Origin of the sequence: Peribacillus sedimenti (assembly GCF_046237635.1) — a bacterium.
In the GTDB taxonomy this organism is placed as follows: Bacteria; Bacillota; Bacilli; order Bacillales; family DSM-1321; genus Peribacillus; species Peribacillus sedimenti.
On record NZ_CP143547.1, the window covers coordinates 620,172 to 677,842 of the forward strand.

Here is a 57,671-nt window from a genome sequence, read left to right on the forward strand (position 1 = left end):
TCCACTAGACGAACTGAGTCGTCTAAGAGGATTTCATCATTCCCCACATGAATAATCATAGGAGGCAAACCTTGCAAATCTGCATAGATCGGCGAGACATGCGGATGCCGCGGATCGAGGCTGCCTAAATACAAAACAGGTGTCTGGCGGCTCTGCTGTGGATCGAGCCAGGGATCATAGTCAGCACGTGCTTCCATGGAGGCACCTGTACCCTCCATGTCTGTCCAAGGAGAAAGAAGCACTGCAGCGGCAGGCAATTTGTCCCCTGCCTCCCTAAGTGATAATAAAGTGGCCAGTGTTAAGCCTCCGCCGGCTGAGTCACCGCCAATTACGATCTGTTCTGGCGCGACTCCTGAGGAAGTCAGCCACCGATAAGCTTTTACCGCATCCTCCATGGCAGCAGGATATGGATTTTCCGGAGCAAGGCGGTATTCGATCACCAGCACCCGCGCACCAGTTGCCCGTGAAAGCTTGGATGCTATATCTCTATGAGTATTTAAGCTTCCAACTATGTAAGCTCCACCGTGGAGATATAGGAAAACCCGTTCCTCTGTGACAGCAGGTGCGCTTATCCATTCGGCAGCCATTCCCTCCACAGAAAATTTTTCTACCTTGATGTCCGAATCCAATGGTATGGAACCTAATAATTTTTCCAACCCGTCCCGGGCTTCTTGAAGGGTGGACCTTCCTGTTTGTGATGAAACATGTTCAATTAAACGCTGCCTTACTGCAATCGCCTCTTTACTAGCCAATTCGACAACCCCCTCCAAATGTAAACGGATACATTATATATTCACCTGATGAGTAAATAATCCTTCTTTCCTATGAAAGTAACTAAAATTGAATCCGATAAAAATGGTGTATGAAAATTTGTGAAGAATCAGTGATCAAGCTCATAAAATGAAATGGCCTAAAGAAAGGGAAACTCTGGGTCAAGCAGAAGTGTGTTTGTGAATCGTTAATTGTCGAATTACAAATCATTTACAATTTTATAGGCCTAATAGTTCATTTTATTGGATTTTTTTATAAAATTATGGTAAATTAGTAGATTTTGTGTGAATATATAACTACTATGATAAGTGGGTATATTATCCTTGTAAGACAGGTTGATAGACTTATTTATCGCAACGAAATGATAGAATATTTTATTTGTTCTGTTGTGTTAAACAAGGCTTTTGGTTAGTTAGTATGGAATGCTAAAAAACTAAACGCTTCTAATCCTGCGTGCATTCATCAGGATTTGGAGCGTTTTTTATTTTTTTTTGGCACTGTTAAAATGTAATTTTAACGGGAAAAAGTGCAGAATGCATTAAGCGGAAAGCATTTTCAACTATGCAGTTTAACAGAGCTAATTTATACATGTAATCATCATATTGATTCACGCAACATGAAAACAGTAAGGGAGATTATGAAGAAATGAAGTTATCTATTAAACAAAAATTGATTGGAAGCTTTCTGATTGTATGTCTGATATTTGGAATTTCCTCGTTCTTTGCGTACAAAAATGCGAAGGGTACCGATGAGTCTTACAAATATTTAATTTCGACCGTCTCAGAATTGCGATCCATCACACAATCCATTCAAACAGACATCGCTTTGCAGGTAGGGTATTATAGGGCGTATATGCTATATGAAAATGAAGACATGCGCACCAAACTTCATGAGACAAACGATCGGATAAGCGAATCTATTCAAAAGGGACGAGAATTAGCGACCCTGCCCGAAACAAAGGAAAAGCTGGGTGAAATAGAAAAGGCTAACCAAGAATTTGTATTAAAAAGTGACCAAATTATGGATGCTGTTAAAATTGATAGAGAAAAGGCGATCACAGATGGTCTGGAACAGATTGTGCCAATCAGTACCGATATGACGGATAAGTCGCAATCCTTATACACTTGGCTGAAGGAAGACGTCCTGGATAAGCGGGTCAAAGAAACCCAGGATCATTCAAAAGCGGGAATTTCACAGGTGATGCTGTTTAGCGTCATTGCCACTGTATTGGCAATTGGCAGCGGCATTATCATTTCCCTGCTTATTTCCCGTCCGATTACAGCACTTGCCAAGATTACGGAACAAGTGGCGTCAGGCAACTTAAATGTGAGGAAGCTGAAGCTTAAGAGCAAGGATGAAATTTATAATCTAAACGAATCCTTCGAGAAAATGACGGTAAACCTGCGCGATATGATCAGCGGCATAGCGAGCAATTCCGATCAGGTCGCCGCCTCTGCAGAACAATTGACGGCAAGTGCCGAACAATCAAGCAAGGCTTCTGAAACGGTGGCTTCTGCCATCCAGGAAATTGCTGGCGGTACGGATATAACTACCGTAAAGCTCCAGAGCAATTCAAGCTCTCTTAATGAGGTCCTAGAGGGAGTACTGCGAATCTCAGAAAGTTCAACAAATGTTACAGAACTATCAAGAAACACAACCGTACAGGCCGAAGAAGGCGGTAAATATGTGGAGGACAATCTGGCACAAATGCGATTCATCCACGAATCTGTCAGTCGTTCGAATGACGTGATCGGATCCCTGGCAAAGCGTTCAAAGGAAATTGGAGAAATTCTGGATGTGATAAATGGCATTGCCGAACAGACTAATTTGCTTGCATTGAACGCTGCCATTGAAGCAGCAAGAGCGGGTGAACATGGAAAAGGGTTTGCAGTGGTGGCGGATGAGGTAAGAAAGCTCGCCGAGCAATCTCAGTCATCGACAAAAAATATCGCACATTTGATTAATATGATCCAAAAGGATACAGAAGAATCAGTAATAATCATGAATGAAGTTGTGAAAAACGCAGAAGCCGGAGTTAAGGTATCAGAACAAACCTCCGAGAAATTCTCACTTATTTTGGACAGCACAAGAGGCATTACACCACAAATTGAAGAGGTAACTGCGACAGTTCAGCAAATCTCTGCTAGCATTGAGGAAGTATCCTCTGCAGCTTACGAAATTTCTTCATTGGCAAAAGCGAATGCCGCCAGCACCGAGGAAGTGGCCGCATCTACTGAAGAGCAGCTTGCTTCCATGGAAGAAATCGACTCTTCTGCACAGGCGCTTGCCATGATGGCTGAAGAATTAAAGGTGCTTGTGAACAGGTTTAAGCTTTAACCCTGGTAAATAATCGTTCATTGTTTGTAAACCATATATCTGCTTTTTGTAGATAAATATTTGCTTCACCATTTAAAACAAAACATTATTAAACAGCTGAGGAAAATTCCGCAGCTGTTTTTTTTACTATCCGAAAAAGTCTACTGGTTCATCGCAACAACCTCTGCCTCAATATCACTCCACTGCAGTTCCAGGTGGTGCGGCATGGCGACAAAAAGAGCAAATAAGTCATGATACCATTCTTTATTTTGATTTCTTGTGGCAATGGTTTTGTTGATAAGCTGAAACTGGGTAACAAGGTTTTGCTTCAGGTCCGGCCGGGCTGGCAGGTACAGCATCATCGGGGTGTAATCCTGTTTGATTCCTATTTTTAGTACGATATTCAGCGCCTCACAATAAGCATGAAGGTTACCGGCAGTATATACCTGCGGCAGTTTCTGGCGCAGCTGCCCTATTAACGTGTCGATGTCAGGCAGGGCGGAGGGATCAATTGATTTAACCATTTTTTCATACATTACTTTATCATCCTCTTGGCGTATATTATAGAAGCATGTCATATGCTATATTCGTATTATAATAAAAAAAGACTATGTTATATATTATCCAAATCGACGCTTACATAACCTATATGTTTGTCGGTAACGCTCACTTCCAAAACATTTTTCTGCTATAGCGAGAATGGCAACAGGAAGCGAAAATAGAATAGAGTACTAGTCTTGTACTTCATGAAAGGTGTTGGCGATGGACAGTATTACAGTTGTATCACTATTAGATGTAATTGGTGAATTGTTTTCAGATGAAATTTCGATAGCTGTTTCGAATACTACCGAGTATATCTATTATCGGCCGAGTAAACGGATTGACCTGAAGATCCGGCCGGGTGACAGGGTGCGGGAAGGAACGATAGCCTATAAAGCGTTAGCTACGAATCAAAAAGTTTCGGAATTTATTAACCGGGATGTATTCGGGGTGCCCTACCACGGAATGGCTGTGCCCTTTCTTCATGAAGGCAAGCTGCAAGGAACAGTGACGGCAATATATCCCGCCCTTTCGGATGGAAAATCAGTAGTCACGATTAAAACACAGGATGCCTGGATTCCAATCCCGTTCTCAGACGTTGTATATCTGGAAGCAAAGGATAAAAAGACATATGTTTTTAGCGCAGAGCAATCTGGTACCCATAAGAACTCGCTCCAGGAATTTGAATACCTTCTTCCAAAAGATTACTTTATCAGATGCCACCGGTCCTTCATTGTCAATGTGAATCATATTAAAGAAATTTATCCAGATACCCACTCAACCTTTTTGCTTTATATGGATAACGGCGACAGGGTGCCGGTCAGTCAATCGTATTCAAGCTATTTCCGGAAACTGTTAGGGTTTTAATGGATTTTTTTGCTTTTTAGGCTTTGGTCATTCCAGCGCCTATCTTTAATTATGACGGCTGCACTGCCGGCATAACAGCTGCATAGCAAGATATGTCACTTGAAAATTAATGGAACCGCAACTATGAATAGTGCATATCCGTCAGTAAAATCCGTGGGAAAAAATGGCTTTGCCAACGAACAGGAAACCGCAGAAAGAATTTAATGGTTCACCTAAGGACGAAACAATTAGAGGCAAAATTCATCCATTTTTATTCTGCTTTAGTTTTCGATTTAACTGTTTTATCCGAATTTTCCGTAACTTATCCCGATGTCTCTATCTTTATCCGAATTAATGGGTAATATTATTTTATCATTACTAGCGGAGAGGGATGGGTGTATGGAAAAAAACTATCAGCGAATTAGAGACCCTCATTTATTGGATCGAGTAGTTTCACCTGAGGAAGCTGCATCATGGATCCAGGACGGAATGACTCTTGGATTAAGCGGGTTTACACGAGCAGGAGATGTGAAAGCAGTTCCTTTTGCTTTGGTCAAAAGAGCTGAGCAGGAGACATTTAAAGTGAATGTCTATACCGGTGCATCTTTGGGCTCGGATGTAGATAAATTATTTGCGGAAGCAGGTATCCTGGGCAAAAGGCTTCCTTTCCAGGCAGACCCAACGATGAGACGGGGCATTAATCAGGGAGATTTTCTGTTCGTCGACCAGCATTTATCACATACAGCTGAGCTGGTGCGTGCAAATGTGATGGCCCCAATTGATTATGCAATTTTGGAAGCGGTTTCTATTACGGAGGACGGGATGGTGATCCCGACTACATCAATCGGAAATTCTTTATTATTTGCCCAAAATGCAGAATCTATCATTATTGAAATCAATATGGCCCAGTCCGAGAAATTAGAGGGACTGCATGATCTGTATGAGCCAGGCAAGCAGGGTGATAGGTCTCCGATTCCATTGACAAAATCAGATGATCGCATCGGATCGTTAGGAATCCCGATTGATGTGGAAAAGGTAAAAGGAATCGTGTTTACAAATCAATTGGATTCTCCTTCTACCATTGTCCAGCCGGATGAAGAAACAAAAATCATGGCCCAGCATTTAATTGGGTTCCTCCGGAAGGAAGTGGAAGCTGGCCGCCTCACAGAACGTCTTGCTCCTTTACAGTCAGGAATCGGTTCTGTGGCAAATGCAGTTCTGCATGGCATGCTGGATTCGGAGTTTGAAGACCTGGAGGTATATTCCGAAGTATTGCAGGATGCAGTTTTTGATTTGATGGATGCTGGAAAGGTGAAATTTGCATCATGCTGTTCCATCACACTTTCGGATACAAAAATGAAAGAGGTATTTTCCAATATTGAAAAGTATCGCGAACGCTTGATCATGAGGCCGCAGGAAATCTCCAATCATCCTGAAATCATCCGTCGCCTCGGTTTGATTTCCATCAATACAGCATTGGAACTGGATATCTACGGTAATGTCAATTCCACCCATGTCTCGGGAACAAAAATGATGAACGGAATCGGGGGATCAGGGGATTTTGCCAGAAACGCACGGCTTGCCATCTTTGTAACAAAATCCATTGCGAAAAATGGGGATATCTCAAGTATCGTTCCGTTTGTCTCACATGTGGACCACACAGAGCATGATGTGGATGTCATTGTGACAGAGCAGGGATACGCAGACTTGCGCGGCCTTGCACCAAGGGAAAGAGTAGAGCTCATCATTGAAAACTGTGCCCACCCGACCTATCGCAGGCAGCTTTGGGAGTACTACCAGGAAGCACTTAGTCGTGGCGGACAAACCCCGCATGTTCTGGAAAAAGCATTTTCCTGGCACACAAACTTTGCCAACAATGGCACCATGCTCGAAGCAGCGACAGTCGATAGCCTGTAATTTTTTCAAAAATAAACACGTTCTTGCTTGAAAGCGTACTGCAACCGCCAGTACGCTTATTTTGTTAAAGGGTGTCAAACACCTAGACAATTCTGACACAATTTATTTGGACAGCCACGAATTCCTCAACCATGCATATTTCAATATAAGTTAAGTAAGTAGTCGAAAAATTTAAAAATTTGTGTTAAAGTATACAAAATGAAGTATAAGCTTCACCTAAAGTAATGAATGAAGAATTTACTGCACTCATGAAAGGATAAGTGAATGGAACAGCTTTTTAAACTTTTAGTAAAGGAAAAGTTTCCCCATTTATCGGCAGGACAGAAGAAAGTGGCAACTTATCTGGTTGACAACCTGGAGGAAGCTGCTTTTAAAACAGCATTTCAAATCGGACGTAAAGCGCAGGTCAGCGAAACAACGGTCATTCGCCTCTCCTATGCTTTAGGGTTTCAAGGGTTTAGCCAAATGCAGGAGAAAATTCAAGAGCAGCTTATTCATCACAACAAAACGGGAGCTGCCAGCAGAGGACATAGCGGCAATGGAAGTGTGACTGAGGATACATTTACCAGGTTGATAGAAAGCCAGGTTCATATTTTAGAGCATTTACTGGATTATACGAATGTGCAGGATATCTGGAAAGCAGTGGATGCTCTCATAGCAGCTGACCAAATCCTGATTGCCGGGCACAGGATTTCCAATGCGGCGGCCAATTGGCTCTCCCATTCTTTAAGCTCATTAAGGGAAAATGTAAGCCTATGTTCCCCGGCCGGTGACTTTTTTGAGAAGCTTTGCAATCTTACTGAACGTTCGGTGGTAGTAGTTATTTCCTTCCCCAGGTACGCGAAAGAAACCTTCAAGATCGCGGAGTGTGCGAAGCAACAGGGTATTACCTTGCTTTCGGTCACCGATCGTCTCCTGTCACCGGTTGGCAGGATTTCTGATATTACGCTCACAACTGAAGAAAATGCAGAAAGCGGTACCAACTCAACAGCTTCCGTAATCAGCTTGCTTGAACTGGTCATCGCAGGAATTCATGAGCGGGACGAAAAGCGAATTCAGCTCCATCAGCAAAAGCTTGAAAAACTTTATTCGGAAAACAATGTGTTCATTGAATAACAAAAAAAGTAGCATAAGAGGTGTACACAGCCATGAATCCCATGGATTATATCGATCAGCATCAAAGTGAAATTGAAACAACGTATCATGCTCTCCATTCATTGGCGGAGCCAAGCTGGAAGGAGGAGCAGACTTCCCGTTATATAAGGGAACGACTGACGGAAGCGGGACTATCGGTCAAAACCTTTTCCGGGCATTATGGATTGATTGCAGAAATTCCTGGTCAATCATCTGAAATAGTCGCCTTGAGGGCGGATATGGATGCGCTTGTCCAGGAAGTGGATGGAGTGGTGAAGCCTAATCATTCCTGCGGTCATGATGCCCACAGTACTATGGTGCTGTATGCAGCATTATCCATTGCTGCAAGCGGGGTCACGCCTAAACATACTCTACGGTTTATCTTCCAGCCAGCTGAAGAAAAAGGGGAAGGCGCCCTGCAGATGATGAACGAGGGGGCACTAGAGAATGTTACCAAGCTGTTTGGCGTCCATTTACGTCCGAAAGTCGAAGTGCCCTTCAATAAAGCCTCCGCTGCTATAATGCATGCGTCTGCGGGTAGCATAATCGGCACTATAAAGGGCAGACAGGCACATGCAGCGCGGCCTAAGGAAGGAATCAACGCCATTGAGGCAGCCGCTTTAATCGTTCAAAAATTAAAGCAGATGGATTTGCAAACGGAGATTCCCCACTCCATTAAAATGACCAGGCTTATCGTAGAAAATGAGGCGTCCAATGTCATTCCGGAAACAGCCGTTTTCACGCTGGATGCAAGGGCCCAATCAAATGAAGTGATGCAGGAATTGATGCGGCAGGCGAAGGAAGCGATTAAAGAGTCTGCACATGAAACCGGTGCAGTCATTTCGCTGTCCAGAGAAGAGTGTCTGCCTGCTGCCACATTGAACCCGGAGGCTATGAAGCTAGCAGAAAGGGCAATCGCTGAAATTCTTGGAAAAGACAATGTCACAGAGAGGTGTGTGTCACAGGGAGGTGAGGATTTTCATTTCTACACCGTTAAAAATCCAGGACTGAAGGCAACTATGGTAGGATTGGGCTGTGATTTAGCTCCCGGTCTGCATCATCCGCAAATGTCATTCCAGTTGAAGGCGCTTCATTATGGAGCGAAAATTCTAACCAAGACTGTATTATTGGCATCTGAGAATAAATAGAAAGAAAAAACTAGTCTTTATAGAGAGGTGCTATATGCAGCCAACTACAGCAAAAACTAAAACAAATGCGTCAGCGTACCCAAGCGGAGACCACTTGGAAAGAAAGCTTAAAACCAGGCATCTATCCATGATTGCAATCGGGGGAACCATAGGTACAGGGCTATTTTTAGCAAGCGGTTCCACGATAGCGACGGCTGGTCCCGGCGGTGCGCTTGCCGCCTATCTGATTGCAGGAATCATGGTGTATTTCATTATGATGAGCCTTGGTGAAATGGCCGCTTTTATCCCGATTACGGGTTCCTTCAGTACATACTCTTCCCGGTTCGTTGACCCGGCCCTTGGATTTGCAATTGGCTGGAACTATTGGTATAACAATGCCATTATCGTGGCGCTTGAGTTATCCGCTTCAGCGATCCTTATGAAGTACTGGCTGCCGGATGTCCCGGGAATCATTTGGAGCGCGTTGTTTCTTGGACTGATATTGGGATTGAATATTTTGTCTGTCAAGGGTTACGGGGAATCGGAATATTGGTTCTCCATCATTAAAGTAGCGACTATTATCATCTTTATTATTACGGGGCTTTTAATGATTTTGGGCATTATGAATGGAGACGCAAAAGGATTTGAAAATTTTACAACAGGTGATGCACCGTTTAACGGCGGCTTCCTGTCCATCATAAGTGTGTTTATGATCGTAGGTTTTGCCTTCCAGGGAACAGAGCTTGTCGGGATCGCCGCAGGTGAAAGTGAAAATCCCGAGAAAAACATGCCAAAGGCCGTTAAACAGATTTTTTGGCGGCTGCTGTTGTTCTATGTGCTTGCTATTTTTGTCATTGGATGTCTAATCAGCTATCAGGATCCACAGCTATTGGGTGCAGATATAGATAATGTTGCGGTAAGTCCGTTTACGCTCGTATTCGAACGTGCAGGTCTTGCGTTCGCAGCGGCCTTGATGAACGCTGTAATCCTTACTGCCATTTTATCAGCTGGAAACTCGGCCTTGTATGCAGCTTCCCGTGTCCTTTGGGTGCTGGCGAAGGAAGGCAAGGCTCCGGCATTCTTAAAAAATGTCAACAGAACAGGGATTCCTTTGAATGCCCTATGTGTATCTGCCTTAATCGGGACAGCGGCGTTCCTGACTTCCATTTTCGGTGATGGGACCGTGTATTCCTGGCTGCTAAATGCCTCGGGGCTCGCAGGTTTTCTTTCTTGGCTCGGAATTTCGATCACCCATTACCGTTTCAGAAAGGCCTATGTTGCCCAGGGCAGAAATTTAAAGGATTTGCCGTATGTAGCAAAATGGTACCCGTTTGGCCCTATTTTTGCCACAGCATTGTGTTTAGTCGCGATTTTTGGACAAAACTACGGTGCATTTTTCGGTGATGAAATCGACTGGTATGGTGCCATGGTTTCGTATATCGGACTTCCGTTATTTTTACTTGCCTATTTTGGTTATAAAAGCGTGAAAAAGACAAAACTGGTTCCATTGAAGGAAGCTGATTTCAGCAGGGAATAAGTCGAGGAAAGGGGGAATTGAACATGTCACATGCAGGTGAAATAGAGATACGTTCCCTTTATTCAATTGAGGACCTCGAGCAGGTGCGAAAGCTTGAAAGTAACATTTGGGGACCAGAAGACTCAGTCCCGACACACCAAACGATCACTGCAGTGAAAAATGGAGGCCTGGTTCTCGGGGCCTTCCTTGGTGACAAGCTTGTCGGATTTCAATACAGTTTTCCGGGGTTTAACGGAAAAGAGGCCTATTTATGCTCCCACATCCTCGCGACGGATCAGCAGTTCCGCAACCGTAAAATTGGAGAGAAGCTAAAAATTGCACAGCGTGAGGAAGCACTGAAGCTTGGTTATTCTCTGATTACCTGGACGTATGACCCGCTGGAGAGCATTAATGGATATTTAAATATATCAAAGCTCGGTGCAGTTTGCTCGGTTTATATCGAAAACTGTTACGGAGAGATGGAAGATCTGTTGAATGAGGGGCTTGCGTCTGACCGGTTTCAGGTTGAATGGTACATAAACGAGCAGAAAAAAAACACTCAGGAGCCAAGTCACACGGCTGCCATCGAAAATTCCTTGATTCAATGGGAGATGGATGATGCAGGGCTGCCATATCCTGCTGGCTTGCTGCCGCTTACCGATGATGGCGAAGAGGTGTATGTGGCGATACCGAAGGATTTCCGGGGCATCCGTGAGACAGATATGGAACTGGCTTCAAAGTGGCGGATGGCGTCCAGAGAAATTTTTACTGCATTATTCGAACAGGGTTGGCAGGTAACAGGATTTTTGAAAAATGCCCTGCCAGATATTCCGGTACAATTTTATGTTTTGAGTAAAAAATAATCCATGCTGAAAATGTAATACGCAGGTTCCATAAAAGGAGTTATCCCGCATGAAAATAAAAAGAGTAAATCTTAGACACCTTAAGCTTGATTTGCTTCATCCTTTTACTACAAGCTTCATGACCGAATATGACCGCGAATTTATCCTTGTGGAAGTGGTCGGTGAGGATGGGCAGTCAGGCTGGGCAGAGTCTGTGGCAATGATTGACCCGCTGTACAATGAAGAGACGATCAAAACTAATTGGCATATGCTCGAGGATTATTTGATCCCGATTCTGCTGAGAACCGAAATCCATCATCCGGATGAACTGTCTGAGAAGCATTTCAGCCATATTCGTGCCAATTACATGGCAAAGTCGGCTCTAGAGGGAGCTGTTTGGGACCTATACGCCAGGCAGCAAAATGCTTCCCTGGCGAGTGTTCTTGGCGGGACCAAAAAGAGTATAGAAGTCGGAGTAAGCATCGGAATCAAGGATTCCATCGATGAGACCCTTGATGTAATCGGACAAAGGCTGAGTGAAGGCTATAAACGGTTTAAGCTGAAAATTAAACCAGGCTGGGATATTGATTTGATTGACAGGGTTCGAAAGGACTATCCGGAAATTCCGTTGATGGCGGATGCCAACTCAGCTTATTCCCTGGAAGATATGGAACGTCTGGCGGCATTGGATGATTATAATTTAATGATGATTGAGCAGCCGCTTGCACACAATGATATCATCGACCATGCCGATCTTCAGGCAAGAATGAAGACACCTGTCTGCCTCGACGAAAGCATCCATTCGCTGGAGGATACTAGGAAAGCTTTGAAGCTCGGAAGCTGTAAAATTATTAATATTAAAATTGGCCGTGTTGGCGGACTGACCGAATCAAAGAAAATCCATGACCTATGCCAGCAGCATGAAATCCCGGTTTGGTGCGGGGGAATGCTGGAGTCCGGAATTGGCCGGGCGCACAATATTGCAATCACCTCGCTGCCAAACTTTACACTGCCTGGTGATACGGCCGCCTCATCCCTGTACTGGGCCGAGGATATCATCGACCCTGAGGTAACCGTGGAAGACGGATCTATCACCATCCCGGATTCTCCCGGTATCGGCTATGCACCAAGTGTGGCAAAAATTGATAAGTATACCATGTACAGCAAGAGCTATAGATGATTTTGGACGAACCAGCTATTAAAGATTCAGCTGGTTTTTTTAGTTTTTGGAGAAACAAGATTTTATGACAGCTAATGATCAGAATGGATTATCATGAGGTGGATGAAGAACCGAACTATAAAGAATGCTAAGAGCTTTTCCTTATATAAGTAAAAAGGGAGCAAATCTGACGTAAGAGAGGAAGCCCAAGCTTCATTACCATGGCATAACAATATCGGATGGTTATTGATCAAGCGCAATGAGGAAAACACCCTGCGCATTTTAAGCTGCTTTCCTACAAGCTTAAAATGCAAGTTTGCTGGATTTTATATTTCCTCTCAATCTTGAATTTTTTCCTGATAACATCAGCAATATACTCTATAACTCGTTTGCTCTTTAATGCGATAGGGTACGAAGACAATGTATCATCAAGATTTTACATAAAATCCAGGAACAGAAGGGAGCATCCAAATGGGCGAAGAGAGAAGAGTCAATGGGAACAGTAAAAATGAGCAGCTAGAACAATTTAGAGTGGATGATTCAGGGAAAACGATGACGACAAATCAGGGGCTCAGGATTTCTGAGGACGAGTTTTCATTAAAAGCGGGTGAGCGCGGTCCTACTTTGCTGGAGGACTTCCATTTCCGTGAAAAAATGACACATTTTGACCATGAGAGGATTCCTGAGCGGATTGTTCATGCCAGGGGCTTTGCAGCGCATGGCGAATTCCAGGTATATGAATCTTTGAGTGAGTACACCAAAGCGAAATTTCTACAGGACCCGTCAGTGAAGACACCTGTTTTCGTCCGGTTTTCTACTGTTGCAGGATCACGCGGTTCTGCGGAAACGGTGCGCGATGTCCGTGGGTTTTCTACTAAGTTTTATACAGAGGAAGGAAACTACGATCTTGTAGGGAATAATATTCCCGTCTTTTTCATTCAGGATGCGATCAAGTTTCCGGATTTAGTTCATGCCGTGAAGCCGGAACCGCATAATGAGATGCCTCAGGCTGCGTCAGCCCATGATACTTTTTGGGATTTTGTCGCCAATAACCAGGAATCAGCCCACATGATCATGTGGCATTTGTCAGATCATGCAATTCCCCGCAGCTTCCGGATGATGGAAGGATTCGGGGTCCATACCTTCCGCCTGGTGAACGACCAGGGAAAGGCGCATTTTGTTAAATTTCATTGGAAACCGGTACTGGGCATTCATTCCCTTGTGTGGGATGAAGCACAGAAGATTGCAGGAAAAGACCCGGATTTCCATCGGCGCGACCTTTGGGAAGCCATTGAAAAAGGGGATTATCCGGAATACGAATTGGGTGTCCAGCTTCTCAGCGAAGAAGATGAATTTAAATTTGATTTTGATATTCTTGATCCAACTAAAATCTGGCCGGAAGAGGATGTACCGGTAAAAATCATCGGCAAAATGACGCTGAACCGCAATGTGGATAATGTATTTGCCGAAACAGAACAGGTGGCATTCCATCCGGGCCATGTAGTCCCAGGGATTGATTTTTCCAATGATCCACTCTTGCAGGGCCGATTATTCTCTTATACAGATACACAATTAATCCGGCTCGGCGGACCGAATTTTCATGAGCTGCCAATCAATAGGCCTGTATGTCCATTCCATAATAATCAACGGGATGGTTATGGACGCCATACGATTAACGTAGGAAGAGTCAGCTATCACAAAAATTCACTTGCTGGAAATACCCCTGCGCCGGCAAGCGAAGCGGACGGCGGGTATGTTCATTATCAAGAAAAAATAGAGGGGCATAAAGTTCGCAGCCGCAGTGAAAGCTTTAAAGACTTTTTCTCCCAGGCTAAGCTGTTCTGGAACAGCATGAGTGAGCCTGAAAAAATGCACATCATCCAGGCGTTCAGCTTTGAACTGGGTAAAGTGAAGAGCAAATCTGTACAGCAGCAGGTAGTGAATATGTTTGGCAATGTCAGTATGGATATGGCTGCTGCTGTCGCGGAGGAGATTGGTGCCAATCCGCCTGAAGGCGCAAGCGAATCGACAGTAACGAAGACTTCTCCGGCCCTTAGCCAGCTAAATACGAAGATGCTTCCCAATACACGGAAAGTTGGGGTCATCATTGGCAACGGGTTTAATGAAGCTGAGGTATTGGGCGTTCTGGAGCAGTTAAAGGCAAGAGGCATCCAGCCGGAATTCATTAGTGATAAATTAGGAAAGGTTGCTGGCGCTGATGGTGCAGAGCTTGAGGTGGATCATACCTTCCTTACGAGCGATTCTGTGTTATTTGACGCCATATATGCTGTCAGCGGCCCAAATCAAGGCAAAAAGTTTGAAAAAGATGCCGCTTACTTTATTCAAGAAGCTTTTAGCCATTATAAGCCAATCGGAGCTACCCATGAAGCGAGCAGTCTGCTGGCGGGAATGGAGAACAGTCCTGGTGTAGTCATTGCAGAGGATCACAATGAATTTACATTACAATTTGCCGAAGCCATCTCTGCCCATCGCCACTGGAGCAGGCAGGTAGTTTAGGCCCATAAGACGCAGAGAGGATAGTGTAAGCCTCTCTGTGTTACTTTATATGCCAAAATTTATCTTTACATAATGGTTTAATCAGGAGTAGTATTTTTATTGTCAGAAATGAAATAACAATGTCGGGATAACATGGATTTAAATAGTTTTTTCATTCCTGGTTGTAAACACCTGTCGTAACACATCTATTTCCAGAAACTGTTGTTTTCCACATCTTGGAGAAGCAGTTTTAGTATAGCCCTTAGCCAAAAGAGGGAATACATATATAACAACTAATAGGAGACTTGCTTAATGGACCAAACTCTATTGCTCAACTTGCTCGAAATCATTCTCATCAACATCGTCCTAAGCGGCGATAATGCAGTAGTCATAGCGTTAGCCTGCAGAAATCTGCCAGATCAGTATAAAAGGAAGGCAGTATTCTATGGAACCTTTGGAGCAATTCTGCTGCGGGTAGTACTGACCTTTGTAGCTGTATATGTTTTGCAGATTCCGTTCTTGAATTTCATTGGAGGCCTGCTTCTGTTGTGGATTGCAATAAATCTCCTGAAAGGGGAAGCTGAGGAAGAGGTAAAAGCCAATTCTACTCTATCAGGGGCGGTAAGGACCATTATTGTTGCAGACCTTGTCATGAGTCTTGATAATGTTGTGGCCGTTGCGGGTGCAGCTCACGGGAACATCATACTCATCGTGATTGGTCTTCTGATCAGCATCCCATTAATCATTTGGGGTAGCCAGATCCTAATGACAATCATGGAGAAATTCCCGATCATTGTTATTATCGGAGCCGGTTTACTGGGATATACTGCCGGAGAAATGATGCTGGGAGATAAAGCTGTTGGCCACTTCCTTGAGGAAATAAGCCCTGCTTTACACCTAATCTTCCCTATCGCATTAGCAGTTCTTGTTATCGTGGTTGGAAGGCTGAGTGCTTCAAAAAATAAAAGCCGTGCAAGAGGCTGAGTATGATTGGAAATAAGAGAGTCCCCAAGCGGGACTTTTTTTATGCATTTTTACAGTTAAAATCAGATAATTTTATTACCAAGACAAAGATTACGGGCAATCTTTGTCTTTTTTTACTACACGTTTTTAGATGGGATCAAAGCCTGATCCTGACCTCGTTTCCATCCTTTGCTATTACATTTACTATTTCGGTGCCTTTGTGCTTTTTTAGTTCCTTTAGCACCGATTTAAGTGCACTTTTGTCGATAACAGGAATGGCAAAATGGATTTTGTTTGCCTCCAGATGCGGCTTTGTCCATTTGTTAATAAGTCTATTGAAGGTTTGGGAAGAGATGACTGCTGCCCCTAAATGCAAAGCAGCGTACGGCACGGGAATAGTGAACCGTACAGATTTGGTCTTGACCCTGACATCCATCATGGCGGCCTCTATTCAATCGTTACGGAGACCATGTCTCCATTTGCTGATTTCACATCAACCAGCTGTCCGGCAAGTTCATTGTCTATCGCGTCCATAATCAGGTCTATATTGATATCCTTTACATATTTCTCTGACTGGGGGATGCTTGTAGCAATGTTGTGCCCGGCTAACAGCAGCACCTTCACAAGCTTGATGGGTATGTTCACATTGACATTATCATTTTCCTCGGACACGATACGGACTTTCAATGTTTTATCCGAATAATTCACTGCTTTGGCCGGGGAAGTGCTCCCAGCATCTTTTTGCGTCAGGACACTGATTAGCTCTGATGCTTTTTCAGCATCTATTTTTCCCTCTTGCACCATCATAATGATTTTTTCAATCTCGTTTTTCACATAATTTCCCCCTACTCTTCTTTTAATAGCTTTAATGCTTCGTCCGCAGTTATTTCGCCGCTTTCAAGCATAGCGACGATTTTTTTCTCATCTACTTCATTTTTCTTTTTAGGTTCATAGCCGAGGGATGAAATGATATCTGTCAGCCTGCCACGAACGGTGGGGTAGGAGATTCCCAATTCCTTCTCCACCTCTTTGATGTTGCCTCTGCATGTTAAAAATACTTCAACAAAGTCCAGCTGTTCCTTAGTTAATGAAGCCAGCCGGGATAGCTCAAATTCATTTTCGATCGTTGTATGGCAATGGCTGCAATGAAGCTTTGTGATCTTCAATGTATTCCTGCACACCGGACAATCCGTCAGTACTTGATAGGCCATATCGAGTTCCTTTCTTTTCCATTTGAGTCAATCTTAATGTATACAGTTTAAAAAGTAAATATTAAAAACTAAAAAAATTAAAAAAGTTAATTCGTTTATTAAAAATATTAATAAGACATCTTATTTGGGCTCCAAACTTGATAAGATGCGAGGGTTTGGACCAGGTTCGGTTTCGGGAGTATGACAAGTAGTACAGCAAGTCTCTAAATTTATTTTTACCGGTTATCGTCGTTTAGCCGTTAAAAGATAATGTGAATGTTGCTGCATATTGCTGTGTTTCACTATTTGATCCTTCTTGGGATTCAGTCCATTTTCGGTTTGTTGTAAAGCGGGCATAGCTAAATCATTACCTTCCCAAACGTAAGTAATCGTGAATAATTTTAAAAAAAGACGAAAAGCTAGATTAAATTAGTCAATTCGTAGGGTGCAAGAAAGACATTTTGTTTCATAAAATGGGGTACCTTTGTTATTGTAAAAAAATTATGAGGGAGTGCTATATGATCGCGAACAAACTTATTTACTCTATCTTATCCGCCGGTGTATGCATATCGCTGGCTGGCTGTGCTCAAAGTGAAACCGAAACTCGAAAAGAAAAGGATAGCGGGACAAAATCGGAACAGACACATGCTTCTGAATGGTCTTACTCAGGGAGCACCGGTCCTGAACACTGGGGAGACTTAGATGCTGCCAATGCTGCGTGTGCGAACGGGAAAGAACAATCCCCAATTAACCTTGAAAACTCTAAAGTAAAAGCAGATGCAAGAACTGAAAATGTGGAGATCCACTACAAATCCACGGCATTTTCCCTTGCTAATAACGGACATACGATTCAGGGGAACCCGGCTGCAGCAGGCAATTCCATCATTCTTGGCGGCAAAGAATACAAATTGGCACAATTTCACTTCCATCTGCCTAGCGAACATCAGATGAATGGGAAAAATTTAGATATGGAATTGCATCTTGTACATAAAGATTCAGATAACCAGTTGGCGGTATTGGGACTGATGATCAAGAATGGAGACTCGAATCAGGCATTGAACAAAGCCTGGGAGGTGCTTCCGAAAGAAAAAACCACTGAGGATGTAAAATTGTCTGAGCCTATCGATTTGGTTAGCTTGCTGCCCAAGGAGCAAACAACAATACAATATAGAGGTTCTTTAACTACCCCGCCATGTACAGAGGGTGTGAAATGGCTCGTCATGGAACAGCCAATACAGATGTCAAAAGACCAAATTGCCACATTTAGAGAGCTTTTCCCGGACAACCACCGTCCTGTGGAGCCGTTGAACGACAGGGAAATCGTTGAGGCGGGAGCACGCTAACATGAGTCATCACTGAAGGCATTGTTGATTTTTCTAAGCAATAGAAAGCCCTGTAATAACAAATAAAAGCTATCTTCCTTTAGATAGCTTTTTTCTATTGCTTAAGTCTTCGCACAAATTTCCCTTGGTCATTAAGATTGCGGACACTAAGCAGAATGGACCGATTCACTATGAAGTATAAATCTATGTTTGAAGCTCTCATGACCTCCTTGATTAGCAGAGACATATGTCAGCATGATATGATCCATCTGGAAGGGAAACGATACAGTTTAATAGAAAAAAGAATATATTGCTTATTTGAGGTGATTAGAGTGGAGTAGGTCGGTTTACATCCCCTTCTGATTTATGTGGAACAGGAGAACCTGCGGCATTCTTTTACAAAGGCGGTTGAAGAAAGGCCTAAAGAGTGGTCCAGCGGGTTTATGGAATATTACAATAACCAGGGATATGGAAAAAATCACGGTGCTGAAGGACTCGAGGGTACTTTGGCTGTTCTTGGAGCAAGGAGCAAATTGGAGTCTAAAATATTTGATACATTAAAGATGGATAAGGTCAACATTAATAATACCCAATTTGACTTGGCTAGTCTGAGAACAAAAGTAAAAGATATAGTAGAGTCAATGTAGTGAATGGAGAAGCTGATCCGGAAGGACAGCTTCTTTTTGTACATTTTAACTGGTATAAACTGGTCTTCGCAAAAAAGGATTGCGCCTATTTTTGCAGTTGACGAATCCAAACCGCGAGCTGAAGGGTAATGGCATCATTCAAAGTAAGAGGGTCATAGCCTGTTTCTTCCTTGATTCTTTTCAATCTATAGAGCAGGGAGTTCCGATGGATGAACAAGCTTTTCGCGCATGCCCCGATATGTTGATTATTTTTGAAAAGTTGGTCCAATGTATCTATGAATTTATCTGATAGGTTTCCTAGAACGCGTCTTTGAAATTGTTGTTTCGTTCGTTCATCAAGACCGGTAATGAGCGCCTTTGTTTCAACCTCTGGAAACGTAATTAGCTGCTGTTCGGGATCGCCTGCGAGTAAAGCTAAATTTGCCGCTTCATACGATTGGAAAATATGATTTTCCTCCGGCACGCTTAACCCGAGACCTATACGAGCGAATATATCTTTTTCTTTCAGCTTGGCAAGGCAGAGTCTTACATGATGTGAAAAGGTGTCTTCTTTCAGCCGGGAGGCCAGGATGAAAATGCGGTTTACATGTAAAAAACCGATTATCACCGAGTCTTGGTGAATAAAGATATCATCAAATATTTTTAAAAGTTCTGCTTCTGTTTTATTGCCAGTCTCCAAATCTACAAGTGCCACCTGGTAAGGAGGGATTAGCGTGATTTCTAACAGATTTAATTTTTGCCTCACGGATTCCCTATCATAGCCTGTCTTAACAAGCTCATCGAATACTTGTGCCTTAAGTCTTTGCTTCCACTCAATCTGTTCTGTCAGGAAGGACTGCTCGATCATCATTTCCGTTATCATTTTCACCAGCTCGCCAAACTCCATAATTTCGTCAGGATGTCCGGTAATGCCAATGACGGCGATGTTACGGTCCATAAATCGAATGGGGAGATTGATGCCGGGAAGTGTACCCTGCCAATTCTGTATTTCAGTATCATAAATAATCAGCGGTTTTCCAGTATGAACAACCTCCAGTGCCCCCTCATGGATCTGATTAATCCTATCCGAATCACCCGATGCAATAATGATACCTTTTTCATTCATGATATTAATGTTTCGATTGAGCCGGATCATTGTCTGTTCGACAATTTTTCTTGCCAGCTGCGGACTCAGCATCTTTGACCATTCCTTTTTGCAAACGCTTTATTTGTATATTATAAACAAAATATTCTTAAAAATAACCTTGTTTTTTGTATTGGGAAACCGATGAAGAAGAAATTTCTGAAGATTATAATTAAATTGTCAAATAGTGAAAAAGGTGGGAAATAAGATGAAGGTTGTTATTGCACCCGATTCCTTTAAAGGCTCCCTTTCTGCACAAGAAGGTGCGCAGGCAATTGAAAGAGGGGTATTAAAGGCAATGCCCGGAGCGAACACAGTGCTTGTTCCTGTAGCTGACGGCGGAGAGGGGACCCTGGATAGTTTAGTAGCTGCTACAAATGGAAGGAAGGTTGCCGTGACCGTCAGCGGTCCGATTATGGTTCCTGTTGAGGCAGCCTACGGAATTCTTGGGGATGGCAAGACCTGTATCATTGAAATGGCGAGTGCTTCCGGCCTGTATCTTATAGGTCCTGAACATCGGAATCCGATTGCCACAACCACATATGGTACAGGTGAACTTATTAAAAAGGCATTGGATAACGGATGCCGCCGTTTTATTTTAGGGATAGGCGGAAGCGCCACCAATGATGGCGGGGCTGGAATGCTTCAGGCCTTGGGAATGAGGCTTCTCGATGCTAATGGCGAATCTATTGGGCCAGGCGGAGCTGAACTTTCGAAAATTGAAGTGATTGAGGATGGTGAATTTGACTACAGAATAGCCGAATCCGAATTTCTAATTGCTTCGGATGTTCAAAATCCATTGGTTGGACCTAATGGGGCATCTTTTGTTTTCGGTCCGCAAAAAGGAGCGACACCAGAAATGGTTGAGCTGCTTGATGCTAACTTAACACATTGGGCTGATTTGGTAGAAAAGAAGACAGGCACACGTCTGCATGACAAGCCGGGTGCAGGAGCTGCCGGAGGTATTGGCGGGGCATTCCAGGCTTTTTTTCCCTCAGAAACCAAACGAGGCATTGACATCGTGATTGAGTATACAGGGCTGTCAGCAAAAATGGAAGGTGCGGCTTGCGTCTTTACAGGAGAAGGGCAGATTGATTACCAAACTGCCTCCGGTAAAACTCCTATGGGCGTGGCAGAGGCAGCAAAGACAAATCATATTCCGGTTTTTGCTCTTGCCGGGTCGGTTGGTAACGGCATAGATCAGTTGTATCAGTATGGAATCCACAGTATCACGAGCATCATTAACGGACCGATGTCCCTTGCAGAGGCAATGGAGAATGGTGCCGAGCTGCTTGAAGAAACGTCAGAACAGGTGATGCGCACCTTTTTGGCAGCGCTTTCCGAAAAGTCTTAGTAAACAACAGGAGGTTCATTATGTTATTTCTGGTTTTATTGATCGGTGTTTTACTTGTTGTAATTGCTACAACAAAATTTAAGCTGCATCCGTTTTTATCATTGTTATTAGGAACATTTTTTGTTGGCTTTGCCTCCGGAATGCCGCTGGCTAAGATCGTTGAAAACGTGAATACCGGGTTTGGAGGTTTAATGGGAGGGATTGGACTTGTCATTGTCTTTGGGACAATCATCGGAACAATCCTGGAAAAGTCGGGAGCGGCCCTGCGCATGGCGGAAGTGGTCCTTCGCATAGTAGGTCCGAAAAGGCCGCAGCTCGCTATGAGTTTAATTGGTTACATCGTATCCATTCCCGTTTTCTGTGACTCTGGGTTTGTCATCCTGTCCAGCTTGAGAAAGGCGCTGGCGAAACGTGCCAAAGTAGCGGTCGCATCCATGTCAGTGGCACTGGCTACGGGTTTATACGCAACACACACCTTGGTACCGCCGACTCCAGGGCCTATTGCAGCGGCTGGGAATATTGGTGCAGACAACTTTCTTGGAACGATTATTTTAATTGGACTTATAACAGCAATTCCTGCTACCATCGTGGGCTATTTTTGGGCTACCAAAGTAGCAAGCAAGATTGAGGTAGAGGACGATGGAGAAGAACTGAATTATGATGAAATCGTCAAGTCCTTCGGGAAAATGCCATCTACTTTTCTATCATTTTTACCGATCGTACTTCCTATCGTTTTGATTGGAATCGGCTCAGTAGTCACGTTCCTGGGCATGAAAGGCGCTTTTTCGAACTTTTTGGTTTTCCTTGGTTCTCCATTGGTAGCGCTGCTTGCCGGTGTCATCGCTGCATTTGCATTGCTGCCTAAATATGATGAGGAGACGATGACGAATTGGGTTGGCGATGGCTTGCTGGATTCTGCTCCTATTCTATTAATCACTGGTGCAGGGGGAGCATTCGGCGGAGTCATCAAAAATACCGGGATAGCTGAAGCGATACAAAGCTGGTCTTTGGGTGACGTTCTAAGCGGTTCCCTTTTCCTTCTGCTTCCATTCCTGATCGCTGCTGCCTTGAAAACGGCCCAGGGTTCGTCCACTGCAGCCCTTGTAATCACGTCTTCACTTATTGCCCCGATGCTTCCGACAATGGGAATAGAAGGCGCTGTGCCGCTCGCTCTGGTCGTCATGGCAATTGGTGCAGGCGCCATGACAGTCAGCCACGTCAATGACAGCTTCTTTTGGGTCGTCACACAATTCAGCGGCATGAAGGTCACAGATGCATACAAAGCACAGACTATGGCTACACTGCTTCAGGGTGCAGTCACCATCATCGTAACTATGGTCCTATGGGTTATTCTAGTTTAATAATAAATTCCAAGGCAGAAAGCTGTACGCAGCTCTCTGCCTTTCTCGTATTACCAAAAATGTCGCGGAGTCAGATCCCTTTCGGTGCAAATCAGCCGCAGAGAGGCAGACCCCCTATCGTGCGTTTTTATAAAGTAAATGAGAAAGTGAAAAAATGGATATTTCTTGATTGACATATAGGGTCGGGGGGTATAGTATAAGTGTAAGAACTAAACGATAGGCGAGCCCTAACAATCATTTAGGCTATGTAAGAGCGAGCATTGCAGTTCCCAAGAAGCGGGGAGGGAAAAATTATGAGCCAAAACTCCAACGAAACTACTCTGACTATTACCGGGATGACTTGTGCAGCATGTGCAACCCGGATTGAAAAGGGATTGAATAAGCTTGAAGGTGTCGATGCCGCAAATGTGAATCTTGCATTAGAAAAGGCAAGTATCCAGTATGATCCACAGGTGACAAACCCGGAAGCCTTTGAAAAGAAAATCCAGGACCTGGGATATGGAGTTGTACATGAAAAAGCTGAATTCAATCTGATAGGGATGACATGTGCAGCATGTGCGACCCGAATTGAGAAAGGCCTTAACAAACTTGATGGAGTTACAAAGGCGAACGTCAATTTGGCACTTGAATCTGCGACTGTCGAATATAACCCTTCAGTCGTTGGCATCCATGACATGATAGGGAAAGTGGAAAAATTGGGTTATGAAGCCCATCTGAAAGAAGAAGCAAACAAGGACACAGCTGATCACCGCCAAAAGGCCATTGAAACCCAGCAAGGAAAATTCCTATTTTCACTGATTCTTTCCATTCCATTATTATGGGCGATGGTAACTCACTTTGAATTCACTTCCTTCATTTATTTGCCGGAAATGTTCATGAATCCATGGGTGCAGCTTCTTTTGGCAACACCGATACAATTTATTATCGGTAAACAATTCTATGCAGGTGCCTATAAAGCCCTGCGAAACAAAAGCGCCAACATGGATGTACTTGTTGCGCTGGGTACGTCAGCAGCATACTTTTACAGCCTGTACCTTTCCATCGATGCTTATCTAAAAAATGAGCACATGCCCGATCTATACTTTGAAACCAGTGCGGTGCTCATTACTCTTATCATTCTCGGTAAAGTATTTGAGGCGCGTGCAAAAGGCCGGTCTTCTGAGGCGATAAAAAAATTAATGGGATTGCAGGCGAAAACAGCGGTTGTTATCAGGGGTGGAATGGAAGCAGAAATCCCGCTGGAACAGGTTGTTACAGGCGATATCATCCTTGTTAAGCCGGGAGAGAAGATTCCGGTGGATGGAGAGATATTGGAAGGCCGTTCTGCTCTTGATGAATCCATGATTACCGGCGAGAGCGTTCCTGTAGATAAAACTGTTGGGGACGCAGTCATCGGGGCAACGATTAATAAGAATGGATTTTTACAGATTAAGGCAACTAAAGTAGGCAGGGATACGGCATTGTCACAAATCATCAAGGTAGTCGAGGAAGCGCAGGGATCAAAGGCTCCGATCCAGCGCCTGGCGGACCAAATTTCAGGTGTCTTTGTCCCCATTGTTGTTGGGCTTGCCATTCTCACGTTTTTAATCTGGTTCTTCTTTGTCAGCCCCGGCGACTTTGCAGAGGCGCTGGAAAAATTGATAGCTGTTCTTGTTATTGCCTGCCCATGTGCATTGGGGCTTGCCACACCAACCTCCATCATGGCGGGTTCGGGCCGCGCAGCGGAATATGGAATCCTGTTTAAAGGCGGGGAACATCTTGAAAGGACGCAGCGCATTACAGCAGTCATGCTCGATAAGACTGGCACCGTCACAAACGGCCAGCCGGTATTGACAGACATCAGCACGGATTGGAACGAGGAAGAATTCTTGAAGCTGGTAGGCTCTGCCGAAAAGCAGTCTGAACATCCTCTGGCGCAGGCGATTGTGAACGGTATCCAGGAAAGGGGCATTGCCCTTGATGCTGCTGAACGTTTTGAAGCAATTCCTGGCTTTGGAATCATAGCGGAGGTCAAAGAAAGGACGATTTTGATTGGTACCCGGAAATTAATGGGTAAACACGCAATAAACATCAGCCACGTAATTGGCCAGCTGGAGGAGCTTGAGAACCAGGGGAAAACAACGATGCTCGCAGCGATTGATGGCCAGTATGCAGGGATGATATCAGTTGCTGACACAATTAAAGAAACCTCCAGGGCCGCTGTTGCACGCCTGAAAAAAATGGGTTTGAAGGTTGTCATGATAACTGGCGACAACGAGCGTACGGCCGCTGCCATTGCCCGCCAGGCGGGTATCGATCATGTGATTGCAGAAGTGCTTCCAGAAGGAAAAGCTGATGAGGTCAGAAAGCTTCAGGAGGAAGGTCAAATTGTAGCAATGGTTGGAGATGGAATAAATGATGCCCCGGCCCTTGCCCTTGCGGATATAGGCATGGCAATCGGAACAGGAACGGATGTAGCGATGGAGGCTGCGGACATTACGCTGATCCGCGGAGACTTGAACAGCATTGCGGATGCCATCTTCCTCAGCAAAAAAACGATGCAGAACATCCGGGAAAACTTATTTTGGGCGTTTGGATACAATGCGCTTGGGATACCGGTTGCGGCAGTCGGATTCCTGGCACCATGGCTAGCCGGTGCTGCGATGGCTTTCAGTTCCGTATCTGTCGTACTGAATGCACTAAGGCTGCAAAGACTGGATCTCAAAAAAATAAGGGTTGATAAAGGAGAGAAGTAAAATGATGAAATGGGCTGTTTCTGCAATCGTATATCTCCTTGTTATTGTCGGCGGATATACGGTGTATGCAAACTATTTTGATAAAGACACTTCTTCTGAACAAGAAACCCACAGCGCGGGAAACGCACATAATAGTGAACATAAAGAATCCGAAAACGCAGGCGGTCACAATGACAGCCATGGTGACCATGGCGCATTAGCAGCAGAAAGTGAAGTTGCTGTTGATGTTAACTATGATGGTGAAAATGTAGTCATCAATATGAAGGATAAAGAAGGAAACCCTGTTAAGGACCTGGAAGTAAATCATGAAAAGTTTATGCATTTGATTATTGTCGATGATCATCTCGATAAGTACTATCACCTCCATCCTACAAAAATGAAGGAAGGGGCATTCCAGGTAGATTACCCATTGGAAAAAGGATCCTATAAAGCATTTGTGGACATTAAACCTGTAAACCTGACATATCATGTGTCTCCGTTGGCGTTTGCTGTAGGGGAGCCTGCAGAAGGTCACAGCCACCCTGGCCTTGAAGTGGATTCCGAGCTGACAAAGACAGTGAACGGGAAAAAGGTGGAAATGAAGCCTAGCACTGATTTTAAGGCAGGGGAACCAATCACATTGGATTTTGTTGTCGACAAAGAGGGCCTGGAGCCCTACTTAGGGGCTATGGGCCATGTGGTGATTCTGGATGAAGCGGCTGAAAATTACGTACATGTACATCCAAGCAATGAAAAGGAACCAAAATTCGAAACTGAGTTTAATAAACAAGGAAAATACAAAATCTGGGCTGAATTTAAGCACCATGGAATTGTCCGCACATATCCGTTTGTGATAGAAGTAAAATAAGATGAAATTGTGTGAAACATGTGCGAGGGTCGTGACACAGGTGGATGGAGCTAACCACAGCGCCGTGAGGTCCCACATGAAGCGGGTAAGTCAGTGTTGCCAGGTCCCACATGCTATGTGAGGTTTGTCAGCATTGCCAGGTCCGACACGCGATGTGAGGTAGTCAGCGTTTCCAGGGCCACAGGAAGTGGGTCGTCAGCATTGCCAGGTCCACAGGAAGTGGGTCGTCAGCGTTGCCACAGGACGTGGCGTTCTTAGCTGACCTTCCATGTGTGGCGTTCTTAGCTGACCTTCCACAGCTGTTGAACGCCTTTGCTTTACTAAGGATACCTAGCAGGGGTATAATATTAAAAGATATGGGGAGGGGATTGGATGTCTTTACATGACGAATTGGAGGTCACAGAGGATTCTTGCTGTACAACTGATGATGGCAGGAGAAGCCATCATTCGGATAAGGTAAAGAAGAATTTGACCACCCGGCTTAACCGGATCGAAGGCCAAATTCGCGGCATCAAGGGGCTGATTGAAAGGGATGCCTACTGTGATGATGTGATTACCCAAATTTCAGCTGCTCAATCCGCATTGAATGGCGTGGCTAATCTTCTGTTGGAAGGACATTTAAAAACCTGTGTATTGGAAAAAATCCAGGAGGGCGACAAGGAAATCCTGGATGAGGTTCTTGTAACCATACAAAAATTAATCAAAAAATAGGAGGGGTTTTATAATGGAAAAAGTAACTCTAAGTGTAAGCGGCATGTCTTGCGGACATTGCGTGAAGGCAATTGAGGGAAGCGTTGGAAAACTTGCAGGCGTTAACAACGTTGCGGTAGATCTTGAAAATGGCAAGGTGGATGTCAATTTTGACAGCGAGAAAGTTTCACTTGCTGAAATCAAAGACACAATTGATGACCAGGGGTATGATGTAGAATAATCAAGCAGGAACGGGCCGTTCAAGGTTCGTTCTTTTTTATTGCTATAACCCGGTGCGTGATCTTTTAGCTGATATATCATCATGTTTTCATAATTCTTTGGTTATGATGTTAATATGACAAATTAATTGGCTGGTGAGGCACGGTGAAGGAAGAATTAATCAAACATATTTTGGATGCTGATTTCGAAGAGGCTGTAAAGATAGCTTGGAGCATGCCGCATGAAGATTTATCAGAGCATATAATTGAAGCGGCTTTTGACCGCGGATCCTTGATTTTTTATACGTTCGTATGCCATATGATCACTAAGTATGAAGACTTTAAGCTTCATGATCTTGCTTTTGTATTGCTGGCTAGCCCATTATGTCATCTGGAAGGAGCTTATTTTTCAGCACTGTTCCATGCACGGAAAAGTGTGGAACTGACGGAACAAAAGGATATCGGCAGCCTCGAGCAGCTTGTATTCTTACAGGGGATCCCCGATCCAGTTCTATCTGACGAAGAGGCAATTTCTGCTTGCCGGAAAATCCTCCAATTGGACCCTGAACACGAAACCGCCACTGAAATATTGAAGGAGCTGTGTCAGTAAAAGCCTTGTCATCCTCTTGCGTGACAAGGCTTTTCACATTGACGTTTACATGGCCGCTACCAGAGATAAGGCTTGACTACCATGAACCAAAGCATGGCCAGCAGCAGAATGATATAAATCCAGACGGAGCGTTTGAGCTTATCGGCCAGCATTTCCTGGTTCCGGTCTGTTTCATGGAATTTCCGAAGCGTTGGTGAAAATGCGCGTGCTAAAAAGAATAACGACCCGACTAAGATCAGCAAGGTCATCACCAGCCAGGGAGTAGCCCACGTCCACGGGCCGAGAATCACAAGAAGTACTCCTGTCAAAACAAGGACATGTCCAGCATGCTTTGTAAGCCGGACCACGAAGCGGAATGTTTCCAGGTAGACATTTGTTTCCGCCTGTGCCGAAGACCGAAGCTTCTGAGCAATTGGCAATAAAATGAAGAAGGGACCGATGGATACAATCACGCTGAACACGTGAATATAAAGGATAATCCGATACCATACATCCATAGGTTAATGCTACTTGCGCACCGGGCTAAATTCATGCACCCAGACCTTCATTGTTGGGAGCCACGGCATTCCAGGATGGTAAGACAGGATTGTTTCCTTATACTCTTCCACTGATTGGAAGCCCTCCTGACGGGCATGCTCATCATTTAGCTCACCCAAGGTTTGGGAATACACACGGTCTACCTTGAATATTTTATCCTCTAATAAGAGGATTTCTCCTGCATCTGCGTATCTGCCATTTCTGCGTGTTGCTGTTTTTCTCCCTTCCAATACCTTTTCGACATCTTCAGGCTTCGTAATAAGACGGTCGATTGTACATGTTTTGGGCGGAAGTGTGTTTTGTATATCTTTCATCGTGAGGAACACTCCTTTTTACTATGTTTATGTTATAGAAAAGCTAGAAACTGAAACTGAACTATTCCTTTTTCCTAAATCCTTGCTTCAATACATGGTATACAACAGATGGTGCGAAAAGCACAGCTGCCGGCTTCACTAGGTTCATTACTGTAATAAATCTTCTGTAAACATTTTGATTCTGTGACGAAAGAAGGAATATCTGTTTTGTGTACCACTGCTGGATTCCTAGTCCCGGTGGCTTTTTTCCTTTAACGAAAGGATAACGGAAATCTTCCGAAATCACCATATTCCAAACCGGCTTGATAATTTTAGCAGCTTTTTTCTGGAAAATCCTTTCTGTATCATCTGAAAAAAAACCAGGTTGCTTTTCCAGCTGCCTTTTCAGCGCAAGTGCCTGAAGTGTGGCAATAGTCATACCCTGACCGAATACCGGGTCAATTCTGCAGACTGTATCACCGGCCAATAAAAGGCCTTTCGGCAAGTTCTTCGTTTTATCAAAGCGTCTCCAAATAATATGCGGGACACGATAAATAGTAGCAGGAGATAATGCCTTGCCTATTTTTAACTCTTTAAAAATATCAGGCCTCGGCAGTTTTGCCGACAATTCCTGAAAAGCATGCTCGCTTGCCAGGACCTCTTTATCCTTGATTTCATTGCCATACCCCATCAAGGTTACTTTGTATCGGTCATTTTCGACCTTCGAAATCGTTCCGCCGATCTTGTCGTGAGGCGGACTTGGATATATGAGTTTAATTGTCCAATCTCGTTTTTCCTTGGGGAGCTCGTAATCCTTGCTTATGTAACTGAGTCCTATTCGTACCTTTTCCTCGGGAATAGTATATCCATACTGTCCCAGCCATCTGTTCGAAAAGCTGCTTACTCCACTGGCATCAACGACTATATCTCCTGTTATGTCTGTTATCGAAGAATCCGGTCCTTTAATGGTTACCCCGTAAATCCGATTTTCTTCCTGGCTGTAAAGAAAATCCTTAACTGTGTGATTGTAAAGATAGGATATGTTTTTAATTTGTTTCGTTAGCTGCTCAATCTGCCATTCCAAATGCGGGCGTGTCTGAAGAGTCGAGGTGAATTCTCCTCCAAAGCGGAGCTTCCACACTCCATGATGAAACCATGCCAAATCTTTCGTGGAATCAATTTTTACTGCCCCGCCAAACACAAATCTATCATTAATACCGGGAAAAAGAGATTCCAGTCCGTATTCACCTGCATGAAGCAGGGCGTGTAAATGCTCTCCCTGCGGAGCACCTTTTCTAGCAACAGGTCCCCCAGGTTCCTGATCTTTCTCTAAAATAATTACTTCTTTAAAAAAATCCGACAGCACGCGGGCAAATAACTTTCCGGCGATGCCGCCGCCTACGATAATTGCTTTTTCTCTCTGTTCCATAAAAAGTGAACCTCAGTTTCTAAACTATTTCTACACCCCATTATAGTTCATACAGACGGCTTTGTGGTTTTTTTCAGAATTACGCCAATTTAAACACGAAAGAATATTGCGGGTAAAAATACTCTGGGACGGAAGGGTTATTATTTGAAATATTTGGGATTGATAGTATAATAGACATACACAAATGCTAGCGCTTACATAATATTTATCTATTAAACTATGGGAGTGTGATTTTTGGATGGCTGGAAACCGTGCAGTAGTTTATGTTGAACCAGGAAAAGTAGACGTTAGGGACATTAGTTATCCAGACCTGATTCTTCGAGATGGACCGGGTGTAAACCCGCTAAACGTAGGAAGAAAATGTAATCATGGAGTCATCTTAAAGGTTGTTACTACTAATATCTGCGGAAGTGACCAGCACATGGTACGGGGGCGTACAACCGCTCCGAGCGGATTGGTTTTAGGCCATGAGATCACGGGAGAAGTTATTGAAGTGGGAAGTGATGTCGAATTCATCAAAAAGGGTGATTTGGTATCCGTTCCATTCAATATTGCTTGCGGACGCTGCCGCAGCTGTAAGGAGCAGAACACCCATGTATGTGAGAATGTAAATCCGGATCGTGCCGGCTCTGCTTATGGATATGTTGACATGGGCGGCTGGGTCGGAGGACAATCCGAATATGTAATGGTACCATATGCTGATTTCCAGCTTCTGAAATTCCCGGATAAAGACAAAGCCATGGAAAAAATCCTGGATTTGACCATGCTGTCTGATATATTCCCGACAGGCTTCCATGGAGCTGTGAGTGCCGGCGTAAAACCTGGCTCTACGGTTTATATTGCCGGTGCTGGACCTGTAGGATTGGCTGCTGCCCACTCTGCCCAGCTTTTGGGAGCCGCTACAGTTATTGTCGGTGACCTGATTGAAGAGCGTTTGCAGCAGGCAAGAAGTTTTGGATGCGAGACGGTAAACTTAAAGGATCATCCAAATCTAGGGGAACAAATTGACCAGATTTTAGGTGCTCCTGAAGTGGATTGTGCAGTCGACTGTGTTGGTTTTGAAGCACACGGCCATGGAAAGAATGCTGGCGAATCTCCTGCTACTGTATTGAATTCCATCATGGATGTTACAAGAGCGGGCGGCCGCCTTGGAATTCCTGGATTGTATGTAACTGGCGATCCTGGTGCTGTGGATGACGATGCAAAGCATGGTACATTGAAAATCCGCCTTGGACTAGGCTGGGCAAAGGCTCATACATTTGTTACCGGCCAGACACCAGTCATGAGATATCACCGCTATTTAATGTCTGCGATTCTAAGTGGCAGGGCGCAAATCGCCAAAGCGGTTAATGCTACATTAATCTCTCTTGATGACGCTCCGAGCGGCTATGCTGAGTTTGACAACGGTGCATCCAAGAAATTTGTAATCGACCCGCACAACCTGGTAAGAAGCTAATAGTTTAAATAGAAGAATAGTGATGAGGAGCTGCCTGGGGGCAGCTTCTTTTTGTTGAGGAGACATCGCATTAAAGAATTTGAAACCCGCCAACCTTTAGCAACCGTCATAACACGCAGAGTGCACCCTCAAACTAGAATAAATGGACCTTCCATCCATAAAAAAACAGTAAATACATTCATTTGTACTTACTGTTCCTGCCTATATTATACGGTTTTTACATATTCCTGAATCATTTCGGCTGTCACGAACTTTCGTTTTTCAGTGATGCGCAATTCAGGCAAACGGTTCATTTTATCCGTAACGGCGTTAATTTTGTCCGTAGTGAAGGGAAGCCCCTTCTGGCAAAGGGAAACAGCTTCTTCTATATAGCGTTCACGTTCCTGGTCGAGGGCTTGAAATTGATTATAAATTTTGTTCTGGTTAGCAGCATGCTGTGCCAGGTCTTTATGTACACTCATGTATTGTCACTCCTAATATTTCAAAAAATGGATATGTACCATCATACCAATATATTGTAGCCGCGTTAAGTACATAAAATATTTCTACAAAACTTGAGCTGTCTTCAGCCCCTTATCAACCTGCATTCATGGGGAGAAATTTGAATGAAACCCTCAATGCTTGGCTGGCGCATAGCTCCCCCCTCTGTCCACTCTGCAAATTTGACTTTGACCGTCATTTCAGGACGCACCCAATAATAATCGCCATGCCTTTCTGGCTTTTTGGCAAAAGGGTGCTCCCTAATAACCATTGGTTTTAAAAGCTCAGCCAGTTCCCTCCATTCCTGGTCCGTCATCTTTCCAGTCCCTGTGTGCCCTACATATTGCAGCTTTCCTTTTTCATCATAAAGCCCCAGTAAAATGGCGCTCACTATATTATGGCGTAATGTAAAACCGCCAATCACAGCAATGATGTCCCGGTAATTTTTAACCTTAACCCAATAGTCCTTCTTTTTCCCGATAACATAAGGTGAATCGTTCCGTTTCATAACGATGCCCTCCATGCCCTGTTCTTTAATCGCATGAAACAGTGCGCCTGCCTCACAGACAGAAGGTACAAGCTGAATATGGTCATTCGGAGTAATGATTTCTGAAAGAATATTATTACGTTCCCTAAAAGGCCGAGTGTTCAGCCAATTGCCATTAAGATAAAGGACATCGAATATCATGTAGACAATCGGCACACTTTCTGCCACAAGCTTCACCCGATCAAGCCTCCTGATTCCATCCCTTTTCATTACTTCATGAAAGGCAGGTTTTCCATTCTCGCCTAATGAGATGACTTCTCCATCCAATATCACTGACGATTGTTTGCAATAGCTCTGAACATTCGTTATCTCGGGATAATGCATGGTTCGCTCGTTTTTCTTTCGGTTGAAAAGACGGACACGCTCATCGTCAGAGTAAGTTAGCACTCTTACCCCGTCCCACTTTATTTGTGCAACCCAGCCCTCACCTCCGGGTATGGTGACACTGCTTTCCGGCTCCATTGGGAAAATTGGTTCCAAATCGAAGACCTCCAATGCTTTCGTATTGGCAAATACGCCAAATTTTACATAGTTTTGGCATAATCTATCGAAAATATTGATAAGAGGAGGGTAAAAAACAGTATGGAAAAAATTAATGTTGAAGGAAGACCGATTGAAATATTCAAACCTGGCGAAGTTATATGGCCTGAAGCTGGACTGAGTAAGCTAGATTACATAAATTATTTGTTGGACATCTCTCCCTATCTAATTCCTCATACAAAAGACAGATTACTTATGATCTGGCTTTACCCGCATGGAATAAACGGGAAGAAAATTGAAAAACGTTCCCTGCCCGCGAGTGCTCCGGAGTGGGTAAACTGTGCGATGTATAAAGAAAAACAAAGAATTCTGCTTAATGACCCAGCAACCTTAGTTTGGGCCGCCAACTATGGAGCTTTAGAGTTCCACGTCCCATTTGACCGATATACGAAAGAAAATTTCCCGCTCGAGCTGGTTTTTGACCTTGATCCATCGGAGAATAATAGCTTTGACCTCGTTCTTGAGGTAGCTCTTGCACTGAAAGCACTATTAGATTCACTCAACCTGATATCCATACCCCGGACTTCCGGATCGACAGGCATGCAAATTTTCGTACCGATTTCTGCTGATTACACATTTGAGGAAACGCGACAGATTAACACATTCATTGCCGAATATTTTCAGGAAAAAATGCCGGGAAAATTGACGTTGGAACGTGTGGTAGAAAAAAGGGGAAATAAGCTGTATTTCGATTATTTACAGCTTTGGAAAGGCCGGACGATGCCGGCTGTTTACTCCGTAAGAGCAAAGCCTAAAGCAACAATTGCTGCACCGGTGACATGGGGAGAGGTGGAAGAGGGCTTCAGGCCAACGGATTTTACCATTCTCAATATAAAACGCAGAATCCAAGAGAAGGGAAATTTGTTTGCCCCTGTCACAACTGAGAAGCGTGAACAGAGCTTGGAGGATATTTTGTCATTCATCAATAAAAATCAAGCATGAGTGGCTTGTTTCAGACACACTGTATGAAGCAGCTTTCTTTGTTGTGGAAATGATTTAAAAATGTAGAAAGTAAAGAGTTTATCCATTGACTTAATAATAATTATTAATATAGAATGATTTTACATTTAATAGGTATAATTAACCAACAAACTATCCGATAAAGGCAAACTCATCGAAAGATGGGGACGCAAAGCCATGGGTCTGTCGTTCAAATGTGTATTTTGGACTATGATTGCCAGGCTGCCGAATAGCCCAAAATCCGGCTATTCCACTTACTGGAAATAGCTTTTTTTTTGCGTTCAGTCGGACCAAAAGGGGAAGGAGAAGAATTTATTATTTATAAAGCATCACGATTATAATTTTACATAAGGGATGAGAAAAATGAAGATGACAATTGGGAAAAAATTGATGGGCGGATTTTTAATTATCGCCATTATTCTTGGGTTAATCAGCTTTGTTGCATACTATAATCTACAAAAAGTGGATGATACCTATTCAGACCTTGTAAATCGCCGGGCGGTCATCTTAACAGATACAAAGGATTTGCAGATTGCAGCTTCCAGGGAGATAGCAGCTTTAAACGGCGTGATGCTGCGTCAACAGGCAGCCTCCGGTATCTTATCTGATGCTGTTAGAGAGGTCAATCAAAAAGTAAATGTCATCGATGAGATGGTTCAGCCGCAGGCGGTCAAGGATCAGCTTAAAGAGCTTGAAGAATTAAATAAACAATTTAAAACTGCTTCTGATCAAGTGATTATCTTGATGGGTTCAGATCAACACAAAGCTACCATTGTTGCAACGGAGAAGGCAATTCCATTGGCCCAAAACATCAGGAATATAGCAGATGGCATCGAACATGACTTAAGGAAGAACATGGAAGAAGGAAGCGGTGCAGCTTCCAATAGGTCAGACGCCGCTCGGAACACTGTTCTGATTTTAAGCATTGCTGCGTTCTTCCTGGCTGTCCTGATTGGTTATGTGATAACAAGAATGATAAACAGGCCAATTCTGTCGCTGGAACAGGCGGCAAAAAAGATTTCTGAAGGCGACCTGACCCAGCAGAATATCAAGGTTAAAAGCAAAGATGAAATTGCGAACCTGGCTCATTCCTTTAATCAAATGAATGAAAATCTTCGTGCTTTAATTGGCCAGGTAGGGGCGAATGCGGATCAGGTTTCAGTGACATCTGAGGAATTGTCGGCAAGTTCCGAACAGACGAGCAAAGCAACGGAGCTAATATCAGCTGCCATTCAGGAGGTTGCGGTTGGCTCGAACAAACAGGTCGAAAATGCCAGAGAACTGCATCACACTGTAAGTGGAATATCCAGTGGAATGAACAAGGCTTCTTCCTCTATGCAGGCAGTTGCCGCTTTGACCGCGGCTGCCAATGACAAGGCAATTATGGGACATGGAGTGGTCTCGCAAACAGTGGAACAGATTAATCTTATCCATCAATCGGTGAGCTCGACTTCAGAGGTTGTAAATGCGGTAGGAAAAAAATCTGAAGAAATCGGCCAGATTGTCGACTTCATCACACAGATTGCCGAACAGACAAACTTATTAGCATTAAATGCAGCGATCGAAGCAGCACGTGCTGGTGATCATGGCAAGGGATTTGCAGTAGTAGCGGATGAAGTGCGGAAATTAGCCGAGCAGTCCAGCAAAGCTGCAGGTAACATTCGAAATCTGATCCAGGAGGTACAAACAGAGGCAGCCAAAGCAGTTCAATCCATGACGAATGGAAATGAAGTGGTGAACGGAGGCATACAGCTGGTTCATGAAACGGGCACGGCCTTTAATGATATTTTAGCATCGATTGAACAGGTGACGGTAGAAGCACAGGAAGTGTCTTCCATTGTTGAAGAAGTGAACAAGCAGTCCCTCGGAATGGTAGAAATGATGGAGGGCATAGCGCAAATAGCAGAACAATCTGCAGGGAATACCCAAAATGTCGCAGCTTCTGCGGAAGAACAAACTGCATCCATGGAGGAAGTGTCTTCATCTGCTGAGACATTGAGCCAAATGGCTCAGGATCTTCAACAGCTGGTAAATAAGTTTAAGGTGTAATACCGTCCGCAAACAAAAGATAAGATTTGTCTGTGGTTGTTCAATGATTAGGTGGGGTCATATATGAAGGAAACGGTTGAATTAATTAAGGGATTTTTTGAGGATATAGCACCTGAGCAAATGCTGTCTTTGGCGCTCGGGGGAAGAGAACTTAACTCTGAACAGCTTACATTGATCCAGGCCATCAAAAGAGAAAGCGAATTTCCTGACCCAATCATTAATGTTTTGCTTCAGTATTCGTTAGTGATCAGCAATGGCCAATTGAATGGCCAACATATTGAACAAATTGCTGCACAATGGCAACAACATAACGTCCAGTTGGTGGAACAGGCAATGTGTTGATAGATAAGGATACTAAAAGTCTCCTGCTGCGCCGCTATGGCCTCGGCAGCTATGAACGAATCCAGCTGAGAAAAGAGATGGAATGACAGAGACTCTTCTTGTTTGCCCGACCCTGCCATCTTTGAGCAACACGTATAATGGAAGCGCGGAATTCCCTTCCGAAACACTCGGAACATATTCGAAAGGTTCCGAACTGTTCGGAACCAGGCTGCGAGCTGAAAACAATAAAAACACACTTCGATGGAGTGTGTTTTTTTATTGTTTTGCTTTATGTTCGAAGTACAGGAAAAGATTCGTGATTAATTTTGAGACGATTCCCACGGCCACATAGCCTAAAAACAGATGAAAGTAATTCGCGCCTCTGTTCAATTCAAACAGGTCCAAGGATATAAGCAATGGTTTCAATACAAAAGAAAACAGTGCGCTCAATATCAGCATGAATAGATAATAATTCTTCTTATTATTCAGTGCCCATTGGTATAGAAGCATATAAGAAACAGGCACAAGCGATACGTCCAATGCGAAACTGATCGGCAGTACAGGCAGAAGTTTATATGGATAATACCATAAGGCCCTTGTACCTCCATATGTATCTATGTACGTAAACCACACGTGTACATTGAAACCAAAGAACCCTAGAAGCAGGGCCTTTCTCTTATCCATAAAAATGTACAGGACGATCAAAGGAATAATCAAAAATGCAAGATTGATCCAAAATTGCCATGTTCCAAAATCTGAATACTGACTCCAATAATCTGACCAAGAATCGGATACTTTCAATTGTAAGTTTTCAATATCGTTAAGTTCAGTTCGCTGAGTGTGTTCCATATATGCTCCCCTCTTGAGTAGTATAGAGGTTATATTTCCCAAACGACTTCCCCTTATACATGTGAGGAGCTTAATCAATAAACCATATAAAATGCTGACTCTTTTAAAAAATATCCCCTGTAGGAAGTCCTGCCAGCCCTGTAAATTGATTTCAGGCATTAATTATAGGCGATGAAGAGATATCCATGAATAATTGTAATACCTTTAAAAATGAAGAGGGTCAGAGGGAAGGAAAGTCTTTAAAGCTTAAGGAACAATTGAACCTCTGAATAAATCGACAAGGAGGTTTGGGAAAATAAAAAAACTCCCTGCAAGCAGGGAGTCCTCTTTGTTTGATATTAGGGAAGCATGTCTTGATAGGATGTCATCAGTTCCCCGTAATGCATGCTGCAGGCGATGAGGAACAAGGCGAGTGCGATGTAGAGAATCGCCCATATGATCCTCGTTTTGTTGGTTGCTTTGTAATAGTTCTCTTCTTTTTCCAGTTGAGATTCTTCTTCATGGATCTTCTTCTCGAAATCGCCTCTTTCCTTAATTCCGTAGTCATCATAGATATGAATACCTGCAAAAAGCAAACGGCTAAGCACTTCCCTTTTGGTTTCTAGCAGCTCATGCTCGTACCGTTTTTTATCTCCGATGAAAGGAAAATGCCATGCTTGGGAATTTGCTAGTTTTTGTGACGTTTGCCTCAATTCCCATTGCCACAGATTATGAATCCTGATACGTTCTTCCTCCGTAGATGCTGCATACATATCATATTGCTGGATTGCGAAGCGATATTGTTCAAGGGCGATTAGTCTTTTGTTTTGCCGCACCTTTTTCCTCAATTCCTTCCACCATGTGGATATACCAAACAACAAAAATATGAACAGCACCGGGTTGGGATTTAGAAACATATATATGATCATCCCAATGATTCCCGCTAACCAGATCTTTGTTGATATGACCCCGACAATCCTGCCGCCGTCCATGGGATGGATAGGGGCCAGGTTAAATAGGTTTAGGAAAGATCCCAGAGTAATTACCAGTAACCAAAATGGGTCATTCGTAACCGAAAAAAGCGGAAGGGCAGGGAGGAAAGCGACCGTACCAAGGAGAGGTCCCCCATACGCAAGGTAAGCCTCATCCTTTGCGTTTTTAGGTTCTTCTTTTAGTGCTATCAATGCTCCGACGAATGGCAAGAAAATTGCCTTTGAAGTTTTGATGTTTTTTCGTTTGGCGGCCAACAAATGGCCGGTCTCATGGATAAAAATAAGGTAAACCAGGGCAATTGCGAATTTCCATCCATATACCAATGCATAGGCACCCAGCGATACAAAAATGGAGAGCACGGAGGCAAACTTCGCCAGCTTGAGCAGGGCAACCAGCCATTTCAATTTCCCCAGCAGGAACAAAGCAACTGCTGCTGCGATCCCAATCCAGGATTTAGATTTTTGCTTCATCCTCCATCTCCTAATCTATTTTTTTCTTAAGGCCATTATATCTTAGTATTTTCTTAGTGGGGAACATTCCTTCTGGGCGGAGTTGAAGCGGAAAAAAGATTGAAATCCAGCGCCTCCTGGTACTTGCAATTCTTTTTGTTTGTCCCGTTTACAACAATCCGCAATTTTTTCGGGGATATGACCGCTCCCGGTATTGTTGGATATGAAGCCACTTCTTAAGTGGAGATTTAGAGTACGTAGGTGTCTAGTTTAGTTTCTAGTATTTGTATAAGAATCCCCCAAATCCACCCGAAATTTCGTCAGGAAAGAAGGAAATATGCGATATATCGAGAATTTAAATAAATGTTGGAATAATAGGTATTTTATACCATAAAAGGGGATGGATTGAATGAAGAACAAAAAGAAAGTAGCAAGTTTATTGCTTGCGAGCGCTTTAATGGTCGGTGTACCTTTTAGTGTAAGCGCCAAAACTGCGGCAAAACCGGCACTAAAACCAGTTCCGCCAAAAACTGTACAGTATGTAGCGCTGGGAGATTCATTGGCGGCTGGACAAACTCCAAGTGGCTATATTGATTATGGTTATCCAGACTATGTAGCAAGCTACTTCACTGCAAACAGCAAGCTGTATAAGCTTGCCGACTTTGATAATTTTGGTGTACGGGGTTACACTACTGAAAACGTGAAAAAAGATTTACAAAGTAGTAAAAAGATTCAAAAAGAAGTTAAAGAAGCAACACATATCACTATTGATATCGGGGCCAATGATATTTTGGGAGTTATGAAAGATCCAAGCAAGGCCCAGGAGGCACTAGCTGCAATAGATGCCAACATTAGAGATATTTTGGCTAAGATTGACAAGTTGAATCCCAAGGCCAAGGTATTTGTGATGGGTTATTATAATCCTTATCCATACCTTCCTGAACTTGAACAACAATCCATAGTGAGCATTGTAAAATTAGGAAACTCTAAAATCGAGGCAGCAGCAAAAGCGCATGGCGATACCTATGTCCCAACCATGCAGATAATTAATGTAACGAAGGACAACAAATTTCAACAGTATCTAACGAATCCAGCTGACATCCACTTAAGTGATGCAGGATACAAAGTAGTAGCAGCAGAATTCTGGAAAGCAATTCTATTAAAGAAGTAAGCGCTTTCTTTGGAAGGTCGGCATTTTAAATGCCGGCCTTTTTTAATGACGCGGTGGATGTAATAGGCGGACAAGAAATGCGAGATCATCGCTACAAAGGGAGTGGATCGGTTTGCCTTTTTGAATGTAGTTAAACTCGGCATTATAATATAGGGAAACAAAGCATCATAGAGAGTAGGGTAAAAGTGAGAATCCAAAAGTATATAGGCGGGACAGGATACTGTTCGCGCCGGGAAATGGATCGGTTGATCAAGGAAGGAAGGGTAACGGTCAACGGGACGCCCTCTGAACTTGATACGATCGTTAAGCCGGGGGATGTCGTGCTGGTGGACGGAAAGCCGTTGCCAGAGATTCAAAAACCGACTTACATTGCTTTGAATAAGCCGGTAGGGATTACTTGTACGGCAGCAGAGCATGTATCCGGAAATATCATTGAATTCGTGGAGCATCCATCAAGAATATTTCCGGTGGGGAGACTGGATAAGGCATCACAGGGGCTGATCCTAATGACCAATGACGGGGAAATAGTGAATAAAATATTGAGATCAGAGCACGGGCATGAAAAGGAATATGTAGTGACTGTGAATATGCCAATTACAGATGATTTTATCCGGAAAATGTCCGAGGGTGTCGATATTATGGGTGTCACCACAAAACCCTGTAAGGTGAGCCGCATCGCAGAGTTTGAATTCAATATCATCCTTACCCAGGGACTGAACCGGCAAATCCGCCGTATGTGCAAGGCGCTCGGCTATGAAGTTACGAGGCTTGAGCGTATCCGCATCATGAATATTGCGCTGGGAAGATTGGAGACAGGAAAATGGCGGGATTTGACTGATGAAGAACTTGGAGGGCTTTTGTCACAGCTCACATAATAAAACCCGGATTTCCAAAAATAAAAAACACTGCCGGCAAGTTATCCACCCTGAAAATCGAGTGATGGAGAGGAAATCACCAGGCAGTGTTTTTTTAGCAACTACGGAAAAAACTAAAAATACTAAATGCTGAGGGCAAAAACGGCTGTGATAGGAACAAAGTATTAACAGTATCGCAATTTAATGCAAGCAAGTGTATTTTTTTATGATTGCCCCTGATTTACATTTCGAAATTCAAGGGTTATGCCCGAAATACTCGCATTTATGCTCGAAATATATTGGTTTATGTTCGAAATCAGTGATTTATGCTCGAAACAACACGGTTTAGGCTCGAAATCAGTGATTTGTGCTCGAACCTCAAAATCCATGCACATCGAAAGTATGCACGAACCTCAAAATCCATGCACCTCGAAAGTATGCACGAACCTCAAAATCCATGCACCTCGAAAGTATGCACGAACCTCAAAATCCATGCACCTCGAAAGTATGCTCGAACCTCAAAATCCATGCACCTCGAAAGTATGCTCAAACCTCAAAATCTATGCACCTCGAATAAATGCTCGAACCTAATTGCGAGTTCCAATGGCATCATTCGGGGTTTAGCTTCGCCCCATCAATACACCATTTCAGGATCGAAATAATATTTGAATTCCAGCAGATTATTTGCCGGGTCGATCAGGAAGAAGGTAACATGCTCCTCACGTTTGCCTTTAAATCTGACCGTAAGATCCTGGAAGAATGGCAATTGCTGCTGTTTGGCCATTGTCAGGACATCGTCAAATTCCTGCCGGTTCATGAATGTGATTCCAAAGTGACGGGGGTACATTTTGGGTTTCTGATCCACATCCTGAGGATTCAAATGGCAAACGAGCTGGTCACCAAAGAAGTTAAAGGTGACGCGGTCGTGATAACGCCTTGCCAGTCTGCAGCCAATCTTTTCATAAAATTCAACGGTTTCATCCAGCTCCTTGCAAGGGATGGCCAGATGAAACACTTTATTAGTATCTCTCACTTTCTTATGCTCCTGTCAAAAAGATGAAAAGTGTCAGAACGTAACCCCAAACGAAGTGTTTCAAGCGGAATCACGTCTGCGAACGGAATATTGGCGAGGTTTACATTCGAGCCAGCCAGCCGGATAAAAAAGGTTTGCAGCTTTTTGTTCGGTGCTTCGAAAATCATGTTTTCCAGCTTGATTCCTGAAGAAATAATTTCGTCTATCAAATCAGTACGCAGCTCGCCATTGCTCTGGCACATGCCGCTGGTTCCGGATTCTCTTGCTTCAGTTATGACCTTGACAGACCCCGCTTCAAAATCTTCCTGGATCCACTCGATCCATTGTGAGGAATCCTGCTCCATGGCTTTGTCGCTATCCTTGTTGCCTACCTCGCTCAGCACATGAAAATCCTTTGAAAAATCAGAGATAAAGGACGCTTTCTCTGTATTGGTCATATCAATCGTCCCGTTTGAAATCTCGATATAATTGCAATCGTTTTTCCGGCAATAATTGTAAAACTCATTAATCTTGCCCTGGCTAACAAATTTTTCGAAAAGAGTCCCCCCGAAAAAGAATGAAATACCATTATTCCTTAAACAATCAATTTTTTGTTCAAGTGTTTTGGTGATTAAAGAAGTCCCCCAGCCGAACTTAACAAAATCTATAAGGTCCGCGCTGCTGAAAATGGAATCCTGAAACTGCTGCAGGGGCAGCCCGTTATCGATTAATACTGTCCATCCATCCCGCCTTGGTTTAGACGTACGTGGCGGCAGCTGTAATCCGTTTATACTACTCATATTGCGATCCTCTCAATCGTCGGTATTTGCCTCAAGGTGTTCACCTTCATAACAAATGGGGTTTCTGTTTCCCGCATACAAAATAGGATATCCTCCGGGTCAAATTCAGGCCGGTGAGGGTCGAAAAATTTCTCCGTAACCTCAGCTGTTCTGATTCGTTCCTGTATCGCTGTTGTCTGGATTGTCCCTTTCCCATCAATAATGCCTGCCATATATTCAGCACATGCAAGGTCATCATCACTTGTCGGGTGAGAGGCTATGATATTGATGGTAAGTTCCCGATCAGCCCTGCTTTTTATCCTGGAGACATATTCTGCTGTTGTGCGGGCGTTGGAGAAACCGGTAACAAATACAAAGTCTGCCTGTAATGCATTCAAGGTGGCCTTTACGCCGTTGGTCGTCTTTTGCACCAATATTCTGCCGGTTAAATCTTCCCTTGCGATTCTGGCCGGCGAATTGTCTAACTCAAACCCTTCAATGGGCACGCCATTTACTTCACCGGCCAAAAGACAATGGGGGTTTGATTCTTTTAGCTTCCATGCATCCTCGACGGTTCCAGCGAGTAAAATCTCCTCCACTCCATTTATAAAAGCGTAATGGGCTACGGTAAATGCGCGGATGACATCAATCACAATGTTGATGTCTGCGTGGGCAAGCTGATGTTCGCTCCCCTGATAAATCTTTAATGCCATTGTATTCCTCTCCCGATGATAGGTGTGTATCCTGCTTTTGAAGCTAAAAAAATTATATTCTGTGGATTTGTACATAGTTCCGTTATACTTTTTTAGTATTTTTGCCTCTATTTGGGTATTTATAAGGGTCAGTTATATGCCAATGTGCATAATCTTTAGGTACATACCCAAATGGAAAACGTTTCTGTCTGTGCATTTACTAAGGAAGGAAAAGATGATGGGTTTATGGTGCCCGTGCCTCTGGGGCATTGACCGCCGTCGAACTGAAGTTAGGGGGGGATATGATTGATAAGAATGTTTAGCTATGAAACATGGGATGATGAGACTGCCAAGGAATTAATGGATGAACATAAAGACTACTATGACATCCTGAAATGGGCATATCAGCATTATAAAGATAAGATAGTTTATTCTTGCAGCTTCGGCGCAGAAGGAATCGTGCTGATTGATTTAATATCCAAGATTAATAAGCATGCCAGGATTATCTTCCTGGATACAGAGCTTCATTTCGATGAAACCTATGACCTTATTGAAAAAATCAAGATCAAGTATCCAAATCTTCAAATCGAGATGGCAAAACCAGATCTCAGCCTGAAGGAGCAAGCAAGACGCCATGGAAAGGAGTTATGGATTTCAGATCCAAACCGCTGCTGCCATCTGCGGAAAATTGAACCACTTAGGGAGCAGCTCACCGGGATGAAGGCATGGATATCAGGACTAAGGAGAGAGCAATCTCCAACCAGGAAGGATGTTATGTATCTTAATAAAGATGAAAAGTTTAAGGTGATTAAAATATGTCCATTGATTCATTGGACATGGGATGATGTCTGGAACTATATCAAACTCAATGACCTTCCATATAATGAACTTCACGATAAAAATTACCCCAGTATTGGCTGCAGAATGTGCACACTTCCTGTTACTGATAACTCGAGAGGAGGAAGGTGGGCGTCTACTGGAAAAACCGAATGCGGCCTCCATATTTCCGGCTAAATCAATGAGCCCATTTTAAAGGGGAGAGCAAAGATGCTCTCCCAATATATTGTTTGAACGATATGAAAAATATTCATCTATAGATTGGATTCCCTGTCGGCGGCCTCTATGTTTTTTCAATAAGTCTGGCAAAAATCAGAATATCTTAGCCTTTCTGACAATATGATGGAATAACCATGGGAAAAGGGGGGCTACCTTGAGTAATTTTTTGATTACAAAGGAAATGCTGGCCAGGTACATAGAACTTGCTAGACAAAAGAAAGAAATAGAGAACCAGTTAGATGAAATGAAAAAAGTTTTTAACCGCTATTTCGACATGTCGGCAGGGAAAAATGTCAAGGGCGAGGCTGTCATTGACGGGTATAAACTTCAGCGTCAAATAAGGAATATAGAGAAATATGACCAGGAAGTGACTGTCAAAAGATTGGAAGAGCTGAACCTGCTGGACCTCATCCAAAAGAAGCCGGATGAGGCAAAAATAAAATCCGCCCTGAACCTGAATCTATTAAAAGAAGAAGACTTAAGGGACTGTATTATTAAGAATTCCTCGCAGGCTATCATCGTAAAACAGGTGGAAGTAAAATCATAGAAAGATAGAAAAGGACCTCCATTCAGGTCCTTTATTTATTTACAGTATATACCAGTAAAAAAGAAGCTTTCTGCTGATACTATGCCAGGTCCGGCATGATATGATTTATTTACGTTTTTTACAATGAAATGAAAGCTATTCTACCACATCCCTCATTTACCGATCCAATCTAATCCTGTCATTCATAATTAACTATGATCCCAGCACGAGAGAAGGTGGCTCTGTTGAAAGTAAATGTAAAGGATATCGTTTCAAAAACCATATTAACAAAAGGGACAGGTCAATTAGACGATTATTCTCATTCTTTAAATCCATATGCCGGCTGCAGCTTTGCGTGTAAGTATTGCTATGTGCGGGAACTTCCCGTATCCCTTTTTCGCGAGGAGGAATGGGGCACCTGGGTGGATATTAAGTCAAATGCCGCTGAACTCCTGAAGAAGGATATTGCTCGGGCAAAAAAGAAAGGGCCGGTCACTATTTTCATGTCTTCCTCTACAGATCCCTATCAGCCTATTGAAGCGAAGACGAAATTAACCAGAAGTTTATTGGAAGTGATGCTGGAAGAAAGGCCTGACTTCCTTTTTGTACAAACAAGGTCTCCGCTCGCCAAAAGGGATATCGACCTGTTCAGGCAGTTTGGAGATAAAATAAGGGTATCGATGACCATTGAAACGGATAAGGAGGATATCCGCAAGGAATTCGCCCCCAGTGCTCCGCCGATTCCAGCCAGAATGCAGGCTTTACGCGAAATGACTGAGGCAGGTATACCCACTCAGGCTACCATATCTCCTCTTCTGCCGTGTTCCAGGGAATTTCCAAAAAAATTAAAAGGACTGGCGACAAAGGTCATCATCGATGATTTCTGGATGGGTGACGGAAGCGGCGGCCGGCGCACAAAAAAGCTTGGCATATACAGCATTTATGAAAAAACAGGCATGGAAAAGTGGTACAACCCAACAGCCTATAAAGTAGTCCTAAAGATGCTTGAAGACGAAATCGGAGAGATCGGAATCTCCAAAGCAGGATTCAGGCCTGGCAATTAATAAGTCGAAAAGTAAAGCGACCTTACCATATATTAAATGGTTCGGATTAGGAGTAGAAAAACTTAATTAGTATATTAATTTTTTGGTTCAATCACAGCTGATTTGAACCTTTTATTTTTGTGGATTTGATAAGGTTTATTCAAAAATAAATAATGGAAAGACTCCAAGAAACCATCAGATCAAATTAGCGATAAGCTTGTGTTTTAATGATTCACTAATCAGGGTGCTAATTTAATTGCTAAAATGAATACAAAAGAGGTGCTAATTGCATCTCTTTTTAAATAATAAATTTTAACTTTGCACTCAAAAGCTGAACCCGTTATGCAAATATGGGGACGCTTTTTTTTAATGGGTTCAAACTTTTACGGATATAAAAGAAGGTTGGCACAAAGTAAGCGAATTCATGTTAACGTCCTTTCATTCAACAAAAAGTTATGATAAATGTCCATAGTGCCCATACTTGTAGAGGGTATCAGGTCTGCACAGCAAAAATACGCCTCAAGACTTAGAATCTTTTATGTTTCAGGTCTATAGCCAGTCCATCCTCTTTCGTATATCATGATATTATATAAAAAAGTAATATTTTTCCTTTCGTATGAATGAAACCAGGAAACTTGCTAATTCGTATGTTAGAGAAAGAGATTATGACAGGAGACGATGCAGTATGAATCCTTTTATTTCATTTGTTGTCCGGACGTTTTTTGCCATACCGATTGCTGTCTCTGTTTTGTTGGCCAGTTACTTCGGCTATAACCAACCCTTTATGTATTCAGTGGCGCTGGCCGTGGGGGCGGGAGCTCTTACATTTTGGCTCTCTTCCTATTATCTGAACACACGATTTTATAAAAAACATGGCCTTTCCAGAAAGGAATATCTGTTTATAAAGCGAAATCTTGATGAGGCCAAACCAAAGATCCACCGGCTCCACAAGGCGCTTATTTCGATCAGGCATATACCTTCCCTCAAGCAGAGGATCGAATTTATAAAGGTGTCCAAAAAGATATACAGCATGGCTAAAAAAGAGCCGAAACGCTTTTATTTGGGTGAGCGATTCTTTTATTCCCATTTAGATTCGGCATTGGAGCTGTCCGAGAAATATGTCTTGCTCGCCAGCCAGCCGAAAAAGAGCAGGGAGATGGAGCGATCCCTGGAGGAAACGTGGCGGACTTTAGGTGAATTAAAACGTTCCGTCGAGGAGGATTTATATCATATCCTATCTGATGATATAAACCAGCTCCATTTTGAAATTGATGTGGCCAAGCATTCTTTGAAAAAATAACAAAGGAAATTTATAAAGAAAGCGGGAAGCATGATGAGCGAAAACAATCCAACCCTGTTGCAAAATACAAGCAGTGCAGATTTAATGGATGAATTGTTATCAGATCCATTCAGTATGGAACAAAAAGACCTGTCCGCTGTTCCATCTCAGGAACAGAAACAGGTTAAACTGATTGATGTTATTCCGGAAGAAAATCGCGCAAAAGCGTATCAGATTGCAGAGCAGATCGATCCTAAAAATCACCAGGCGATGATTTCCTATGGGACTGCAGCGCAATCGAAGCTATTGTCTTTCTCCAATACTATGCTTGAGCATGTACAGCAAAAGGATATCGGCCAGATTGGGGAAGTCATAGGCGACTTGATGAAGAGGCTGAACGAAGTGAATCCGGACGAACTAAAGGCGGAAAAGCCTTCACTGATAGGGCGGATGTTCGGAAAGGTGTCTGGTTCGATACAGGAAGTGCTGTCAAAATACCAGAAAACCGGAGCCCAGATCGACCGGATCAGTGTAAAGCTGGAAGGCAGCAAGAATGTCCTGATGTCGGATATCATCATGATGGAAAAGCTCTACGAAAATAACAAAGACTACTTTCAGGCTCTAAACATTTATATTGCAGCTGGCGAGCTAAAGCTAGAGGAATTGCATGGCAAGACCATTCCGGAGCTGCGCAAGGCTGCCGAGGCCACAAATGACCAGATGAAGTTCCAGGAAGTAAACGACATGCTTCAATTCGCAGACCGTCTGGATAAAAGGCTGCATGACCTGAAACTAAGCCGGGAGATCACGGTCCAAAGCGCCCCGCAAATCCGTCTCATCCAGAACACCAATCAGGCGCTTGTGGAGAAGATTCAATCTTCCATCCTGACAGCGATTCCTCTATGGAAGAGCCAGGTGGCGATCGCATTGACGCTGATCAGGCAGCGCAATGCCGTTGAAGCGCAAAAACAGGTAGCAAAGACCACAAACGAACTATTATTAAAAAATGCGGAGATGCTGAAAACCAATACACTGGAGACTGCCCGGGAAAATGAGCGGGGGCTGGTCGATATTGAAACATTAAAGAAAACCCAAGAGAATTTAATTTCCACACTGGAAGAAACGCTGCGCATCCAGGAGGAAGGGCGAAACAAGCGGCGCCAGGCGGAACTGGAGCTTGGCAGTATGGAAACCCAATTGAGGCAGAAGCTGCTTGAAGTAAAGGGCGGCTGATGCCTTACAAGCATGCCAGCAGGCTAATGCTAGTTCATATGTTTTAAATTTCGAAAACTAAATTAATGTAAAACCGATTCCATTACCATGGAATCGGTTTTTTGCTTTGCCTTCATAAAATTTAAAACCGAAAGCAGATGGGCGCTCCCATCTGCTTTTTTATAACAAGCTCAAGATTCCTTCAGTCCCAGATTCCAATATGGGCGAATTCCATCATGGGGAAAGAATCGAGGTTTAACCAAATATTTGGATTCCGGAAATTCAGACTGGTTTGGAATTTCTATCAATCCAGAGGGAGCAGCAAACCAGATTGGGAAAAAACGGTCCTGGCTGAAGGATTCCATTTGGGGATAAGGCCACTTTTTGCCGGAATGCAGCAGAAGCCATTGGACTCCCTTTAACAGGCTCGCACCATTCGCGGCTTTGTATGACCACAAGTCCATGCCCCATCGGGAAGCTATCTCAGATAGAGAAATCCATCCCTGAAGGTTGAAGCAGCAGTAGTGCGCCGTGTTGGTCCTCGTCATTTCCTCCGGTTGGGAACCATCGGTTTCAAATTGTAAGGGTATTCTGGATTGTGCCCGTATCAGCGATTCAAATAAAACCTTCTTTTCAGCAAGATAATCCGCTATGGCTGAAACCTGCAGGTCATAGTATGTTCCGTGATTATTTTTTGCGGCGCGCTCCTTTTTTCCCTGATTTGATTGTAATAGCCATTCAAGATAATTTGATAGCCAGCTTTTAATTCCAATCACTGTTTGTTCAGGAAGCTGCCCGGATGACTCCAATAGCCGAACAGAATCGAGATAATAATAAAGGTCCTTCATTTCAATAATTCCAGTGGAAGAACCTCTGTTGTGATTCCTGCCCATCCTGACTTGTGCAAAATTTAAATGGGGGGACATGCGTGTAGACTCATTAACAAAGAACCGGTCCAGTATTCGTGCGCCGTGCTGTGCATATGTTTCTTCTTCAGTAAAGAACCACGCCAGTGCCAAGCTGACAGAGTCATCGAAAACCCTTTGAAGCCGTGTTCGATCATATTTATCACTTTCTGGCTCGTATAGGCGGGTGCCTGGAACCCGTTCCCCGTCTCTTTGGATATAAGGGAGTCCATCTTCTGTATCAGGATTAGGCCACCAATACGGAGCAGGATGCCAATAATCATTGATATCGCCGCTTGGAGGGAGCGTAGTTTTATCAGTGACGGAGTAGGGTCCCCTTTTTAAAGCGGCTTTCGCTTCAGAAAAAAGCATTTGTACAGGAACCAGGCAACCGCCGGGGGAATAATGCCTTTCCTTTTCGGCAATAAGGGTGCCGTAATCGTAAAATGACAGGGAAAGAGGGTTTTCAGGCTTCATCGCATATCGCATATCAAGAGATCTGATTATGGAAATAATTCCGTCCATTCGGGCAAGTCCCCGTCGGTTGAAGCTCTCGGCACTATCAAGCTCCAGTGATTTCATGCCTGAGAATAAGCGGGCGACCCAGCCTGCAACTCCAAACTGATGTGCTTCTCTGGATTTTTCAGGACGAGCAAGATCCCATGGGTCATTTTTCCAGCGGTCCCATTTACCTGGGATACCCAGCCGCCAAAATAATTCTATCTTGGACCTTCGTCCATAACAATATTCCTCGTTAAATTCTTCTTTTGAATCACTGCGGAAAATAATCTGGGGTTCTTCCACAGGATTAGGGACAAAATTGGTGTCAAGCAGTTCATTGTTTTCAAGGACTCTGGTCATCGGAACCACAAAATATTTTAGATGGGCAGCTGAAAGGATATCATTCCTGATTTGTTCCCATGCAGTATTTGTCAGAAAGCAATTGCCATCCCAGGGCAGGATCCATTTTGCTTTCTGTTTTCCGTCACGCAGTGCTACATTTCGTGCATGATTGTTGTTCATTACATAATTATTTTTCAGTCTGTATAGAGACGCCATTAATCTGTCACGCTGAGTGGGTCCCAAAGCTGCCATGTCCTTGCCGGAAAGATAATCCGCTTCTGGCAGACAGTCAAAGTCAAACCCGATGTTTTTATACAGATCTTCCACGAAGGGCAGATGGAGATACGGCTTATTATGTCGCTTCAGCAGTCCAATAATTTTTTCTTCTTCATCCTTATTGATAATCCTGTTTACGACCCACCATTTTGCACAGCCTTCGAATTCCTGCTCATTTTCCAGAATAAACTTCAAATTATCATATGACTGTCCCTTCTTGTGCCTTGGATATAAGTCATTTCCAATAATCCTGTAGAGGATAAATCTGTCCGGAATTTCATGCAGATTCTTGTCGATATATTCTTTCTGCAAAGAACTGATATCCGCAGGAACGCAAGAATATAAGGCTTTCATTGCATCGCTTTTTTCGGTTAATAAGGACTTTAAGACTTGTTGGTCATCTGGTGAAGGCGTGACTGAATCATTATTGCCGAAATCATTGGTATTCACAGCTGAATTCATATGAGCCTCCCTCCTTTGTGAATATGGGTTTAGTATTTAAGGCTGTACATGATCTGGTTTTAAGGTTGGTTAACAGCTTGAATAGTGCATTACATGTATTTATAAAATCCTTCTTCGTTTATAGCGTATTCAACAAGTGGGCTCCCTGACATGGGCTATTGCCTAAAATTCTGTTATTTCACCCAGCAGCTGTTAGGCTAAGCCACATTTTCAAAAGATTTTCATAAGAAAAGCTCACTCCATATTTCCGAACGTCATAAACATAAGCATACTTTACTTTCCAGGAGGAGAAATGGTTTCAATTATTGCTTGTACCTTGAGAGAGCAAATGCAGCACAATCTTTTTTACAATTATGCCCGGCAGGTTTGGGGCGAACGAAGTTAATCATTATGAAAAGAAGAGCCGACCTTTCTACACATACATCTCAAATCTTGGGAACAATGTCTTGAATTCAGTGAGGTGGTTGGCCAGACTGAGGACTGTGAATCCTTTGCCTGAAATGAGTATCCCGGTAATCCAAAAGGGATGAGGGATTATAAATTGCTTGATGGCGACTCAGAGCAAACGAAGGGGAGATGTTTTAGTTTGAGCAGTACTTTCTTGACAGAAACAGATTTGTTGTCGATAGAAAAGTGGATTTCCTGTATGGGACCCAAAATCATATCGGGTACCCAATCGCGAAAAAAAAGAACCAAACAGGCCAAAGCTGCCCTGAATTTAGAATATGAACAAATTGATAGCGGGAAACATCGCATTGTTTACGATATTGGGGATGGATATGTAGTAAAGATTGCTATGTCAGTAAGGGGTCTCAGATGTAACAAGATTGAATGGGATATGTATAATACATGCCCGCAGATCCTGCGGAAGCATCTTTGTCCGATAGCAGAGTATGGACATGGCTGGATCATAATGAAAAAGATGGATACAAGAGTAGCTGAAAATGAAATCTATGATAAGAAATTGGCGGATATGGAAGAACTTTTTTTGTCACATGGGATAAGGACATCGGATGTTCGTCTGGATTCGAATGCTCCAAAGAGGAGAAATGTAGCGTTAACAGAGCAGGATGAAATCGTTTTTATTGATTACGGGAATTTTAAATATATAGAGACAGCAAAATAGGAATCTGTAAGAATGTCGCCAGAATGCAAGAACAGCAATCCCTGTCAGGAATTGCTGAATCTTCGCATCTAAGAATTAGAATCCATCTTCCCCGCCTGCGAGAGGAATATTGAGCCGGCCTTCGACGGCGCGGAGCCTTTGATTCAGCCGCTGCAGGCGGCGGGTGTGACGCTCGTCATTTTGGTTCAGTCGTGAAATTTCCTGGTTTATCCGGCCAATTTCTCTGTTAAGACGGGATATTTCTTGAGAAAGCCGGCTTATTTCTCTAATTTGTTCTTCATTTTGCCTTTCCAATTGTCTTACTCTTCGTTCCAGGGATGATACAGCCTGCTGTCGGTTTTCGATGGATTCTTCTTGAGGCTGTTCATACGGAACATGGTAGTAGTGTAAATACTCGCTGGTATCCCGAGGAGCTGTGTAGGGAGGATAATAATAATACGGGTTCATTGGGAAACACTCCTTTTTTGATTCTGTGTAATTCTTTATAAGTTATGTCGTTTGGATGAAAATGGAAGGGCAGCAGCCCAAAATGGATTCGGGGGAGCAGAAAGGAGCCCAGCCAATCAAAATATCGAATGAGGAAAAGGTCTCTCTAATAGCCTGGACCTTAAAAAAACGAACCTAGCAAATTAGTGAGAGATTTATTGTTGACTTTATTACGTTTTTATATTATGATAAATTCAAATAATCGAATAAGCCTCCTAAAGGGGAGTAGCTTTCACAACGTAGTCGTCATTTCGGAGATCTGTCTCCCGGCTGTGTTGGCAACTATTATGTTGTTAGCAAGACCTTTACCGATTGGTGAAGGTCTTTTTATATTTTTGTATGGAAAACCTTTACCGAAATATGGTAGAGGTTTTTTTGATTTCTGACAGAGTCCGCAAACAAGGGAGGTTCCAGCATTATGAAACGAAAGAAACTATCTTTCTCAGAGCTTGTCAAAAAGAACAAGGAAGAGCTGCTGCAAGATAAGCTGCAGCTAGAGAAAATTGAGAAGAAAATGGATGATAAGCATAGGAAAGCTTAATTTAATTAGCACATATTTACATGGAGGGTCTTGATTGATACTAAGGAAATATATGTCACTATTGGGGATTGGCTCTGCGAATATCGATTTGGTTTTACCAAAGGAAATGTATAAGCCAGGTGAATCGGTTCAGGGAAGTTTGGTTATAAAAGGCGGCATTATTGAGCAGCAATTAAAGCGTATAGATTGCGAGTTTATTATGAACGATAAGGCCTCCGGCAAGGAGCAGGTGATCGACGCCAAAACGATACTGACTACCAGGCGTATTCAGGCAGAAGAAAGCAAAGAAATATCATTTGGTTTCACACTGCCCGACTTCGTCAGGGAATCGACAGAATCGATTTCATACTACTTCAAAACCAGACTGACTTTTAACGAAGGTATCCACAGCAGAGACCAGGACGTGATTTATATTGTCCAGTAGGATGAAAGTGCACTGCCACAAACTAAAAGGACGGTGACTATATTGTTCAAATTTCTCAAAAGAATGAAGTTTATTCTTAAATTTTGGAAGTTCCTCCCCTTCCTGAAGGAATTTTTTGTTTCAGCGGAGGTACCGCTCCATAAAAAAGGACTGGGAATTTTGCTGATTTTAACATATATATTTTTCCCGTTCGACCTGATTCCTGACTTCCTCTCTCTCATTGGAGTAATGGATGATGTCATGGTTGCCGGTTTCGTCCTTAATTGGATGGTGAAAATCGCGCCAAGGCAGCTAAAGGAAAAATACGGATTCATCGAAGAACCACTATAAAAAATTGAGGGGAAATACGCGACATGGATATTTCGCTATTGTTTGAATACAGCTGGGTTTTGCTATTATTGATTGCTTTGGAAGGACTGCTGGCTGCTGATAACGCTCTTGTATTGGCAATCATGGTAAAGCATCTTCCCGAGGAAGAACGAAAGAAAGCACTATTCTATGGTCTTGCGGGAGCGTTTGTCTTCCGATTTGCATCATTATTTGCGATATCGTTCCTGGTAGATGTGTGGCAGGTCCAGGCAATCGGCGCATTATACCTTTTATTTATTGCAGGGAACCATATTTTCAGGAAGCTTATAGTAAATAAGAGCAAGGAAAAAACCGGAAAAGTGGAAAAAAAGAAGTCTGGTTTTTGGCCAACTGTCATTAAAGTAGAGCTCGCGGACATTGCCTTTGCAGTTGACTCGATATTGGCTGCTGTAGCTCTGGCTGTAGCGCTGCCCGATACGAATTTACCGAAGATTGGCGGGCTTGATGGAGGAAAGTTCCTAGTTATTTTTGCGGGAGGATTCATTGGATTGTTAATCATGAGATTTGCAGCTAACTTCTTCGTAAAACTATTGCAGTCAAAGCCTGGCCTAGAAATAGCTGCTTTTATGGTTGTCGGATGGGTCGGAGTAAAGCTTGCTGTTTACACACTATCCCATAAAGCGCTGGGGATCCTTCCAGAAGCTTTTGCGAAATCAACTGAATGGAAGGTTTCATTCTATGTCGTGCTCGTCCTGATTGCCTTGGGCGGCTGGTTCCTTTCAAAGGACAAGGGACACGCTGGCGAAAAAACGAGTGCCACAGTATAAGGACTGATTTTAATAGCGTTCTGTCATAGTCAGGGGCAATCACTGGATTGCTCCTGAATTTTCTTATACAATAGAGATATGCTTTTTCCAAAATATAATAAATCTGAAACATTTATGAATAAAATAAAACCCATAAATTAAAATACAGAAGAGTACTAATATGTGATCGTAGAATTCTTCTATTTTAGAGGGTCCTTGATAATTCTGGAGGTTGGTCTTTTTGGCAACGGAAATATTGGTACTTTTAGTACTGATCATCTTAAATGCGTTTTTTGCAGCATCAGAAATAGCTCTCATCTCGTTGAATGACAATAAAATTAAATTAATGGCGGAAAGCGGGGATAAAAAAGCAGCTCTAATTCACAGATTGCTTTCTAACCCAAGCCGGTTTTTGGCAACGATCCAGATAGGAATCACACTGGCAGGTTTCTTAGCCAGTGCGTTCGCGGCAGGCAGCTTCGCTGCAAGCCTGGCAGGGACATTAACCAGAATGGGAGTTCCACTGGATCCCGATATGCTGGAAACCATATCGGTTGTAGTCATTACGTTAATTCTTTCTTATTTCACGTTGGTACTGGGAGAGCTTGTTCCAAAAAGGCTAGCTTTACAAAAAGCTGAGGCAATCGCAATGTTTGCGGCACGGCCGCTGGCTATTTTATCAAAAGTTACTTCCCCGTTTGTTAAATTCCTAACCTTTTCTACCAATATCATTGTCCGCTTATTTGGCGTTGACCCTAATGCGGAAGACGAGAATGTGACGGAAGAGGAAATTCGGATGATGGTCGACGTGGGACAGGAAAGAGGAACCATTCAGGATTCCGAGAAAATCATGATTGATAACATTTTTGAATTTGATAACAAAACGGTTTCAGACATTATGACCCATCGAACAAATATCGTGGCAGTCCCGATTGATTATACACTGAAAGAAACCGTCCATATTGTGAATGTAGAGAAATATACGCGTTTTCCAGTTTATGAAGAGAATATAGATAACATCGTAGGTATTCTTCATTCAAAGGATTTGATTCAATTTGTGGAGGATTGTGAGCACAAGAAATTCAACCTGCGGGATATGCTTCGGGAACCCCTTTATGTGCTTGAATCCATAAGGACAGACTTCCTTTTTAAGGAGATGCAGAAGAATAATGTGCACATGGCTATTGTTATAGATGAGTACGGCGGGACCGACGGAATCGTTACAATAGAAGACTTGATTGAAGAAATTGTAGGCAATATCTTTGATGAATACGACGAACCGGAAATAGAAGAGCAGGAAATAGTAGAGCTGGATTCCCACACGTATTTAATGCACGGGACGACGAATCTTGAAGATGTGGCTGAAAAGCTCAAAATAAATCTGCCTCTCGATGATTTTGACACGCTAAGCGGCTTTGTGATTGGACAGCTTGGATATATACCGAACAATGATGAAACCCCATCCATAGAATTCGAAAATGTGACATTTAAAGTGGAAGAGATGGACGACAGGAGAATCCTGAAGCTCAGAGTGAATATCAACGAACCTCAAACAGCAGAAGAATAAGCGAGCAGAAGTACCCCTTAACAAACAGAGGGGTGCTTTTTTTGTGTTACTGGAACAGAAGGGCTGGCAGGTGGCAGGAAGGAGGCTAAAACAGCAGAGATTAACAGTGGGTCAGGTCTTAGGGAGTGCATTAAACCAGCATATTAACAGGAAAGTTCGTTAAATCACCATGGCATACAAGACAGTCAGCGTCCGCCTATTACTTTACATATTTGGCCGGATACGGAAAGCGTCGGATAATTATTTTACAATTATTTACTATTTTATGAACCCATTCTATATGATGAAAGTAGCGAACTTTGAACAAGGAGTGCTTTGGGATGTTGCTTTTCATCATTTTACTCGCATATATATTAGGATCTATACCATTTGCCCTGATGATTGGAAAACTATTTTTTGGTGTGGATATCAGAGATCATGGGAGCGGGAATCCGGGAGCCACCAACAGTGTACGTGTACTAGGAAAGAAGGCAGGCCTCTTGGTATTTGCAGGTGATGCATTAAAAGGGTTTGCTGCTGCGTCATTGCCCATTGCTTTCCATGTGGATGCCGACCCTCTTTTTATAGGGTTTGTTGCTGTGGCGGCGCATTGTTTCCCGATCTTTGCAGGATTTAAAGGAGGAAAAGCCGTAGCCACAACCTTTGGCGTGCTGCTTTATGCGGATCTGGAATTGCTTGCCGTTGCTCTGGGCTCTTTTGTAGCGATCATACTTTTTACCAAGTATGTGGCACTTGGATCGTTATCGATTGCTCCCTCCCTGCTGTTGTATTCCCTCCTGGACGGCAGCCTATATCAATCTTTGCTGTTCATGGCCTTTATTCCTTTTATGTTTTTTGTTCATCGATCGAATATCAGGAATCTCCGCGATGGGAATGAGCCAAAGATCAATGATAAAACCATCAAGAATGACAAAATTACGAAGGACAGCAATAAAAATACGGATATAAAAACGTAATCATTTTAAAAATCAGAAAAACCCGGAAAATTTACGGGTTTTCAAAATACCGGTCAAGGCATCACTGATAATCAGGTCTAATATAGGCAAATATCTCTTCCGAACCCATGCGAAATTGGTCGGTCACTCGCAGGAAGGAATTTGTCGGTCCATGTGGAATTGATAAAGAAATAGCAATGGCCAGGGGTGAAGGGTAATGAAGGGTTTTGTGTATACAGATTATGATGGAGTAGGTCTGGCTGAATTGATCAAAAGCAGGCAGATATCACAAATGGAGTTGGCAGAAGCCGCCATATCCGAAATTGAAAAAAAGAATCCTAAGCTTAATGCAGTGATACACAAGATGTACGACCAGGCGCGCACCAAGGCAGCCCAAAATGATTGCAGCGGCGAGTTCGCAGGTGTACCCGTCCTTATAAAAGACATCACCCAGGAGATAAAAGGGGAGCCCATGACCAGCGGCTCTAAAGCACTTAAAGGATACATAGCAAAAGATGATTCTGCCTTCGTAAAAAAATTAAGAGATACAGGAACGCTTTTTCTTGGACAAACCAATGTTCCGGAACTGGCTTTAATGGCGATTACGGAACCAGCCTTGCATGGAGCGACACGAAACCCATGGAATACTGAATATACCCCTGGAGGATCGAGCGGCGGTTCAGGTGCCGCAGTTGCATCAGGCATGGTGCCGATCGCTGGAGCCAATGACGGGGGAGGCTCCATCCGGATTCCCGCTGCTT

56 protein-coding genes and 1 riboswitch (2 of these 57 cut by a window edge) are annotated in these 57,671 nt (G+C 43.3%); of the genes, 38 read left to right on the forward strand and 18 right to left on the reverse strand.

Going from position 1 to position 57,671, the window contains the following annotated elements; all coding sequences use genetic code 11:
* On the reverse strand, positions 1-752 hold the 5' portion of the coding sequence (locus tag V1500_RS03210) for an alpha/beta hydrolase (protein WP_409304167.1). 163 nt of this gene lie to the left of the window's left edge; only the first 752 of its 915 coding nucleotides appear in the window; its start codon is at positions 750-752; its stop codon lies off the left edge, out of view.
* Positions 753-1,416: 664 nt separating this feature from the next.
* Between V1500_RS03210 and V1500_RS03215 the strand changes: the two genes are divergently transcribed.
* Complete coding sequence (locus tag V1500_RS03215) at positions 1,417-3,108, forward strand: methyl-accepting chemotaxis protein (protein WP_409304168.1); 1,692 nt, start codon at positions 1,417-1,419, stop codon at positions 3,106-3,108.
* 140 nt (positions 3,109-3,248) lie between these two features.
* On the opposite strand, the gene V1500_RS03220 is transcribed toward V1500_RS03215, so the two are convergent.
* The gene (locus V1500_RS03220) at positions 3,249-3,623 is read right to left on the reverse strand and encodes a hypothetical protein (RefSeq protein WP_409304169.1); all 375 of its coding nucleotides are present in this window, start codon (positions 3,621-3,623) and stop codon (positions 3,249-3,251) included.
* Between the two features lie 226 nt (positions 3,624-3,849).
* Here V1500_RS03220 and V1500_RS03225 point away from each other — a divergent pair, with 226 nt between their 5' ends.
* The 9 genes from V1500_RS03225 (at position 3,850) to V1500_RS03265 (ending at position 15,648) form a co-directional block, all read left to right on the forward strand.
* Positions 3,850-4,494, forward strand: a complete 645-nt coding sequence (locus V1500_RS03225; RefSeq protein WP_409304170.1) for a LytTR family DNA-binding domain-containing protein — start codon at positions 3,850-3,852, stop codon at positions 4,492-4,494.
* Between the two features lie 378 nt (positions 4,495-4,872).
* On the forward strand, positions 4,873-6,390 hold the full coding sequence (locus V1500_RS03230; protein ID WP_409304171.1) for an acetyl-CoA hydrolase/transferase family protein: 1,518 nt from the start codon (positions 4,873-4,875) through the stop codon (positions 6,388-6,390).
* A gap of 264 nt (positions 6,391-6,654) precedes the next feature.
* A complete protein-coding gene (locus tag V1500_RS03235) occupies positions 6,655-7,506 on the forward strand; it encodes a MurR/RpiR family transcriptional regulator (RefSeq protein WP_409304172.1) in 852 nt (283 codons plus the stop codon).
* Between the two features lie 32 nt (positions 7,507-7,538).
* Complete coding sequence (locus V1500_RS03240) at positions 7,539-8,672, forward strand: amidohydrolase (protein WP_409304173.1); 1,134 nt, start codon at positions 7,539-7,541, stop codon at positions 8,670-8,672.
* Between the two features lie 34 nt (positions 8,673-8,706).
* Positions 8,707-10,188, forward strand: coding sequence for an amino acid permease (locus tag V1500_RS03245; RefSeq protein ID WP_409304174.1), 1,482 nt, complete (start codon positions 8,707-8,709; stop codon positions 10,186-10,188).
* 23 nt (positions 10,189-10,211) lie between these two features.
* Complete coding sequence (locus tag V1500_RS03250) at positions 10,212-11,030, forward strand: GNAT family N-acetyltransferase (protein ID WP_409304175.1); 819 nt, start codon at positions 10,212-10,214, stop codon at positions 11,028-11,030.
* 49 nt (positions 11,031-11,079) lie between these two features.
* On the forward strand, positions 11,080-12,189 hold the full coding sequence (gene menC, locus V1500_RS03255) for an o-succinylbenzoate synthase (RefSeq protein WP_409304176.1): 1,110 nt from the start codon (positions 11,080-11,082) through the stop codon (positions 12,187-12,189).
* A 450-nt stretch (positions 12,190-12,639) separates the two neighbouring features.
* Positions 12,640-14,685: a catalase gene (locus V1500_RS03260; protein ID WP_409304177.1), complete on the forward strand. Its 2,046-nt coding sequence runs from the start codon at positions 12,640-12,642 to the stop codon at positions 14,683-14,685.
* A gap of 291 nt (positions 14,686-14,976) precedes the next feature.
* Positions 14,977-15,648: a TerC family protein gene (locus V1500_RS03265; RefSeq protein WP_409304178.1), complete on the forward strand. Its 672-nt coding sequence runs from the start codon at positions 14,977-14,979 to the stop codon at positions 15,646-15,648.
* A gap of 136 nt (positions 15,649-15,784) precedes the next feature.
* Here the strand turns inward: V1500_RS03265 and V1500_RS03270 are convergent, their stop codons facing one another.
* From V1500_RS03270 to V1500_RS03280, 3 genes are read right to left on the reverse strand one after another with little or no spacing between them, the layout of a single operon-like run.
* Positions 15,785-16,066 carry a hypothetical protein gene (locus tag V1500_RS03270; protein ID WP_409304179.1) on the reverse strand — a complete coding sequence of 94 codons (282 nt, stop codon included), beginning with the start codon at positions 16,064-16,066 and terminating at the stop codon, positions 15,785-15,787.
* 8 nt (positions 16,067-16,074) lie between these two features.
* Entirely contained in the window at positions 16,075-16,461 is a 387-nt protein-coding gene (locus V1500_RS03275; protein ID WP_409304180.1) for a hypothetical protein, read from the reverse strand.
* Between the two features lie 11 nt (positions 16,462-16,472).
* Entirely contained in the window at positions 16,473-16,838 is a 366-nt protein-coding gene (locus tag V1500_RS03280) for a DUF2089 domain-containing protein (RefSeq protein ID WP_409304181.1), read from the reverse strand.
* A gap of 497 nt (positions 16,839-17,335) precedes the next feature.
* Here V1500_RS03280 and V1500_RS03285 point away from each other — a divergent pair, with 497 nt between their 5' ends.
* On the forward strand, positions 17,336-18,160 hold the full coding sequence (locus V1500_RS03285) for a carbonic anhydrase (protein ID WP_409304182.1): 825 nt from the start codon (positions 17,336-17,338) through the stop codon (positions 18,158-18,160).
* A 347-nt stretch (positions 18,161-18,507) separates the two neighbouring features.
* Entirely contained in the window at positions 18,508-18,786 is a 279-nt protein-coding gene (locus tag V1500_RS03290; RefSeq protein WP_409304183.1) for a hypothetical protein, read from the forward strand.
* A gap of 85 nt (positions 18,787-18,871) precedes the next feature.
* On the opposite strand, the gene V1500_RS03295 is transcribed toward V1500_RS03290, so the two are convergent.
* The gene (locus tag V1500_RS03295; RefSeq protein ID WP_409304184.1) at positions 18,872-19,963 is read right to left on the reverse strand and encodes a CdaR family transcriptional regulator; all 1,092 of its coding nucleotides are present in this window, start codon (positions 19,961-19,963) and stop codon (positions 18,872-18,874) included.
* A gap of 154 nt (positions 19,964-20,117) precedes the next feature.
* Here V1500_RS03295 and V1500_RS03300 point away from each other — a divergent pair, with 154 nt between their 5' ends.
* The 7 genes from V1500_RS03300 to V1500_RS03330 all read left to right on the forward strand — a co-directional run bounded on the left by V1500_RS03300 (position 20,118) and on the right by V1500_RS03330 (position 27,724).
* On the forward strand, positions 20,118-21,263 hold the full coding sequence (locus V1500_RS03300; protein WP_409304185.1) for a glycerate kinase: 1,146 nt from the start codon (positions 20,118-20,120) through the stop codon (positions 21,261-21,263).
* Between the two features lie 20 nt (positions 21,264-21,283).
* A complete protein-coding gene (locus V1500_RS03305) occupies positions 21,284-22,624 on the forward strand; it encodes a GntP family permease (RefSeq protein ID WP_409304186.1) in 1,341 nt (446 codons plus the stop codon).
* A gap of 293 nt (positions 22,625-22,917) precedes the next feature.
* Positions 22,918-25,359: a heavy metal translocating P-type ATPase gene (locus V1500_RS03310; protein ID WP_409304187.1), complete on the forward strand. Its 2,442-nt coding sequence runs from the start codon at positions 22,918-22,920 to the stop codon at positions 25,357-25,359.
* A 1-nt stretch (position 25,360) separates the two neighbouring features.
* On the forward strand, positions 25,361-26,206 hold the full coding sequence (locus V1500_RS03315) for a hypothetical protein (RefSeq protein ID WP_409304188.1): 846 nt from the start codon (positions 25,361-25,363) through the stop codon (positions 26,204-26,206).
* 372 nt (positions 26,207-26,578) lie between these two features.
* Positions 26,579-26,917 (forward strand): metal-sensitive transcriptional regulator, encoded by a 339-nt coding sequence (locus V1500_RS03320; protein WP_409304189.1) that lies wholly within the window; start codon positions 26,579-26,581, stop codon positions 26,915-26,917.
* A 13-nt stretch (positions 26,918-26,930) separates the two neighbouring features.
* Positions 26,931-27,137 (forward strand): copper chaperone CopZ, encoded by a 207-nt coding sequence (gene copZ / locus V1500_RS03325; protein WP_409304190.1) that lies wholly within the window; start codon positions 26,931-26,933, stop codon positions 27,135-27,137.
* Positions 27,138-27,280: 143 nt separating this feature from the next.
* Positions 27,281-27,724: a hypothetical protein gene (locus V1500_RS03330; RefSeq protein WP_409304191.1), complete on the forward strand. Its 444-nt coding sequence runs from the start codon at positions 27,281-27,283 to the stop codon at positions 27,722-27,724.
* Positions 27,725-27,780: 56 nt separating this feature from the next.
* On the opposite strand, the gene V1500_RS03335 is transcribed toward V1500_RS03330, so the two are convergent.
* The 3 genes from V1500_RS03335 to V1500_RS03345 all read right to left on the reverse strand — a co-directional run bounded on the left by V1500_RS03335 (position 27,781) and on the right by V1500_RS03345 (position 29,983).
* A complete protein-coding gene (locus tag V1500_RS03335; protein ID WP_409304192.1) occupies positions 27,781-28,221 on the reverse strand; it encodes a hypothetical protein in 441 nt (146 codons plus the stop codon).
* Positions 28,222-28,230: 9 nt separating this feature from the next.
* The gene (locus tag V1500_RS03340; RefSeq protein WP_409304193.1) at positions 28,231-28,575 is read right to left on the reverse strand and encodes an ASCH domain-containing protein; all 345 of its coding nucleotides are present in this window, start codon (positions 28,573-28,575) and stop codon (positions 28,231-28,233) included.
* A 61-nt stretch (positions 28,576-28,636) separates the two neighbouring features.
* Positions 28,637-29,983, reverse strand: coding sequence for an NAD(P)/FAD-dependent oxidoreductase (locus tag V1500_RS03345; protein WP_409304194.1), 1,347 nt, complete (start codon positions 29,981-29,983; stop codon positions 28,637-28,639).
* Positions 29,984-30,221: 238 nt separating this feature from the next.
* Between V1500_RS03345 and fdhA the strand changes: the two genes are divergently transcribed.
* Positions 30,222-31,439 (forward strand): formaldehyde dehydrogenase, glutathione-independent, encoded by a 1,218-nt coding sequence (fdhA, locus tag V1500_RS03350; protein ID WP_409304195.1) that lies wholly within the window; start codon positions 30,222-30,224, stop codon positions 31,437-31,439.
* A 206-nt stretch (positions 31,440-31,645) separates the two neighbouring features.
* Here the strand turns inward: fdhA and V1500_RS03355 are convergent, their stop codons facing one another.
* Together V1500_RS03355 and ligD (V1500_RS03360) are read right to left on the reverse strand one after the other, a co-directional pair.
* On the reverse strand, positions 31,646-31,900 hold the full coding sequence (locus V1500_RS03355) for a DUF2533 family protein (protein WP_409304196.1): 255 nt from the start codon (positions 31,898-31,900) through the stop codon (positions 31,646-31,648).
* Positions 31,901-32,004: 104 nt separating this feature from the next.
* Entirely contained in the window at positions 32,005-32,946 is a 942-nt protein-coding gene (gene ligD, locus V1500_RS03360) for a non-homologous end-joining DNA ligase (protein WP_409304197.1), read from the reverse strand.
* 102 nt (positions 32,947-33,048) lie between these two features.
* Here ligD (V1500_RS03360) and ligD (V1500_RS03365) point away from each other — a divergent pair, with 102 nt between their 5' ends.
* The 3 genes from ligD (V1500_RS03365) to V1500_RS03375 all read left to right on the forward strand — a co-directional run bounded on the left by ligD (V1500_RS03365) (position 33,049) and on the right by V1500_RS03375 (position 36,357).
* A complete protein-coding gene (gene ligD, locus V1500_RS03365; RefSeq protein ID WP_409304198.1) occupies positions 33,049-33,948 on the forward strand; it encodes a non-homologous end-joining DNA ligase in 900 nt (299 codons plus the stop codon).
* Between the two features lie 152 nt (positions 33,949-34,100).
* Positions 34,101-34,196, forward strand: a riboswitch (cyclic di-GMP riboswitch).
* Between the two features lie 133 nt (positions 34,197-34,329).
* Positions 34,330-36,015, forward strand: a complete 1,686-nt coding sequence (locus tag V1500_RS03370) for a methyl-accepting chemotaxis protein (RefSeq protein ID WP_409304199.1) — start codon at positions 34,330-34,332, stop codon at positions 36,013-36,015.
* Between the two features lie 63 nt (positions 36,016-36,078).
* Positions 36,079-36,357 carry a DnaD domain protein gene (locus V1500_RS03375; protein WP_409304200.1) on the forward strand — a complete coding sequence of 93 codons (279 nt, stop codon included), beginning with the start codon at positions 36,079-36,081 and terminating at the stop codon, positions 36,355-36,357.
* A gap of 255 nt (positions 36,358-36,612) precedes the next feature.
* Here the strand turns inward: V1500_RS03375 and V1500_RS03380 are convergent, their stop codons facing one another.
* Positions 36,613-37,185, reverse strand: coding sequence for a CBO0543 family protein (locus V1500_RS03380; RefSeq protein WP_409304201.1), 573 nt, complete (start codon positions 37,183-37,185; stop codon positions 36,613-36,615).
* Positions 37,186-37,523: 338 nt separating this feature from the next.
* Positions 37,524-38,627: a site-2 protease family protein gene (locus V1500_RS03385; RefSeq protein WP_409304202.1), complete on the reverse strand. Its 1,104-nt coding sequence runs from the start codon at positions 38,625-38,627 to the stop codon at positions 37,524-37,526.
* Between the two features lie 388 nt (positions 38,628-39,015).
* On the opposite strand from V1500_RS03385, the gene V1500_RS03390 reads away from it, so the two are divergent.
* A complete protein-coding gene (locus V1500_RS03390; RefSeq protein ID WP_409304203.1) occupies positions 39,016-39,777 on the forward strand; it encodes an SGNH/GDSL hydrolase family protein in 762 nt (253 codons plus the stop codon).
* A gap of 185 nt (positions 39,778-39,962) precedes the next feature.
* Positions 39,963-40,652 (forward strand): pseudouridine synthase, encoded by a 690-nt coding sequence (locus V1500_RS03395; RefSeq protein WP_409304204.1) that lies wholly within the window; start codon positions 39,963-39,965, stop codon positions 40,650-40,652.
* 613 nt (positions 40,653-41,265) lie between these two features.
* On the opposite strand, the gene V1500_RS03400 is transcribed toward V1500_RS03395, so the two are convergent.
* From V1500_RS03400 to V1500_RS03410, 3 genes are read right to left on the reverse strand one after another with little or no spacing between them, the layout of a single operon-like run.
* Positions 41,266-41,664 (reverse strand): VOC family protein, encoded by a 399-nt coding sequence (locus V1500_RS03400; protein WP_409304205.1) that lies wholly within the window; start codon positions 41,662-41,664, stop codon positions 41,266-41,268.
* Positions 41,661-42,443 (reverse strand): phosphosulfolactate synthase, encoded by a 783-nt coding sequence (locus V1500_RS03405; protein ID WP_409304206.1) that lies wholly within the window; start codon positions 42,441-42,443, stop codon positions 41,661-41,663. Before V1500_RS03405 ends, V1500_RS03400 begins: the two co-directional genes overlap by 4 nt.
* Positions 42,440-43,135: a 2-phosphosulfolactate phosphatase gene (locus tag V1500_RS03410; RefSeq protein ID WP_409304207.1), complete on the reverse strand. Its 696-nt coding sequence runs from the start codon at positions 43,133-43,135 to the stop codon at positions 42,440-42,442. The genes V1500_RS03405 and V1500_RS03410 overlap by 4 nt, the downstream gene beginning before the upstream one ends.
* Positions 43,136-43,429: 294 nt before the next feature.
* Between V1500_RS03410 and V1500_RS03415 the strand changes: the two genes are divergently transcribed.
* The 5 genes from V1500_RS03415 (at position 43,430) to V1500_RS03435 (ending at position 48,251) form a co-directional block, all read left to right on the forward strand.
* Positions 43,430-44,128 (forward strand): phosphoadenylyl-sulfate reductase, encoded by a 699-nt coding sequence (locus V1500_RS03415; RefSeq protein ID WP_409305904.1) that lies wholly within the window; start codon positions 43,430-43,432, stop codon positions 44,126-44,128.
* A 196-nt stretch (positions 44,129-44,324) separates the two neighbouring features.
* Positions 44,325-44,717: a hypothetical protein gene (locus V1500_RS03420; protein ID WP_409304208.1), complete on the forward strand. Its 393-nt coding sequence runs from the start codon at positions 44,325-44,327 to the stop codon at positions 44,715-44,717.
* A 194-nt stretch (positions 44,718-44,911) separates the two neighbouring features.
* Positions 44,912-45,760 carry a radical SAM protein gene (locus V1500_RS03425; RefSeq protein ID WP_409304209.1) on the forward strand — a complete coding sequence of 283 codons (849 nt, stop codon included), beginning with the start codon at positions 44,912-44,914 and terminating at the stop codon, positions 45,758-45,760.
* A gap of 664 nt (positions 45,761-46,424) precedes the next feature.
* The gene (locus V1500_RS03430; protein WP_409304210.1) at positions 46,425-47,039 is read left to right on the forward strand and encodes a 5-bromo-4-chloroindolyl phosphate hydrolysis family protein; all 615 of its coding nucleotides are present in this window, start codon (positions 46,425-46,427) and stop codon (positions 47,037-47,039) included.
* A gap of 33 nt (positions 47,040-47,072) precedes the next feature.
* Positions 47,073-48,251, forward strand: coding sequence for a toxic anion resistance protein (locus V1500_RS03435; protein WP_409305905.1), 1,179 nt, complete (start codon positions 47,073-47,075; stop codon positions 48,249-48,251).
* A 170-nt stretch (positions 48,252-48,421) separates the two neighbouring features.
* Here the strand turns inward: V1500_RS03435 and V1500_RS03440 are convergent, their stop codons facing one another.
* Complete coding sequence (locus V1500_RS03440) at positions 48,422-50,716, reverse strand: alginate lyase family protein (RefSeq protein WP_409304211.1); 2,295 nt, start codon at positions 50,714-50,716, stop codon at positions 48,422-48,424.
* Positions 50,717-51,302: 586 nt separating this feature from the next.
* On the opposite strand from V1500_RS03440, the gene V1500_RS03445 reads away from it, so the two are divergent.
* The gene (locus V1500_RS03445) at positions 51,303-51,842 is read left to right on the forward strand and encodes a hypothetical protein (RefSeq protein ID WP_409304212.1); all 540 of its coding nucleotides are present in this window, start codon (positions 51,303-51,305) and stop codon (positions 51,840-51,842) included.
* A 75-nt stretch (positions 51,843-51,917) separates the two neighbouring features.
* On the opposite strand, the gene V1500_RS03450 is transcribed toward V1500_RS03445, so the two are convergent.
* Complete coding sequence (locus tag V1500_RS03450; RefSeq protein ID WP_409304213.1) at positions 51,918-52,289, reverse strand: hypothetical protein; 372 nt, start codon at positions 52,287-52,289, stop codon at positions 51,918-51,920.
* Positions 52,290-52,746: 457 nt separating this feature from the next.
* On the opposite strand from V1500_RS03450, the gene V1500_RS03455 reads away from it, so the two are divergent.
* From V1500_RS03455 to V1500_RS03485, 7 genes are all read left to right on the forward strand, one after another.
* Positions 52,747-52,869: an FbpB family small basic protein gene (locus tag V1500_RS03455; protein WP_409304214.1), complete on the forward strand. Its 123-nt coding sequence runs from the start codon at positions 52,747-52,749 to the stop codon at positions 52,867-52,869.
* A gap of 34 nt (positions 52,870-52,903) precedes the next feature.
* Positions 52,904-53,293, forward strand: a complete 390-nt coding sequence (locus V1500_RS03460; RefSeq protein ID WP_409304215.1) for a sporulation protein — start codon at positions 52,904-52,906, stop codon at positions 53,291-53,293.
* Between the two features lie 159 nt (positions 53,294-53,452).
* Complete coding sequence (locus tag V1500_RS03465; RefSeq protein ID WP_409304216.1) at positions 53,453-53,623, forward strand: YkvA family protein; 171 nt, start codon at positions 53,453-53,455, stop codon at positions 53,621-53,623.
* A 23-nt stretch (positions 53,624-53,646) separates the two neighbouring features.
* Entirely contained in the window at positions 53,647-54,429 is a 783-nt protein-coding gene (locus tag V1500_RS03470; protein WP_409304217.1) for a TerC family protein, read from the forward strand.
* A gap of 220 nt (positions 54,430-54,649) precedes the next feature.
* Complete coding sequence (locus V1500_RS03475; RefSeq protein WP_409304218.1) at positions 54,650-55,975, forward strand: hemolysin family protein; 1,326 nt, start codon at positions 54,650-54,652, stop codon at positions 55,973-55,975.
* 320 nt (positions 55,976-56,295) lie between these two features.
* Positions 56,296-56,931: a glycerol-3-phosphate 1-O-acyltransferase PlsY gene (gene plsY / locus V1500_RS03480; protein ID WP_409304219.1), complete on the forward strand. Its 636-nt coding sequence runs from the start codon at positions 56,296-56,298 to the stop codon at positions 56,929-56,931.
* Positions 56,932-57,127: 196 nt separating this feature from the next.
* Positions 57,128-57,671: the 5' end (the start) of an amidase gene (locus tag V1500_RS03485; protein WP_409304220.1), read on the forward strand. 971 nt of this gene lie beyond the right edge of the window; only the first 544 of its 1,515 coding nucleotides appear in the window; it begins with the start codon at positions 57,128-57,130; its stop codon lies off the right edge, out of view.

Excerpts from the sequence above, each read along its gene's own strand:
- V1500_RS03450 (WP_409304213.1), bottom strand. The coding sequence starts at position 52,289 with ATGAACCCGTATTATTATTATCCTCCCTACACAGCTCCTCGGGATACC.
- V1500_RS03320 (WP_409304189.1), top strand. The coding sequence starts at position 26,579 with ATGTCTTTACATGACGAATTGGAGGTCACAGAGGATTCTTGCTGTACA.
- V1500_RS03305 (WP_409304186.1), top strand. The coding sequence starts at position 21,284 with ATGTTATTTCTGGTTTTATTGATCGGTGTTTTACTTGTTGTAATTGCT.
- V1500_RS03375 (WP_409304200.1), top strand. The coding sequence starts at position 36,079 with ATGAAGGAAACGGTTGAATTAATTAAGGGATTTTTTGAGGATATAGCA.
- V1500_RS03455 (WP_409304214.1), top strand. The coding sequence starts at position 52,747 with ATGAAACGAAAGAAACTATCTTTCTCAGAGCTTGTCAAAAAGAACAAG.
- V1500_RS03370 (WP_409304199.1), top strand. The coding sequence starts at position 34,330 with ATGAAGATGACAATTGGGAAAAAATTGATGGGCGGATTTTTAATTATC.
- ligD (WP_409304198.1), top strand. The coding sequence starts at position 33,049 with ATGGAAAAAATTAATGTTGAAGGAAGACCGATTGAAATATTCAAACCT.
- V1500_RS03415 (WP_409305904.1), top strand. The coding sequence starts at position 43,430 with ATGTTTAGCTATGAAACATGGGATGATGAGACTGCCAAGGAATTAATG.
- V1500_RS03355 (WP_409304196.1), bottom strand. The coding sequence starts at position 31,900 with ATGAGTGTACATAAAGACCTGGCACAGCATGCTGCTAACCAGAACAAA.
- copZ (WP_409304190.1), top strand. The coding sequence starts at position 26,931 with ATGGAAAAAGTAACTCTAAGTGTAAGCGGCATGTCTTGCGGACATTGC.
- V1500_RS03470 (WP_409304217.1), top strand. The coding sequence starts at position 53,647 with ATGGATATTTCGCTATTGTTTGAATACAGCTGGGTTTTGCTATTATTG.
- V1500_RS03230 (WP_409304171.1), top strand. The coding sequence starts at position 4,873 with ATGGAAAAAAACTATCAGCGAATTAGAGACCCTCATTTATTGGATCGA.
- V1500_RS03270 (WP_409304179.1), bottom strand. The coding sequence starts at position 16,066 with ATGATGGATGTCAGGGTCAAGACCAAATCTGTACGGTTCACTATTCCC.
- V1500_RS03335 (WP_409304192.1), bottom strand. The coding sequence starts at position 28,221 with ATGGATGTATGGTATCGGATTATCCTTTATATTCACGTGTTCAGCGTG.
- V1500_RS03235 (WP_409304172.1), top strand. The coding sequence starts at position 6,655 with ATGGAACAGCTTTTTAAACTTTTAGTAAAGGAAAAGTTTCCCCATTTA.
- plsY (WP_409304219.1), top strand. The coding sequence starts at position 56,296 with ATGTTGCTTTTCATCATTTTACTCGCATATATATTAGGATCTATACCA.
- V1500_RS03220 (WP_409304169.1), bottom strand. The coding sequence starts at position 3,623 with ATGTATGAAAAAATGGTTAAATCAATTGATCCCTCCGCCCTGCCTGAC.
- fdhA (WP_409304195.1), top strand. The coding sequence starts at position 30,222 with ATGGCTGGAAACCGTGCAGTAGTTTATGTTGAACCAGGAAAAGTAGAC.
- V1500_RS03405 (WP_409304206.1), bottom strand. The coding sequence starts at position 42,443 with ATGAGTAGTATAAACGGATTACAGCTGCCGCCACGTACGTCTAAACCA.
- V1500_RS03435 (WP_409305905.1), top strand. The coding sequence starts at position 47,073 with ATGAGCGAAAACAATCCAACCCTGTTGCAAAATACAAGCAGTGCAGAT.
- V1500_RS03225 (WP_409304170.1), top strand. The coding sequence starts at position 3,850 with ATGGACAGTATTACAGTTGTATCACTATTAGATGTAATTGGTGAATTG.
- V1500_RS03260 (WP_409304177.1), top strand. The coding sequence starts at position 12,640 with ATGGGCGAAGAGAGAAGAGTCAATGGGAACAGTAAAAATGAGCAGCTA.
- V1500_RS03345 (WP_409304194.1), bottom strand. The coding sequence starts at position 29,983 with ATGGAACAGAGAGAAAAAGCAATTATCGTAGGCGGCGGCATCGCCGGA.
- V1500_RS03340 (WP_409304193.1), bottom strand. The coding sequence starts at position 28,575 with ATGAAAGATATACAAAACACACTTCCGCCCAAAACATGTACAATCGAC.
- V1500_RS03430 (WP_409304210.1), top strand. The coding sequence starts at position 46,425 with ATGAATCCTTTTATTTCATTTGTTGTCCGGACGTTTTTTGCCATACCG.
- V1500_RS03295 (WP_409304184.1), bottom strand. The coding sequence starts at position 19,963 with ATGCTGAGTCCGCAGCTGGCAAGAAAAATTGTCGAACAGACAATGATC.
- V1500_RS03265 (WP_409304178.1), top strand. The coding sequence starts at position 14,977 with ATGGACCAAACTCTATTGCTCAACTTGCTCGAAATCATTCTCATCAAC.
- V1500_RS03215 (WP_409304168.1), top strand. The coding sequence starts at position 1,417 with ATGAAGTTATCTATTAAACAAAAATTGATTGGAAGCTTTCTGATTGTA.
- V1500_RS03440 (WP_409304211.1), bottom strand. The coding sequence starts at position 50,716 with ATGAATTCAGCTGTGAATACCAATGATTTCGGCAATAATGATTCAGTC.
- V1500_RS03410 (WP_409304207.1), bottom strand. The coding sequence starts at position 43,135 with ATGGCATTAAAGATTTATCAGGGGAGCGAACATCAGCTTGCCCACGCA.
- V1500_RS03240 (WP_409304173.1), top strand. The coding sequence starts at position 7,539 with ATGAATCCCATGGATTATATCGATCAGCATCAAAGTGAAATTGAAACA.
- V1500_RS03310 (WP_409304187.1), top strand. The coding sequence starts at position 22,918 with ATGAGCCAAAACTCCAACGAAACTACTCTGACTATTACCGGGATGACT.
- V1500_RS03300 (WP_409304185.1), top strand. The coding sequence starts at position 20,118 with ATGAAGGTTGTTATTGCACCCGATTCCTTTAAAGGCTCCCTTTCTGCA.
- V1500_RS03385 (WP_409304202.1), bottom strand. The coding sequence starts at position 38,627 with ATGAAGCAAAAATCTAAATCCTGGATTGGGATCGCAGCAGCAGTTGCT.
- menC (WP_409304176.1), top strand. The coding sequence starts at position 11,080 with ATGAAAATAAAAAGAGTAAATCTTAGACACCTTAAGCTTGATTTGCTT.
- V1500_RS03315 (WP_409304188.1), top strand. The coding sequence starts at position 25,361 with ATGATGAAATGGGCTGTTTCTGCAATCGTATATCTCCTTGTTATTGTC.
- V1500_RS03285 (WP_409304182.1), top strand. The coding sequence starts at position 17,336 with ATGATCGCGAACAAACTTATTTACTCTATCTTATCCGCCGGTGTATGC.
- V1500_RS03250 (WP_409304175.1), top strand. The coding sequence starts at position 10,212 with ATGTCACATGCAGGTGAAATAGAGATACGTTCCCTTTATTCAATTGAG.
- V1500_RS03245 (WP_409304174.1), top strand. The coding sequence starts at position 8,707 with ATGCAGCCAACTACAGCAAAAACTAAAACAAATGCGTCAGCGTACCCA.
- V1500_RS03390 (WP_409304203.1), top strand. The coding sequence starts at position 39,016 with ATGAAGAACAAAAAGAAAGTAGCAAGTTTATTGCTTGCGAGCGCTTTA.
- V1500_RS03280 (WP_409304181.1), bottom strand. The coding sequence starts at position 16,838 with ATGGCCTATCAAGTACTGACGGATTGTCCGGTGTGCAGGAATACATTG.
- V1500_RS03425 (WP_409304209.1), top strand. The coding sequence starts at position 44,912 with ATGATCCCAGCACGAGAGAAGGTGGCTCTGTTGAAAGTAAATGTAAAG.
- V1500_RS03380 (WP_409304201.1), bottom strand. The coding sequence starts at position 37,185 with ATGGAACACACTCAGCGAACTGAACTTAACGATATTGAAAACTTACAA.